Source organism: Microcoleus sp. MOSTC5 (assembly GCF_036701825.1).
Lineage (GTDB): Bacteria > Cyanobacteriota > Cyanobacteriia > Cyanobacteriales > Microcoleaceae > Microcoleus > Microcoleus asticus.
The window spans coordinates 1-57,671 of the sequence record NZ_JAUBRK010000050.1 but is presented as its reverse complement, the minus strand read 5'-3'; the positions used below and the strand labels follow the sequence as shown (position 1 = coordinate 57,671).

Sequence of the window (57,671 nt, the reverse complement as noted above, 5' to 3'; positions counted from 1 at the left end):
GAATCGGGGTTTTGACTGTATATCTGTAGCACTTCCCGCACCACTCGCCGCTGCCGCCGATTTACCCTAAACCAAAAGGCAAGACGCTCTATGATCAGCGCTACTGCTGCGATTGATGAGGCAAACAGCGGCCAAGCAACAATGCCTGCGGCCTTAAAAATGTAAATGAGACTATCCATTGGTTTGTACTCTCGCTAGCTCTGTTGAATGATCGCAAGCTGCCTAATGGTGCAATTAGCCCGATCGAAGGCTGGTAGAGTTTCTACGTCAAGTCGGTATAAGTGATTCAGACTGCGAATTGTTTGACTCAAGCGCGATCGCGATCGCACAAACGCACTACCTGTATGTGACTATCTTCGTCTTTACCCAAAATGCTTCTACTGCGATCTCGACCGATTTTTCTCCCAGTGCTTGCTTGCTAAAGATTTGCGTTAGGACTTGACAATAATCTTCAATAATTTAAAAGATTTTCAACTAGGTTTCCACAAAATTCAGTGTTTGTCAAGCCATCATCCACGATTTTAAATAACATTTGCTTATAAAAATAGTATTAATTATTTGTGATTATTATGTAACCAGCTTCTCTGAAAAGCTTGAGAATATTGAAATTTATTGGTAGATTACGGGCTAAAGTATTGTATTTAAGGCATTGTGGAACCTTGCCCTGCCAGAATCAGAACATTGACAGCACCCACGAGAGCGACGTAGGCGCACGCAAAGGAAATGCTGATTGGTAGCGTCTACTCGCTATATCAAAATAAAATAATGAAAATTAATTGCAAGAGTCTTGAACAGGGTGACAGTCTTCTTATAGGATGGGTAGGTTCATCATTGATAGCAAGCTCAAGCGGCAGTTGGTAGCTTGTTTCGGGTGATGTGGGAGAGCCAGCGAGGATGTTGCCAACCCATCCATAAAGGAGATTGATAAGGCATGAGTTTTTCAAATGTTTCGGCGACGCAAAGACAACAACAAGAAGAAGGTCTCAAAAAAGTTCTGGCGCTCAGTCTGTTAGCCTCAACCTTACTGCACGGTGTCGCGCTACCGTTGAGCCTCAAGTTGGTCAAACCTGCTGAATTTGCAGATGAACCCATTGAAGTTGTTATGCTTGATGAGCCCAAAGTAGAGGAAACCCAGCCAGAGAAGGCTCTTGAAGAAAAGGTATCTCCCCCGCCTGAGACGTTCAAACCAGAACCGCCACCAGAGCCAACTCCCCCAGAGGAGTCACCGGTAGCGGCAACGCCTCCGCCGATTCCAGAGGAGCCACCGGTAGCTGCAACGCCACCACCGATTCCAGAGGAGCCACCGGTAGCTGCAACGCCCCCGCCGATTCCAGAGGAGCCACCGATAGCGGCAACGCCACCACCGATTCCCAAGGAGCAACCGGTAGCGGTAACGCCACCACCAGAGATTAAGAAAGAGCTGCCCTTAACGGAAACTTCGCCACCAGATCCTATCGAGCCTTCCCCCGCACCTCAACAGGATTTCAATTCCCCAGAAACTCCTAAAACCCCGATCGCCGAGGAACCCGAAACCCCCTCGCCCGAGCCTCCAAAAAGCGAACCACCCGTTATCTCCTCCCGCCCCAAGGGTGCTGGGAGTCTCCCAGACTTTACAAAAGATGCTGGAAATCCCAACTCCTCCGACAGCCCTGAAAAAAATAACCCGCTCTCCTCATCTGCTTCGGCGGGTAGTGGGGAGCCTTCCTCAGAGCCATTAAATCCTTCTTCCGGGCCCATACAGCGATCGCCCGGGGCTGGGTCGCCAGTCACAGCTACTAGGCCCGGAGGCGGTGGCAATTCTGGAAATGCGATCGGGGATGTAGGAAACCTCGCCTCCTCTGATAGCCCCGGAGGAAGTGCGTCGAATTCACCATCCGGTGCCAGCGAAAATGGCGACATACCTTCCTCAGAGCCATTTGCGGCTGGTTCGGGGCGATCGCCCCGAACGCCTGGGGCTGGTTCGCCAGTCACAGCTACTAGGCCAGGAGGCGGCGGCAATTCTGGAAATGCGAGCGGAGGTTTAGGAAACCTCGCCTCATCTGGTAGCCCTGGAGGTGGAGGCCCTGGAGGAAATGCGTCGAACTCATCACCCGGTGGAGGTGGAAATGGTGGCGGGGGTTCGTCAGGGCCATTTGGCAGCGGTTCGGGGTCGGTGCCAAAACCGACAAATCCAGGAAGAGGGGGGAGTCCTTCGCGCCCGAAAGGCCCGGCTCCCGGCACTTGCATTAGCTGCGGTAAACCTGAATATCCGAGCGCAGCCAGAAAACAAGGGCGGGAAGGCCGAGTGGAAGTCATGTTTGACGTTGACCCCAACGGTAAGGCATTCAACATCGCGATCTTGACTTCGAGCAATCACGAAGACTTCGATAGCGCAGCGATTAAAACAGTAGAAAAATGGAAATTTGCCTCATCAGAGACTGGCATCCAAGGAAAAACAGCATCCATTACCTTCCGGCTCAATGACTAGGGATTTTTTTGAGCCTCTAGCAATGTGGCTGGGAATTGTATAGCACCGTCCCAGGAATAGCAAAGTTAAAAGTTGAATTTTTTGTGAATTATGAATTTGGTAATGTCGTCAGCAATCATATTAAGTAAACTTCAGCGAGTTGGACTCGCTCTATTACTTGGTTCCAACTTGGGAATGGCTCTGTTGTTTGCCAACCCTCACAGCGCAATGGCAGGAGTAATTACTTTACCCGATGGCGGACGTTGCGAGGGAGAATTGAGTGATGGAAAACTCAGCGGCCCCAGCATCTGTCAATATGCCAACGGCGATCGCTACGAAGGTCAATTTCTCAACGGCCAACCTCACGGTCAAGGCATTTATACCTTTAAAGAAGGAGGTAAATACCAAGGAGAATTTGCCTTGGGTGAATTCAACGGTCAAGGTGTCCGCGAATTTGCTAACGGCAACCGCTACGAAGGGAGTTTTAAAAACGGTGAGTTCGATGGTACAGGAACTTTTACCTCAACTAACGGCATTCGTTATGAAGGCTCTTTTACCAATAGTTCCCCCAGCGGTCGAGGGGCTTTTACGTTCAGTAATGGCACTCGTTGCGAAGGAGATATTAAAGAAGGAAAAGTTAACGGCAAAGGCGTCTGTCAATATGCTAATAAGAACCGCTACGAAGGAGAGTTGCTGAATAATCTACCTCACGGGCAGGGAATTTATACCTTTGCTGAAGGAGGCCGTTATGAGGGGCAATTTAGTGAAGGGCAATTTCACGGTAAAGGGGTTCGCGAATATCCGAACGGCAACCGCTATGAAGGAGAGTTTGTGAAGGGCAACACTCAAGGTCAGGGGTTGTTTACTTTTAAAGAAGGGGGACGTTATCAAGGGTTGTTTGAGAATGGAGAATTTAGTGGTGAAGGTGTCCGTGAGTTCGCCAATGGAAATAGCTATAAAGGCACTTTTGTCAAGGGTAAAATGAGCGGGAAAGGAGTTTACGTTTTTGCGAATGGCGATCGCTGCGAAGGCGAATTTAGCGAGGGTCAGTTCAGTGGCAAAGGTAGCTGCATTTACGCCAATGGCGATCGTTATCAAGGTGAATTCCTCAAGGGACAAAAACACGGTCAAGGTTCGTACATCTATGCAGACGGAACGAAGGTAGAGGGAAATTGGCAACAAGGGCAGCTTCAAAAATAACCTTATAACCTATCTCTCCCTACTTGTTTCCTCCCCTCCTCACCAATGACATAATGTGTTTTACAGTCGGCACACCTGCGTTTGATAGCGCTTTTCAATTTGGTGAGGGTAGGGGAGGGCTTTTAATTTCACATCCGATTTACATAGGGTGTTTTTTCGGATTTTCTGGATTTCTCGAAGAAGAGTTATTTTTTTTTACGGCAGATCTATGTGTATAGCAATCCTCGCATCATTTGTGAATTTCTTACGGACTCCCAGCGGGTTCGGGGAGGGTTGGGGTGGGCTAAAAAATTTACGACTAATTTAGGATTGCTATACACGTAGAGAGGTTACGTTTTGGGGTATCGGATTTGGTATAATTTTTTCTCTTGTTCTCCATAAAAGAGATTTAAATACTCGGCGTTTTGTTCGTGCAGCTTGTTGAAAAGGCTGCAATGTCTAAGTTTAACCCTAGCAAATTAATTTCCCGTGTTTATACAACTAAAAAAACAAGGCCAGCGGATTGTCTCGTTATTAATGAGTTTTATCTTAGTTTTGCTCCTCAATAATTGGGTTCAAGCCGCCCCTCAAACCGGTACTCAAATTCTTTGGGATACCTATGGAATTCCACACATTTACGGAGAGAATACTAAAAGCCTTTTCTACGCTTTCGGGTGGGCGCAGATGCAAAGTCACGGTAATCTGATTTTGCGTCTTTACGGGCAAGCTCGCGGGCAAGCTGCCGAATTTTGGGGCGAAGATTATCTGGAATCCGATCGCTGGGTGCAAACTATGGGAATTCCTAATCGCGCCAATTTGTGGTATGAATCACAAAATCCCATTTTTCGCAACTATATCGATGCTTTTGTTGGCGGAATGAATGCCTATGCAAAAGAACACCCAGAGGCGCTCACCGAAGAATTAAAGGTAACATTGCCCCTCAAACCGGTAGATGTATTGGCACACGCGCAACGCGTCATCAATTTTACTTTTGTAGTCGATCCAGAACGCGTTGAAGATCTCGCTGAAAATGACACCCCCAAAGGCTCTAATGGTTGGGCGATCGCTCCTTCCCATTCTCAAAGCGGCAATGCCATGCTATTGGCAAATCCTCACCTTCCTTGGTCGGATTTATATTTATGGTACGAAGCACAACTGGTTGCCCCAGAAATTAACGCTTACGGAGCGACTCTCGTCGGATTTCCAGTATTAACGATCGCCTTTAATGACAACTTGGGATGGACTCATACTGTCAACACTCACGATGGCTGGGATGCCTACGAATTGCCCCTCGCTAACGATGGCTATCGCTTCGATGGCAAAATCCGAAATTTTGACAGGGAAGAGAAGGTTTTAAAAGTGAAAGAAAAGAATGGGAATTTGCGATCGGAATCTCTTGTAGTGCGGCGTTCTGTTCACGGGCCGATTCTCACAGAAAAACAGGGCAAGGCGATCGCCCTGCGCGTTGTCGGACTCGATAAACCAGCAGCCCTTCAGCAGTGGTGGGATATGGCACGATCCAAGAATTTTTCTGAATTTGAAGCCGCTTTAAAGCGCTTGGAAATTCCCATGTTTACCGTCATGTATGCCGATCGTGAGGGGCATATCATGCACTTGTTTAACGGTCAAGTCCCCATACGCAAAAATGGAGATTTTAAATACTGGTCAGGCACGATCCCAGGCAATACATCAGAGACTTTGTGGAGCAAAAATCATCCCTATGCGGACTTGCCGCGCGTTGTCGATCCGCCCAGCGGTTGGTTGCAAAATACCAACGATCCGCCTTGGACAACGACGTTTCCCAGTGCGATCGCACCGGATAATTATCCCGCCTACATGGCACCGCGCGGCCCGATGAGCTTGCGATCGCAGCGATCGGCAAAAATGCTCTTAGAAGATGAAAAAATCTCTTTCGATGAATTGATGCAATACAAACATTCCACTCAGGTAGAACTCGCCGATCGCCTCCTCGACGATTTAATTCCCGTCGCACGGCAAGGCAGTGCTCAAGCGCGCCGCGCTGCGGAAGTTCTCGCCACTTGGGATCGCAAAGTCGATGCTGACAGTCGCGGTGCGGTGCTGTTTGCCTTTTGGAAACAAGCGATGGATGCCGATCGGTTATTCGCCAAACCTTGGAGCGAAGATGCGCCGCTAACGACGCCAGACGGGTTGGCAAATCCTGCCGAGGCGGTGCGGGTGCTGGAAGCGACAGCAACCAAAGTTGAGGTAACTTATGGCGCGTTAGATGTGGCATGGGGGGAAGTATTCCGATTGCCTGGGGAGGCGAATCTGCCGGCAAATGGAGCTGACGCTGCTTTGGGTGTATTTCGCTCAGTATGGTTCGCTCCAGGGAAAGACGATCGCTTTCAAGCGGTTGCGGGCGATTCTTTTGTCGCTGCGATTGAGTTCTCGAATCCGGTCAAAGCGATGGCGCTAAACAGTTACGGCAACGCCACTCAACCTGGTTCGGCCCACGCAGGCGATCAGTCGCAGCTCTTTGCTCGCAAGGAATTGCGCCCCGTATGGCGATCGCGATCGGAAATTGAAGCTCACCTGAGTTCGCGCCAGAAACTCTAGGAGAAGGAAGAAGGAAGAAGGAAGAAGGAAGAAGGAAAAAGGAAGAGGGAAGAAGGAAGAGGGAAGAGGGAAGAGGGAAGAGGGAAGAAGTTAAAAGACCTCTCTCCGTTTTCCCTTTAGGCATCGCGCAGCAGTCGGCAAGCATACCCACCGACTGCAACGAGCAATAAGCCCAGCGCGCAGATAGCGTATAACAAAGCCATGCCAGCACCGGCACCTGTCCCGATAATTCCGCCAAAAATAGCTGCTAAAAAACCTCCCGGTTGCATAGCGGGTTCAAAGACGCGATCGGCAAGTGGCCCTGCGATCAATAAACCGATCGCTGACGCCAATTGCACGATAACTGCTCTGGTAGCAAAAACGCGCCCCTGTAATTCTGGCGGGACTTTCGCCAACCACATCGCCTCGTTGGAACTGCCGAGGATGGGGAAATTGAAAGACGAACAAAATTGAGCGGGAATCCAGATGGAAAGCGCCTGACCGAAAGCAAAGACTATTTTACTCAAGCCCGCGCCTGCCATGCCGAGCAGAAAGCCTCGGATTCGGCGTTTGGGACCGCCCCAAATACTGACGATCGATGCTCCTAAAACGCCCCCGGCGCCGGCGGCTGAAAGGATAGTACCTAGGATTCTGGCATTGTTGCCGGTGCGTGCCAGAATCATCGGTGAGTAGAGGGCTCCGCCGAGGTCGTGAGCGAACCAGAATAACGAAACGGACACCAGCAAGGCAAGCAGGCTGGGACGCTCGACGATGTAGCGGAATCCGAAGCTGAGTTCTTGCAATAGGTGAAAGCGAGTCGGCTGGCGATTGGAGGCGATCGCGGGCTGGGGTATTTTGACAGATACTAGGGTGGCGATCGCGATTGTAAAAGTTGCCAGGTCGATCGTAAAAATCCCGCTCAACCCAATCGCAGAATAGAGAATCCCCGCCAGCGTCGGGGCAATAATACTCGCGCCGTAAGTTGCCAAAAAACTTAAACTGCTAGCGCGGCTGTAATGCTTTTCTGGCATCATTGTGGCGATGGCTGCTGAGTAAGCTAACTGCTGAATTTGGTCAAAAATTCCGTTAATCGCAGCCGCTACATATAAATGCCATAGTTGCAGGTTTTGGCTGATATAAAGTAATAGGATCGCGAGCGTTAACAGAGCTGCAACCGCATCACCGATCGCCATCAAAAATTTTCGATTCCAGCGATCGACGAGAATGCCAGCAACCGGAGCGAGCAAGATGCGCGGCAATTGAGTAAAAAACATCAATAAAGCCAAAGCTGTCGCTTGATGGGTGGACTCCCAAATCCAAATAGTCAGCGCAAACCCGGACATAGCGCTGCCAATCATCGAAGCAGTTTGTCCGAGCCAGAGTTGAATAAATTTTTGCATGAAATACGCGATTAATAGGATTTAAAATTCATAGGGTCGGGGTTTTTAGGCAGGAGAATGACACCCGCATAAAATCGCACGCCGCTCTCATTAAAACCAAGGCCATTGCTGGCTAAGGGGAGATAATTCTTCATATTGCTGTCTCGCCTCCTTGCGGTAAAATTGCGCCAAATGCCGCTGCCGCCACATCATTACACCCGTAACAAACAGTACGATCGCTGCTAATCCTGCGATCGTGTGGGCCAGCCGCAAGTAAATTCCGCCATAACTGCCAATATGTAGCGGATAAAGCGAGTTGAGAATTCGATTTGCTACAGAAGCTGAATTTACATTGTCAGCCTGCAATATTTCGCCACTGTATTGGTCGAGATAAATGGTGCTAACCCCGTTTGGGTGCGGGTCATTGGGAAATTTTTTCCGTACTTGAAAAGTTGCTTCAGGTGTCAAAGGCAGAGAAATAAAAGTGGTTTTAGCTTCCGTCCAAACGGTATTAACTTGGTGTAATATTTTATCGAGGTTTTGCCTCGAACTGCTAGAGTGGCGATGAGAAGTCAATGCTGGTTGTGGCTTTTCATTCGTTAGCCAATACAGAGTCGATTCAACCGGCGCGTAAAAAATTATCGCTGTCCCTGTAGCGGAGATGAGTATGAGAAAAGCGACCGATACAATGCCAGAAACGTTATGTAAATCAAATACAGTCCGCTGCCAGTGAGCTTTCCAATTAATAGAAAATCCGCGAGCCAAATTGCGCCAACCCCTCCACAATACCAAGCCCGTAAAAGTTAGTCCTAGCATTACTATACCGCAAATACCGACAACAAGATGACCTAATTCTCCTCCAGCTAATTCCGCGTGTAACGTAAAAATAAAACCTGTAAAACTTTCTTTCCAAAGGCGCGCACCATTAATTTCTCCGCTGTAAGGATTGACATAAACACTAACTATTTCCTCACTCTTTGAAAGCATCGAAACTTGACAAACTTCCCTCGCCGCTCGCGGCAGCAAGATACTAAGAGCTTGATTTTGCGGATAAGCTTTTTCGACAATTTGCAGGACATTTTCCAGCGGTATCCGTTCGGCTTGAGGAATTACTTGCAGAAGTTGGGGATTGAAGAACCGCTCGATTTCGGGACCGAAAACCAGCAAGCTGCCGGTTAAAGCAATTCCTGCTAGAAATATTCCTACCACCAACCCCAAATACAAGTGCAGTTTGAATGCGAGTTTTCGGAAATTCATCTCGAAATTTTTCTCAAAGCCGTTAACTGTTCTCATTATCTAACCCAAGTTGCTAGTTATAATTAGACGCCCCCAACCCCGCAGATTTCTGGGGATTTTAGAGTATTCTTCCCAAATTTGCGGAGGGCTTTTAGAGTTACCCCGAAGCTTGGGGGTAGATTTGTAACTAGCAACAAGGGTTTCTCAGAGGGAGAGCCACCCTTGTTATCATTACCAGAAAAACACCTGATAGCGACAGTTAGGCGGCCAGCGCTTTCCTCGCAAGTCCCAACTTTTTCATCAGCATGAAATCCCCAGCCGATAAATAATTACCAGTTAAGGCGGTAATTAACACTGAGAGTCAAACCTCTGCCTGGATAATTAGAGCTGTCCGAGCCAAATCCAGCTATGTATTGGGAGAGGACCGGAAAATATTGATTATTCAATAAATTCTCGACTTTGACTTGTAGCAGCCCTTTTCCCAGTTGAATTGTACTGATGTAATCCAGTGTGAGATAGCTGCTAATTGGGCCACCATCCGACCCGTCTTTGAAGGCCCGATCGCGATTTCCAGAATATAATAACTGTAACCGATTGTTCCATCCCTGCAAAGTTTCGTTTTCGAGATAAGCTGTTAGCTTGAGCGGTGGAATTCGGGCGCTATCGAGGGCGAGGGAACGGCCATTGTCGTCGTCATATTCGCCTTGAATATAAGTAGCAGTACCGCCGAGCGACCATGCTCGTCCAGGTTGCCAATCCACAGTCCCTTCTAAGCCGTAAATGCGTTCTGGGGCGCGGATTAGTTCCAGGCGGCCTGTGTTGGTAACTGGTTGAAAACTCACTCCTAAATCGGAGGTATTGTAAAAAGCGGCAAGCGACATTTGCACGGATTGCCACCCTCCTCGAATGCCAATTTCGTAGTTGTTGACTTTTTGCGGTTCAGTTACTTCTAACGAAGATTCAATTCCGACAAAATTGTCGGGGGGTTCGCGGAGGATGCGGCCGAAATCTGGAACTGAGAAACCTTGAGAAAAGTTGCCAAATATGTTGAAGTTGTCAGTAATTTTATACACAGCCCCTGTATTAAACAGGGTGGCGTTAAATTTGCGCTCTCCTCCTTCAATCCGGCGATCGTTAAAAGTGGTATAATCATTGACATCTAACCCGATGCGTTCGTGACGTATCCCGCCACTTAGAATGACGATATCGTCAATATTCCATTCCAATTGACCGAAAAGGCCAAGGCTGTTGTAAGTGTAAGGAGGAACGAAAGGACGCTCGGAAATTTTCCGGTAAACCCGACTACCAGTTGCGTCAAATCTCTCCGTGTCGTACAAGTCGAAACGCTGTCTGCTATCTTCAGTAACATAGTCAGAACCCCAAGTTAATCGAAGATTTTCGGCACGGGACAAAGGAGTAGTGATCGCCAGTCTACCTCCTATCTGTTCGCTCTCGGCTCGCGAACTAGCAACGCCGACAAACGGACCATAGAACTCGGACGTGCGGAAATCTGAAGGAACGCCTACATTGGAATTCGTTCGATAGTAGATTTGACTTTGAAGGCTGCTGCCAAAAAGGTTTTGGTTGGTGTAAGTTAGGTTGAGCTGTGTACTTTTATTTCCCGGTGTTTCCCCGTCGATATCTAAATTTCCGGTTCGGATGGCGCGGGCTTTTTGCCGTCCTTCCCGATCGTCAACGCTAAAGTCTGAGATCACATTGGGATCTTGGGTTTCCCGATAGTGATTGACAGTTAGTTGCAGCCGCTGTTGGCTGCTCAAATCTACCCCGACTTTGCCCAGGACGTTGAAGAGGGTGCTGCTATCTCCGCCGAGTTCAAAAAAGGGAATGCGATCGCCTTGGGCATCATAAAAAGCCCCAGTTCTAGAGAGCGAGACAGTGCCGGTGAAATCGAAATTGCCCGATCGGCCAGAAATAGTTTGCTGAGCGTTAAAGCCTAGAGCATCTTCTGTGTTTGTTAAAGCGCTACTGACGCCCACTTCAGTAATAGCAGTTAGCCTTTCCTCAGTTGGCCGGCGACTAATAATATTAACCACGCCACCTGTAGCCTGAGCGCCGTAGATTGCCGTAGACCCCCGCACTACTTCAATGCGTTCGACCGCGCTGGGATCGATGTTTCTAAAAAATCTGCCAAAAGATTGAAGATTAGTGGTTTGTGGCACGCCGTCAATCAGAACGGAAACGTCGCGACCCCGCAAAGTTTGTCCGTAAGTTGCCGTACTTTGAGTCGGGGGCGCAAAACCGGGAACCTCATTTGCCAGAGCTTCCCCGATATTTCTCGATGGCCCTGCCTGCTGCTGAATTTCTTCTGAGTCTATCACCGTTATAGAGCGCGGCACGTTTGTCACTATTTCTGCGGTTCGTGTTGCAGTGACGACGATTTCAATCGGGTCTCTCCCCACCTGTGGCGTTATAGCGGGTGGCCGGGGTGCCGTCCCTGGTGGCTGCGCTGTCGGCGGCAAGGGTTCTCCGGGTGTCCCTGGTGGCTGCGCTGTCGGCGGCAAGGGTTCTCCGGGTGTCCCTGGTGGCTGCGCTGTCGGCGGTAAGGGCTCTCCGGGCGTTCCTGGTGGCTGCGCTGTCGGCGGTAAGGGTTCTCCGGGCGTTCCTGGTGGCTGCGCTGTCGGTGGCAAGGGTTCTGCGGGTATCTCTACCGGCTGCCCTGTCGGTGGCAAGGGTTCTCCGGGTGTCCCCGGCCGCTGTGTTGCAGGAGCCGGTGCAGGCGGGCGAGCAGTCATCTCCGAGGTGGGTTTTAAGCTGAGAATCAGACCCGCAGCACCAGGAATCACCCGTGCTACTGGTTGACCCCTCTCGCCAATGACTTTGATTCGGATGCTGTTGTTATCTAAACGAGTAACGGTGACAGAAGCAATTCCCGCAGCCGGCTTGTCTTGACGAAACTCATTTCCCCCCGGCAGTCGCAGTTGAGCGGTGATGACATCAGCTTGTAAAGTTTCGCCAAAGCTGGTACTGAAGACTTGCAGGGGTCTTCCATCTTCAGTGTCTAGGATGATTTCAATGCCTTCTGACGTGGGGTTGAGGCGAACTGCCGTCACCTGCGCGATGTTGGAAGCGCACGCCGACTGAGCGACTACCGCCGACACGACTCCTGCCAGCCCAAGGCTACTTAATAATTTCTGCGATCTATTCATTACTCTTGAATCAACAATTGATAGAACTTCGGATATGTTGTTGGCGTTGTTTGCACAACACAATGTCAGAGCATGGCTGCTCTTCTCTGGCTCCTAAAACTGACCTGCGGAAAATACGACCTCGTTGTCGGGCGCAGTTCGAGCCGATTCTCCCGTCGCTAGCGGCCTTTGTCTGGGAATGCAGGAGGCGCATAAGGGCGAACTCCTCAGTCCGGTGGCGCTCTGGACGATCGACCACGGTTGGCACCTTGCTCAGTTAAAGGAAGTAGTCGCTGGACGCTTAATGAGAAAGTGACTTAATTAGATAACAGAGCACTTACATCTGTCAAGAGTTAACTAATGAAAACTAATTTCATTTTTATATAGGGGGTCTGACCCCTCTCTCTGGTTGGCACCACTTGCCTATTATGATTGCTTGTCAGGGCTAGACAAACGATCGCCTAAAATGCTATGGCAATAGTTAGAAAAGATTGTCATATACAAAACCATAGGAGTCAACAAACTTGCCAACGACTCTTGACAATAAATATCATCTAGCCTAGTATACTTAAAGTCGATAGCCGTGAAGCCCCTGAAGCTGATATCGAAGCTGGCTCGGACTGAAATCGCCCCGGAGCAATTGCCGAACAGCGCGATCGACAACAAAACGTGAAAACAAACGCTAATACACGAATTGAAGACTCAAACGCGCTGATGGGAGACTCGTAACGCCGACAACTGTTCACAGAAAGTCTATGTGGAAAGAATTTGGCGGAACTGGTTGGCGTACTGCAAACAAGATTTATTAGGTAAAAAGAATCGATGAGTGACGCAAGCATTAAGGGAAACCAACTCACCGAAAGTTGTACAAATTTAGTAGAACTCCTACAAAACAGAGCGTTACACCAACCAGATCAGAAATATACTTTTCTGTTAGACGGAAAAACTGAAACCGCCAGTTTGACTTATCGAGAGTTAGATGCGATCGCCCGATCGCACGCAGTGCGACTTCAGACATTGGGGTTCACTGGCGAACGAGCCTTACTGCTTTTCCCGCCAGGATTGGACTATCTCGCCGCCTTTTTTGGATGCTTGTACGCCAAAGTTATTGCCGTTCCCCTCTATCCGCCGAAGCTGAAGCGGAATTTAGCGAAAATTAGCGCGATCGCCCTAGATGCAGGAGCAACAGTTGCGATCGCTCCCGCGCGACACCTGGAAAATTTAGAGCAGCTATGCGAGCAAGCGCCGGAACTCAAAGCGATGCGTTGGCTGAGTGCAGAGGAGCTTTCCGATGACGGCGAAAAGTGGCAGCAGCCATCCATCCATCCCGACGAAGTGGCTTATCTTCAGTACACTTCCGGCTCAACCTCCACCCCCAAAGGCGTAATGGTGAGCCACGCCAACGTTTTGTACAACATCGAATACATTCACCGAGGCTTTGACCACGATTCCGAGAGCGTTGCGGTAACGTGGCTCCCACCCTTTCACGACATGGGGTTAATTGACGGATTGCTCAAACCTTTGTATCTGGGAATTCCCTCTTACTTCATGCCGCCAGCGGCGTTTATTCAGAACCCGATGTGCTGGTTGGAAGCGATTTCGCGCTACAAAGCTACCCACAGCGGCGGGCCAAATTTTGCTTACGACTTGTGCGCTAGCAAAATAAGCAAAATCTTGGGCGATCGCCAAAAAATGCTCGACTTGAGTAGTTGGCGCGTGGCCTATAACGGCGCAGAACCCATTCACAAAGAAACCCTAGAAAGATTTACCAAAGCTTTTGAGCCCTGCGGTTTTCAGGCGGATGCCTTTTGTCCTGCTTACGGAATGGCTGAAACCACGCTAAAAATTGCCACGGTTCGCAGCGGGACAACACCAACTTTCTTACCTGTTGACGCTGGGGCGCTGGAAAATAATCAGATTGTAGAAGTTTTGGAAGGCGATCGTGGCGCGAGAACTTTAGTCGGCTGCGGTTTCCCTGAATTTGGCACTAAAGTTGCGATCGTCAATCCCGAATCTCTGACGCAATGCCAGCCGCAGGAAGTCGGAGAAATTTGGGTAGCTGGCGAAACAGTTGCGCGAGGCTATTGGAATCGCCCAGAAGAGACAGAAAAAACCTTTCAAGCATATCTTTCAGATACCAGCGAAGGGCCTTTTTTGCGAACTGGAGATTTAGGCTTTTTACGCGATCGAGAACTGTTTATTACAGGGCGACTCAAAGATTTGATTATCATCCGAGGTCGCAATCTTTACCCCCAAGATATAGAAAGAACAGCAGAGCGCAGCCATCCCAGTTTGCGGCAGGGGGCGATCGCGGCATTCTCGGTGGAAGTCGCAGGCGAAGAACAGCTCGTTATCGTGCAAGAATTACAATCTCGCAAAGCGCCGGATAATACCGAGGAAATTATCAGCGCCATCCGCTCCAGCATTGCTCAAGAATATGAAGTGCAAGTTTATGGAGTAGTGCTGATTAAGCCGGGAAGCATTCCGAAAACGACCAGCGGTAAAATTCAACGTCGCGCCGCCTATGCCGAGTTTCTAGATGGCAATTTGGAAGCTGTCGCCATTAGCGTTTTAGAGTTAGCTGATTTTGTTGAAATAGAGAATCGCCTCACCCGAGAAATTCTGCTGGCAGCAGAGTTAGAAGAACGGCAGTCACTACTTGAGGCTTACCTTTGGCAGCAGGTAAACCGCCGGGGAATGAATTCCCCTGCTAATAGCCAAAGTCGGCTAAAGGCGACGGAAGAGGAATCTTCAATCCACTTTAGTGCCAGCAGGAAAACACAAAATATTATCGATCGACCGCTCAGTAGCTTTGGACTAGATTCTTTAAGAATTTTTGAGTTAAAAAATCAAATAGAGAGTGACTTGGGCGTTACTGTATCGGTTGCAGATTTGTTTGAGGATAGGAGCATTGCTCGACTGGCAGTGCAAATTCTAGAGCAACTGACAGGAAATACCAAAGCAGCCGTCATTGGGCCAGTTTCTCGCTCGCGCCATCTTCCCCTGTCTTTTGCCCAAGAGCGCTTGTGGTTCTTCGACCAATTGGAACCGGGAAACCCCTTCTACAACCTCTGCGGTGCGGTTCGGGTGACGGGGCAACTTAATGCAGAAGCACTCAGGCAAAGTATTGAGAAAATTATCGAGCGGCACGAGGTTTTGAGAACTGCGTTTGCCGCTGTGGAAGGGCAACCGATACAGGTTGTCGCTGCTGCTGCGGGCGATTGGACGCTGCCGCTGATAGATTTGAGCGATCGCTCCCCAGACGATCGCCAGGCCGAGGTGCAAAAACTGTCGGCCCAAGAAGCGCGAGATCCCTTTGACTTGGGGCAAAGCTCTTTGCTGCGCGCCAAACTGCTGCGCCTCGACGAAACAGAGCACGTCTTACTTCTAACCGTGCATCATATTGTTTTTGATGGTTGGTCCCTGGGCGTATTTCTCCAGGAGTTGGCAGAATTTTATCAAGCTTTTTCTAGCGATCGTTTACCCTTGCTTTCCCCACTGCCAATTCAATACGCCGACTTTGCCGCATGGCAGCGCCAGCAGTTGCAAGGAGAAATATTAGAGACGCAACTGGGTTACTGGAAGCAGCAGTTAAGCGGCAGCTTGCCGATTCTAAATTTACCAACCGACTTTCCTCGCCCCGCCGTTCAAACGTTCCAGGGTGCGAGACAAACTTGGGAGTTGCCCAAAGATTTGAGCTTGGCGCTGGTCCAATTGGGCCAGCAAGAAAAAGCCACCCTATTTATGACGTTGCTGGCAGCCTTCAAGACGCTGCTTTACCGCTATACGGGGCAGACAGATATTTTAGTTGGCTCTCCGATCGCCAACCGCAATCGCAGCGAGATTGAAGCATTAATTGGATTTTTTGTCAATACTTTAGTGCTGCGGTCTGACTTAAATGGAAATCCGACTTTTCGAGAGTTGCTAAGGAGCGTGCGAGAAGTGGCATCAGGCGCTTACGCGCATCAAGATGTACCGATTGAGAAGCTGGTCGAGGAGTTGCAGCCAGAGCGAGATTTGAGCTACTCGCCGCTGTTTCAAGTGGGGTTTGCCTTGCAAAACGGCTTGACGCAGACTCTAGAATTGCCAGGGCTGACCTTAAATTCCCATGAAATTGATACCGGAACCGCTAATTTCGACTTGATGCTATTTTTGGAAGAAACTGAGCGGGGGTTGACGGCAACGTGGGAGTACAGCACCAGCCTGTTTCAACCCAGCACGATCGCGCGGATGCACGGGCATTTTCAGATTTTGCTCGAAGGAATTATCGCTAATGCCGATCGGCGCATTTCAGAGTTGCCATTGTTGAGCGAGCGCGATCGGCATCAACTGTTGGTGGAGTGGAATAAGACGCAAGTCGATTATCCGAAAAATTCCACCATTCACCAGTTATTTGAAGCGCAGGTAGAGCAAACGCCGGATGCCGTTGCGGTGGTGTTTGAAAACCAACAACTGACTTATAAAGAGTTAAACCAAAAAGCGAATCAACTCGCGCACTACCTACAACAACTCGGCGTAAAACCAGAAGTTTTGGTGGGAATTTGTACGGAGCGATCGCTAGACGCGATTGTCGGTTTGCTCGGCATTCTCAAAGCGGGCGGCGCTTATGTACCGCTCGATCCGACTTATCCCAAAGAGCGCTTGAGCTTCATGTTAGAAGAAACTCAAGTTCCCGTGCTGCTGACTCAAACACATTTAGCCGAGTCTCTTCCCGCACATCAGGCGCATCTTATTTGCTTAGATTCAGATTGGGAAATTATCGCGCAGCACGGTGAAGAAAACCCAGCGCCGTTAGTGACTTCTAGCAATCTGGCTTATGTAATGTACACCTCCGGATCGACTGGAAAGCCGAAAGGTGCAAGCGTCACGCAGCGCGGCGTCCTGCGGTTAGTCAAAGGAAGTAATTATGCCAATCTGAGCGCGGAAGAAGTCTTCCTGCAACTCGCTCCCATTTCCTTTGATGCTGCAACTTTTGAGATTTGGGGCAGCCTTTTGAACGGGGCGCGATTAGTTGTCATGCCTGCCCATACCCCCTCTTTGCAAGAATTGGGACGGGCAATTCGGCAAAATCAAATAACAACGCTGTGGCTGACTGCTGGATTATTTCACCTGATGGTAGACGAACAGCTAGAGGATTTAAAGCAGGTGCAACAACTGCTAGCAGGGGGCGATATTTTATCAGTTTCCCACGTCTTGAAACTGTTGAAAGAAGCCAAAGGGTGCAGGCTTATTAATGGCTATGGCCCCACGGAAAATACAACATTCACCTGCTGCTATTCGATAACCGATGCCAGTCAAATTGTCAAGTCGGTTGCCATCGGGCGCCCTATCAGTAACACGCAAGTTTATATTCTGGATTCGCAATTGCAGCCAGTGCCGATTGGCGTACCTGGAGAATTGTATATTGCTGGCGACGGGTTAGCGCGGGGGTATTTTAACCGACCAGAATTAACTGCACGAGCCTTTATTCCTAATCCATTTAGCGGCGAGCCAGATGCGCGGCTTTACAAAACGGGCGATCGCGCTTGCTATTTAGCGGACGGCAATATTGAATTTCTCGGCCGCTCGGACAATCAAATAAAGGTGCGGGGCTTCCGCATCGAAATCGGCGAGATTGAGGTGGCATTAAGCCAGCACCCGAACGTGCGACAAGCTGTGGTTGCGGTTCGAGAAGATGAACTAGTAGGAAATAAATGTTTAGTGGCTTATGCAGCGTTCGGCCAAGAGGGCGCGATCGCAGCAAGTGAACTGCGTTCTTTCCTGAAGGAGAAGCTGCCGGAATATATGCTGCCTTCGGCTTTTGTGCTGCTAGAGGCGCTGCCGCTGACGCCGAATGGAAAAGTAGACCGCAAAGCGCTGAGAGCGCCCGATACAGAAAACTTCCCATTAAACGCCGCTTTTGCACCTCGCACTCCGGAAGAACAGTTACTCGCTGAAATTTGGAGTAATGTACTCGGCGTCAAACAAATAGGAATTCGCGATAATTTCTTCGAGTTGGGAGGGCATTCCCTGCTGGCAACGCAACTAATCGCTAAAGTGCGAGAAACGTTTCAGGTAGAGTTGCCACTACGCAGTTTGTTTCAATCCCCGACGGTGGAAAGTTTGGCAGAGGCGATCGCCATCGCTAAAGCGCAGCAGGCGATCGAATCTCGCCCCATTGCGCAACTGCCTGCAATCGTCCCCGATCCTCAAAATCGCTGCGAACCCTTTCCGCTCAATGAAATGCAGCAGGCTTACTGGATCGGGAGAAATAGCTTTTTTGAAATGGGAAATGTCGCCATTCACGGCTATGTAGAAATTGAAGGCGACGATATAGATTTAGAGCGGTTTAGCCTCGCGTGGCAGCGAGTGGTGGAACGCCACGATATGCTGCGCGCGATCGTCCATCCAGACGGGCAACAGCAAATTTTAGAAACAGTGCCAGCTTATGCAATTCCAGTATTAGATTTGCGCGGACAAAGCCCTGAGGCGGTGAATTCCCAACTCGAAGCAATTCGCGAATCCCTGTCTCACCAAGTGTTGCCGCTCGATCGCTGGCCGCTTTTCGAGATTCGCGCCTCGCTTCGGGGCGATCGCCGCATCCGCTTGCACGTCAGCATTGACGCCTTGTGCATTGACGGTTGGAGCTATCAAATTCTCTTCGGAGATTTGGTGACGTTTTACCGCAATCCCAACGCAGCGCTCGCGCCTTTGCAACTGTCATTCCGCGACTACGTTTTAACTGCGATCGCGCTCCAAGATTCCTCATTTTTCCAGCAATCTTTAGAGTATTGGAAAAATCGCCTCGCCACTCTGCCGCCAGCGCCCGAACTCCCCTTAGCCAAGCATCCGAGTTCCCTGACACAGCCTCGCTTCAAGCGCTGGAGCGCTCAGTTAGAGCCGGAAACCTGGAAAAAACTTAAAGCCCGAGCCGCCCGCGCGGCGCTTTCTCCGACAGGCGTTTTGCTGGCTGCTTATGCCGAAGTTCTCAGCCTGTGGAGCAAAAGCCCTCGGTTTACCCTCAACGTGCCGCGCTTCAATCGCTTTGTACTGCATCCGCAAGTCAACGACATTATCGGCGAATTTGCCTCGTTTACTTTGCTGGAGGTAGACAACTCGCGCCGAGAAAGTTTTGAAGTTCGGGCGAAACGCCTGACTCAGCAGCTTTGGCACGATTTAGAGCACCAGTACGTCAGCGGCGTGCGCCTTCTGCGAGAATTGGCGCAACTGCAGGGAAGAACATCGGCGGCACCGATGCCAGTGGTATTCACGACTAATCCGCAGAATAACCCCGGACAAAGCGATTCTTCCATACTGGGCGCGATCGCAGAAATCGGAGATGTTGTTTACGTCGTCGGTCAAACTCCCCAAGTTTGGATAGACAATCAGTACAGCGAAGCTGGCGGCACTCTATTCTTGAACTGGGATGTGGTGGAAGAACTCTTCCCCCAAGGGCTAATCGACGATATGTTTGATGCCTACTGCCACCTGTTGCAGCGCCTCGCAAGCTCCGAGTCAGCTTGGCAGGGAACGGCGCAGTTGCAGCAGCAAGCCGTCGCTAGCGGCATCGAAGCACCGATTCCCGATGTATTGCTGCACGAGTTGTTTGCTCAGCAAGTAGCCTCGCGATCGCAGCAAGCAGCCATGATCGCGCGCGATCGCACCCTCACCTACGAGGAACTATATCTGCGATCGAATCAAGTCGCTCACCGATTGCGGAAGCTGGGAGCTCGCCCTAACCAGTTGGTTGCCGTCGTCATGGAAAAAGGGTGGGAGCAAATCGTCGCTGTGCTGGGCATTCTCGCATCCGGGGCAGCTTATTTGCCCGTAGATGCGGCGCTACCAAAAGAGCGGCTGTGGTATTTGCTGGAAAATGGCGAAGTTGAGATTGTTTTGACGCAATCTCAGTTAAATCAGCGATTGGAATGGCCGGAAAATGTGCGGCGAATTTGTCTCGATACTGACGAATTGGCTGCCGAAAGCAGCGAAGCTTTAGAGGCGGTGCAGGAACCGGAAGATTTAGCGTATGTGATTTATACTTCCGGCTCAACTGGCTTGCCGAAAGGCGTGGCGATCGCGCACCGAGGTGCAGTCAATGCGATCGCTCAGACCAACCAAGTGTTTAATGTGACCGAGTGCGATCGCGCGTTCGCAGTCACCGCACTGCACCACGATATGTCGGTTTACGATATCTTCGGCATCCTAGCAGTCGGGGGCGCGATCGTCATTCCCGATGCCGCACAACGGCTAGACCCCTCTCACTGGATCGAATTGATGGTAAAAGAGCGCGTCACCATTTGGAACTCGGTTCCCCCGATGATGGAAATGCTGCTCGATTACGTTGGCGGACGTTCTGAAGTGTTGCCAGAGTGCTTGCGCTGGGCGTTTCTCGGCGGAGACTGGATACCGATAACGCTGCCTGAAAGGTTAAGGGCGATCGTCAAAGAGTGTCGCGTTGTTAGTGTCGGCGGACCAACTGAAACCACTCTCTGGAACATCTGGTATCCGGTAGAAACTGTTGACCCTTCTTGGAAAAGCATTCCCTACGGATCGCCGATCGCCAATACACGCTATTACATTTTGAATGAAAGGCTCGAAGACTGTCCCGTCTGGGTTGCCGGCGAGATGTGCTGTGCCGGAGTTGGACTGACAAAAGGATACTGGCGGAATGAAGAAAAAACTCGCGCCAGCTTCCTCACGCACCCCGTCACGGGCGATCGCTTGTACCGAACGGGAGATTTAGGGCGCTACTTGCCGGATGGCAATATCGAATTTTTAGGACGAGAAGATTTCCGCCTTAAAATTCGAGGATTCCGCATCGAAGCCGGAGAAATTGAAGCTGCTTTGAACGAGCACCCAGCAGTCAAAGCATCCATTGTCACCGCATTCGGAGAAAAGCACAGTCAAAAACGCTTAGTAGCATATATCGTTCCACAACAAAACGCTGCCCCTGCGGTTGAAGAATTGCGCCAATTCCTGAGCGAAAAACTGCCCGATTATATGGTGCCTTCTGCCTTTATAATTCTGCAGGCGCTGCCGCTTTCTGCGAACGGCAAAGTTAACCGCAAGGCACTGCCTGAACCTGATGCCGCAATTCCAGAAGCAAAGATTTTTGTGGCACCGCGCACCTCCGTTGAGGAAATGCTGGCGCGAATTTGGTCGGAGATTCTCGGCATCGATCGAGTGAGCGTTAGCGACAACTTTTTTGAATCGGGGGGAAATTCCCTGCTAGTAACGCAATTGGCAACCAAAATTCGCCAAAATTTCCAAGTTGAGCTGTGCCTGCGCGATTTGTTGGAGGTACAAATTTTGTCGGGAATTGCGGAAAAAATTTCTGAGATTAAGAGTCAAAAAGCAACCCTTCAGGAATCGGCGATCGCGCCAGTTTCACGAGCCACTTACCGCAGGAAGCTTTCTTCTTTAAGCCAATAGCAATAATTCTCGCTAACAGTGTTTTTTCTTCTGGCCTCTGCCTTTTAGTTAACAACGGATAAATACCATGACGGTGCATTTTTCGGAACAATCTTCAACGGAAGAACGCGATTTTGGAAATAGTTTTGATGAAGAAGTCTGTGCTTTGCCCACTTCTTTTTCCCAACAGAGACTGTGGTTTTTCTCCCAATTTGAACCCGGCAATCCTTTCTACAATATCCCGGCAGCGGTGCTGCTAAAAGGCAGTTTAAATGTGGAAACTTTGAAGCGGAGTTTTCAGGAAATTGTGCGCCGTCACGAAGCTTTGCGGACGACTTTCGGTACTGTAGACGGCAAACCCGTACAAGTCATTCACCCGACATTGAATTTCGCGTTACCCGTTACAGATTTGCGAGAACTGCCACCGGCAAAGCGAGAAGCAGAAGTTCAAAAATTGACAGCAGAAGCAGCTCTCCAGCATTTTAATCTAGCAAAAGTGCCGCTGCTGCGAGCAAATTTATTGCACCTCGATTCCGAGGAATATATATTGCTGCTAACGCTGCACCACATTGTATTTGATGGGTGGTCAATCGGGGTTTTGCTGCGAGAATTAGCAGCGCTTTATGAAGCCTTCTCTACGGGAAAACCTTCACCGCTGGCTGAACTTCCCATACAGTATGCGGACTTTGCGGTTTGGCAGCGGGAATGGCTCGGAGGCGATCGCGCCCGTATCGATCTAGCCTACTGGAAACAGCAACTTGAGGGCGCACCACCTTTGTTAGAATTGCCAACAGACAGACCGCGACCTCCCGTGCAAACTTATCGGGGCGCGAAACACTCATTTTTGCTGTCAAAAGCCCTAACAGAGGCGCTCAACAGCCTGAGCCGCAAAGAAAATGTCACCCTATTTATGACGCTGCTAGCAGCTTTCAAAACGCTGCTTTATCGCTATACCGGACAAGCAGATATTGTCGTCGGCGCTCCCATTGCTAATCGCAACCGCGCTGAAATTCAGGGGTTAATTGGTTTTTTTGTCAATACCCTGGTGCTGCGAACTGACTTGTCAGATACGCCGACTTTTCGGGAATTGTTAGCTCGCATTCGCGAGGTGACGCTAGAAGCTTACGCTCATCAAGAGTTGCCCCTCGAACAACTGATGGAAGAGTTGCAGCCGCAGCGAGATTTGAGCTACAACCCGCTCTTTCAAGTTAGTTTAGTTTTGCAAAATGCACCCCTCCCCATTCAGCATTTGCCAGGAATGACTTTAACAGTTTTAGAGGTTGACAATCAGACGTCCAAGTTCGATTTGACACTCAATTTAGAGGAAAAACCAGACGGAATTAGCGCTCTATTTGAATACAGCACGGACTTGTTTGATGCGGCTACCATTGGCAGGATGGCGGGGCATTTTCAGACGCTTCTGGAAGAAATGTCCGCGAATCCTGACAGGTGCATTGAAGAGTTGCCGCTGCTGACTGAAAATGAGCGATACCAGCTTTTGAGGGAGTGGAATGACGCGCCAGTCGATTATCCGCGCGATCGCTGCATTCATCAATTATTTGAAGCGCAGGTAGATCGAACTCCCGATGCGGTTGCAGTCGTATTTGAAGACCAAAAACTCACTTACCGCGAGCTGAATGAACGAGCGAACCAACTCGCACATTACCTGCAACACCTTGGCGTCAAGCCAGAAGTTTTGGTGGGAATTTGTGTCGAGCGATCGCTCGATACAATTGTCGGTATTCTAGGCATTTTAAAAGCCGGGGGCGCTTACGTTCCGCTCGATCCAGCCTACCCGCACGATCGCTTAGCTTTCACGTTAGAAGACGCTCAAATTTCGGTGCTGCTAACCCAGCAAAAATTGTTAAAAATTCTGCCAGAATGCAGCGCAAAAGTCATCGAATTGGATCAGTGGGAAGAGGAACAGAATTTTTCGGAAAAGTCACCTTCTGATTTTAAATTTAATCAGCAAAACCCCTCTAAGTTAGCGTATGTAATTTATACGTCAGGTTCCACGGGCAGGCCCAAAGGGGTTGCGATCGAACACCGCAGCGCCGTTGCCTTTTTGCACTGGGGAAAAGAGGTCTTTTCGCCCGAAGAACTGGGAGGAGTTCTCGCCTCGACATCTATTTGCTTTGATTTGTCAGTTTTCGAGCTATTCGCGCCTCTAAGCTGGGGCGGCACAGCCATCCTGGCAGAAAATGCCTTGCACCTGCCCACTTTAAAAACAGCAGAAAAAGTAACGCTGATTAATACCGTTCCCAGCGCGATCGCAGAACTGCTGCGAATCAAAGGCATTCCCGAAACAGTCCGCACCGTCAATTTAGCTGGCGAACCGCTGCCGAATACTTTAGCGCAGCAGCTTTACCAGCTTCCTCACATTCAGAAAGTCTTCAATCTTTACGGACCCTCAGAAGATACCACCTATTCAACCTTTGCTTTAATTGAAAAAGGTGCCGAGAGAATGCCACCCATTGGCAGCCCGATCGCGAATACGCAGATTTATTTATTAGATCGAACTCTCAATCCCGTGCCGCTGGGAGTGCCGGGAGAACTGTATATCGGCGGCGAAGGATTGGCCAGAGGCTATCTGAATCGTCCCGAATTAACAGCCCAGAAATTTATTCCAAATCCTTTTAGCAACTCACCCGACGCGCGCCTTTACAAAACTGGCGACTTGGCGCGTTATTTGCCAGATGGAAATATCGAATACCTGGGGCGAATTGATAGCCAAGTGAAAATCCGGGGCTATCGCATCGAATTGGGAGAAATTGAGGAAACCCTGAGACAGCACTCCGCCGTGCGGGATGCTGTGGCGATCGCCCGCGATGACGGTTCGGGCAACAAGCGCTTAGTCGCTTATGTAGTGCAAAATGCCGACTTCAAAGGAACAAACGAGACAGTTGCTGGCAGCGAATGGGATGCCGAGCGAATTTCTAATTGGCAATCGGTCTTTAACGACAGCTATCGCCAGACCCCTTCAGATCGAGATGGCATTTTCAATATTGTGGGATGGAATAGCAGCTACACGGATTTGCCCCTTTCAGAAACAGAAATGCGCGAATGGCTCGACCTAAGCATTGAGCGCATTCTGGCGCTGCAACCTCAACGAGTATTAGAAATTGGCTGTGGCACGGGTTTGCTGCTATTCCGAATTGCGCCGCACTGCGCGCAATACTGGGGCGCAGATTTCTCCCAAATCGCGCTCGATTCTATCGAGCAACAGTTGCGTTCGGGGGAGCAAAACTTGCCGCAAGTTAAGCTTTTGCACAAAGAAGCACAGGACTTTGAAGGAATCGAGCCGGAATCTTTCGACTTAGTAATTATCAACTCCGTGGTGCAGTATTTTCCCAGCGCCGACTATCTCCTGCGCGTCTTGTCGCAAGCTGCAAAAGTTGTACGCAAAGGGGGTTCTATTTTCATCGGAGACGTGCGCAATCTAGCGCTGTTAAAAGCGTTTCACCTCTCGGTACAATTGCACCAAGCCAGCGACGATCTGCCAGTCGCTCATCTGTTGCAGCGCGTGCAAAAGCGCATCGCTCAAGAGCAAGAATTAATTCTTAATCCAGGGTTCTTTTCTGGCTTCAAGCGACAGTTCCCGAATATCAGCAGCGTCCAAGTACAGCCAAAAAATGGCAAGTTCTGCAACGAACTTACCATGTTTCGCTACGACGTAATTTTGCGCGTCGGGCAGGAAACAGGACAAATATACCCGCCAACAATTAACGGTTGGATAGATTGGCAACAGCAGGAATTAACGCTCAAATCCGCAGGCCAGTTACTAGAGGAAACCCAGCCAGAGGCTCTCGGATTTCGGCACGTGCCGAATGCGCGATTGAACTCAGAAATGAAAGCTTTAGAACTGCTGAAGCTCGACAGTGCACCACAGACCGCCGGTCAGTTAAAAGAAGTGCTGCAAAGCCTCGATCCGGAATCAGGGATAAATCCAGAAGCGCTTTCAGAATTGGCCCGCGAATTGCAATATTCCGTTGAAATTAGCTGGTTAAATGGCAGCCCAGATGGCAGTTACGACGCAATTTTTTATAAGGCGATCGCTCCCAGTTTTTCCCAAACTTCTGGCTTTTCGCGAAAGGCTTTGAACGCCTTTGCCAACAATCCCTTGCAAGGAAAAGCGAACCGAGAGTTAGTGCCGCAACTGCGCGACTACCTGCACAAAAAATTGCCAGAATACATGGTGCCTGCTGTGTTCGTAACGCTGGAATCCCTACCTCTAACTCCCAACGGCAAAGTCGATCGCAAGGCGCTTCCCGCACCGGATCGCGATCGCCCAGAACTCGAAGAGGCATTCGCCGCGCCAAGCACGGCTATTGAGAAAATTTTGGCAGAAATTTGGGCGCAAGTATTGGGGCTAGAACAAGTGGGAAGTGACGACAATTTCTTTGAATTGGGCGGCGATTCTATCCTCAGCATTCAAGTCATTTCTAAAGCCAATCAAGCGGGGTTGCGGCTCACTCCAAAACAACTGTTTCAACACCAAACCATTGCACAGTTAGCAGCCGTCACCGATATAGTTGGAACCCAACAATCGGAACAGGGATTAATCATTGGCGAAGTTCCTCTGACACCGATTCAGCACTGGTTTTTTGAACAAAATCTCTCCGATCCGCACCACTGGAATCAGGCGGTGCTTTTAGAGTTGCGGCAACCTCTCGAACCTGCATTAATTGAGTCAGTTTTGCAAGAATTGCTGAAGCACCACGACGCGCTGCGCCTGCGTTTTGCAGGAGGAGAATCTGGCTGGCAGCAGGAGCTCGCCAATCCCGACGAGGTTGCTCCGTTTACCTACATTGATTTGTCGTCGCTACCTTCAGAGGAGCGAGAAGCCGCTTTCCAAACCGCCGCCACTCAGTTGCAAGCCAGTTTGAATTTGTCAGAGGGGCCATTACTTCGCGCTGCCCTATTTGACTTGGGCAAACATCAGCCAAATCGCTTGTTATTGGCCATTCATCACTTAGCGGTTGATGGGGTTTCGTGGCGAATTTTAATTGAGGATTTCCAGACAGCTTACGGGCAGATTAGCCGCGGCGAAACAGTCGCGCTACCGCCCAAAACAACCTCATTTAAGCAGTGGGCAGAACGCTTGCATGAGTGGGCGCGATCGCCCGAATTGCAGCGAGAGTTCGATTACTGGTTCGCCCTTTCTCACCAACCAACTTCTCGCTTGCCGGTGGATTTCCCAAACGCAGCCAATTTAGTTGCATCTGAAAAGACAGTATCCGTTGCTTTGAGTGTTGAAGAAACAAAACTGCTCTTACAAGAAGTACCTGTCGCTTACCGCACTCAAATTAATGATGTATTGCTAACTGCTTTAGGTCAAACATTTGAACGCTGGACTGGCAATAACTCACTTTTACTGGACTTAGAAGGTCACGGGCGCGAAGATCTATTTGAAGGAGTAGATTTGTCGCGCACAATCGGCTGGTTCACAGCAGTTTTCCCCGTCCTGTTAAATTTAGAAAAACCTTCCGATCTAGGGGCGGTTCTCAAATCAGTGAAAGAGCAATTACGCGCCGTGCCAAATCGCGGTGTTGGCTGCGGTGTCCTAGGATATTTAAACCCAGAAATTGCTAAAGATTTGCACAAATTGCCGCAATCTGAGGTAAGCTTTAACTATCTCGGACAGTTCGACCAAGTGCTGTCGAAATCTTCTTTATTGATGCTGTCCTCCGAGCCGAGTGGCCCCATCCGCAGCCCGCGCGGAAATCGGCGTTACCTGCTGGAAATTAACGGATTTATTGCCAGAAGCAAGCTGCAATTAGATTGGACGTACAGCGAAAATATTCACCGACGAGAAAGCATTGAAAATTTGGCAACGGGCTTTATAGAATCGCTGCGATCGCTAATTCAATACTGTCAGTCCCCCGACGCCGGCGGCTGCACTCCTTCTGACTTTGCGGAGTTTAAGTGGAGCCAGTGGAGCCAGGACGATTTAGACAACATTACTGCAATTTTGGGAGAGCTGTAAGATGAGCAAAGGCAATATCGAAGATTTTTATCCCCTCTCCCCAGCGCAGCAGGGCATTCTCTTTCATTCCCTTTACCAGCCAGAATCGGGCATATATTTCGGGCAACTGCTGTGCGTCTTGCGCGGCGATCTCAATGTTTCTGCGTTTAGAAATAGTTGGCAAAAAGTTGTAGACAGGCATCCCATTTTGCGGACTTGTTTCCTGTGGGAGAACGTAAAAGAACCCGTGCAAGTTGTCCGCAAGCAGGCTCCCTTATCCTGGCAGCAAATGGACTGGCGATCGCTCTCGACCTCCGAACAACAACAGCAGCTAGAAACGTTCCTAAAAGCCGATGGAGAGCAGGGCTTTGACTTGACATCAGCTCCCTTAATTCGCATTGCACTGGCGCAGTTAGAAACAGATACTTTTCAGTTTATTTTGAGCCACCACCACTTAGTTTTAGATGGGTGGTCGCAGGCGATCGTCATCAAGGAAGTTTTTGCCTTTTACGAAGCAGAATGCCAGGGCGCAAAATTGCAACTCAAGCGCCCTCGCTCTTATCGAGATTACATCGCCTGGTTGCAGCAGCAAGATTTAGCTGAGGCGGAGTCCTTTTGGCGGCAAACGCTCCAAGGATTTACGACACCCACGTCGCTTGTTGTCGGTGGAAAATTGAGTTGCAAAAGCGGTGAAGGGAGCCGAGGCGAAGCTGAAATCAAACTTCCCGATCTAGCGCCTCTACAAGGGTTGGTGCGACAGTACAAGCTGACTGTAAATACTCTCGTACAGGGAGCTTGGGCGCTACTTGTGAGCCGATATAGCGGTGAAGAAGACATAATTTTTGGCGTAACGGTTTCGGGGCGATCGCCTGAATTAATCGGCGCGGAATCGATGGTTGGGATGCTGATTAATACTCTGCCTGTCAGAGTATCAGTGCCCGCTGAAGACTCAATTATTTCGTGGTTACAGCAATTGCAAAGCCACAGCATTGAAGTGCGCCAGTACGAATACTCGCCTCTGGTAGAAATTCAGCAGCGGTGGAGCAAAATTCCTCTCAATACGCCACTATTTGAAAGTATCGTCGTATTTGAAAATTACCCCGTCGATCCTTCATTGCAGCGCGGAAAAAGTGGCCTAGAGATTGGCGACGTGCGATCGGTTGACAGCACGAATTACCCCATCACATTGATGGCGGTAGCGCAATCGGAGTTAGCGCTCAAAATTATGTACGATCGCAGCCGCTTTGAACAAGGCGCGATCGAGCGGATGCTGGGACACTTGCAGGTCTTACTAGAAGGGATGGCGGCAAACCCTCACCAACCTTTGAAAAATTTACCGCTGCTAACGCCAGCCGAAAAGCAGCAAATTCTTGTTGAGTGGAACGGCACCAAAGCTGACTATCCCCAAGATAACTGTATTCATCAATTATTTGAACAGCAGGCCCAGCGAACTCCCGATGCGGTTGCCGTAGTATTTGAAGACCAAAAAGTCACCTACCGCGAGCTGAATGAACGAGCGAACCAACTCGCGCATTACTTACAGCAACTAGGCGTCAAACCCGAAGTGCTAGTGGGGATTTGCGTGGAGCGCTCGTTGTTAACAATTGTCGGAATTTTAGGCATTCTAAAAGCCGGGGGCGCGTATGTGCCGCTCGATCCAGCCAATCCAATCGATCGCACGGCTTTCATCCTTCAAGATGCCTCGGTATCGGTGCTGTTGACTCAAGAAACACTATTAGAAACTCTCCCCGAATATAGCGGCAAAGTTGTCTGTTTAGAAGCCGATTCGGAGGCGATCACTCAAAATAGCACTGACAATCCTAACAGCCACGCTACGGCTGAAAATCTTGCTTACGTTATTTACACCTCCGGTTCAACGGGTCAACCCAAAGGCGTTTTAGTAACCCATGCCAATGTCGTTCGCCTGTTCGCGGCCACCCAATCTTGGTACAACTTTAGCGAAGGCGACGTGTGGACTCTGTTTCATTCCTACGCTTTCGATTTCTCAGTGTGGGAACTGTGGGGCGCTTTAATTTACGGCGGACGCCTCGTAATTGTGCCTTATTTCGTAGCGCGATCGCCGATCGCATTTTATGAATTACTGTGTCGAGAGCGAGTCACCGTTCTCAACCAAACTCCCTCAGCTTTCCGCCAGCTTATGCAAGCCGAAGAGTCGGTACAAACTGGCAACAATTTAAGCCTGCGCTGGGTCATTTTCGGCGGCGAAGCCTTAGAATTGCCCAGCTTAAAACCCTGGTTCGAGCGGCACGGCGATCGGAGTCCGCAATTAGTGAATATGTACGGCATCACGGAAACCACAGTTCACGTCACTTATCGCCCGCTCAGTTTAGCTGATTTAAACGGGCTTGGTAGCGTTATTGGGTGTGCCATTCCCGATTTACAGCTTTATATCTTAGATAAAAATCGTCAATTAGTTCCGGTGGGGATTCCCGGGGAAATGTACGTCGGAGGCGCGGGAGTGGCGCGGGGATATCTCAACCGCCCTGACTTAACAGCCGAGCGATTTATTTCTAATCCCTTTAGCGAAAATCCAGAAGCGCGACTGTATAAAACCGGAGATTTAGCGCGTTACTTGCCCAATGGCGATATTGAATATCTGGGGCGAATAGATACTCAGGTCAAGCTGCGAGGCTTCCGCATCGAATTGGGAGAAATTGAAGCGCAGCTAAACCGGCATCCAGCCGTGCGGGAGAGCGCAGTTTTGCTGCGGGAAGACGCGCCGGGAGACAAGCGGTTAATAGCCTATATAGTGGCTCCGTCAGAAACGACTCTCACCACTGGAGAATTGCACGTTTTCTTGAAGGAAAAGTTGCCGGACTATATGGTGCCTGCCGCGTTCGTGCTTTTGGAAGCTTTGCCCCTGACCGTTAACGGTAAGGTAGATCGGCGATCGCTGCCAGAACCCGACACAGCCAGACCCGATTTAGCGGAAGCTTTTGTCGCTCCCGGCACTGCCGAAGAAAAAGCGTTGGCAGAAATTTGGGAGAAAATTCTCGGCGTGGAAAAAGTCGGCATCCGTGACAATTTTTTTGCCTTGGGAGGCGATTCTATCCGCAGCATTCAGGTGCAGTCTTTAGCTCAAAAACAAGGCTTGCGCTTCTCCTTGCAACAACTGTTCCAGTATCCAACGATTGAGGCGATCGTTCGGGAGCTGAAAGCAACAGAATTTAAAGAATTAGAACCTTCAAAAAGTCAAGCTTTCAGTTTAATTTTGCCAGCAGACAAACAGCAAATACCTGATAATGTAGAGGATGCCTATCCATTAACTGCCCTTCAGATGGGCATGATTTTTCATAGCGAGTACAGCCAGGAAAGCGCTATCTATCACGATATCTTTAGCTTTCACCTAAAAGCTCCTCTCGAAGTTCAGGTTTTGCAGGCAGCGATAGAGTGTTTGGTAAAGCGTCACGCCGTGCTGCGGACTTCATTTCAGTTAACTGGTTTCAGCGAGTCCCTGCAATTGGTTCATCAAAAAGTTGAAATTCCCTTGCAGGTGGAAGATTTGCGCCACCTCTCCAATTCCCAGCGAGAAGCGGCTTTAAATGCTTGGCTTGAAGGAGAAAGAAATCGGCATTTTGATTGGAAAACTCCTCCTTTGATGCAGTTCCAGATTCACCGCTATACTCAGGAGACTTTTCAGCTAAGTTTTGCATTTCACCACGCGATTCTCGATGGATGGAGTGTGGGGTTGGTGTTGACAGAGTTGTTTCAGCAATATTTTTTACTGCTGGGGAAAACAGGCGGTTCTGCCGCTCCGCTACCTCAAATCGCGTTCCGAGATTTTGTGGCTATGGAGCGAGCGAGCGTTGCATCTGAGGAACACCAGCGCTTTTGGAAGGAAAAGTTAAGCGACTGCACGATCGCGGTGCTGCCGCGCTGGCAAAAATTCCCGCGCGAGGCGAGAATCCGGCAAATTTGCACCCACAATGTGGCGATTCCCCCAGAAATTTCTGAAGGGCTCAAACAGCTAGCTAATTCCGCCGGAGTTCCTATTAAAAGCGTTTTGTTAGCAGCTCATTTGCGCGTTTTAAGCCTGCTCAGCGGACAGTCAGACGTGCTGACAGGTTTCGTGGCGAACGGACGCCCTGAAGAGACAGATGGAGAGCGAATTTGCGGACTTTTTCTGAATACTCTACCATTTCGCTTGCAACTATCCGGCGGTACTTGGATTGATTTGGTGCAGCAGGTTTTTGAGGCGGAGCGAGAATTGCTGCCTTATCGGCGTTATCCGCTGGCAGAAATACAGAGAACTTTGGGCGGTCAGCCTTTGTTCGAGACAGCGTTTAACTACGTTAATATTCACGTTTATCAGGGCTTGCAAACCCTAAAAAATCTTGAAGTTTTAGGGGGAAAGTTTTTACTAGAAACGAATTTTCCTTTATTTGTTGAATTCAGCCTAGATGCTTTGTCCGCGAAAGTACAGTTGTCTCTGGAATACGACAGCGCCGAGTTATGCGGCGAACAGGTTGAGGCAATGGGAGGTTATTACGCCCAAACCCTAGAAGCGATCGCGCGCGAGTCATCCGAGCGTTACGAGTTGCGATCGGTTCTTTCCGAGCGAGAGCAACGTCAGTTGTTGATAAAGTGGAATGACACCCAAGCGGATTACCCCAAAAATTCCTCAATTCACGAATTATTTGCAGCGCAAACAGAGCGAACCCCAGATGCAGTGGCTGCAATTTGCGAAAATGAACAATTGACTTACCGCGAATTGAATGCCAAAGCCAACCAAATCGCGCATTACCTGCAATCTCTAGGTGTAAAACCAGAAGTTTTGGTGGGAATTTGCTTAGAGCGATCGCTGTCCGTGCTGGTGGCTATTTTGGGCATTTTAAAAGTCGGTGCCGCTTACGTTCCTCTCGATCCTGCTTATCCCCAAGAACGCCGATCTTTCATGCTGGCCGACGCAAAAGTTCCGGTGCTTTTGACTCAAAAAAACCTCCTAGAAACCCTCCCCGAACACAGCGCAAAAGTCGTCTGTATCGACGCCGAATGGCAGGAAATTTCCCGCCAGAGCGATCGCAACCCCGCTGTTAAAGTGGAAGCCGAGCGCCTCGCTTACGTCCTCTACACTTCCGGCTCGACAGGCACTCCCAAAGGCGTACTCGGCACCCACCGAGGTACAGTCAATCGCTGTTTTTGGAACCCCTACCCTTTTATCGAAGCAGATATTTGCTGTCAAAAAACGTCCTTAAATTTTGTCGATTCGGTTTGGGAAATCTTTGGCCCTTTGCTGCATGGGTTGCCAACAGTGATTATTCCCGATCGATCCGTCAAAGATCTTAACCAATTCCTTCAAACCTTATCAAAGCAAAATGTAACCCGACTGGTGCTGGTTCCTTCTTTGTTGCGCGCTCTCTTAAATTCCTTCCCTGATTTAGACAGGCGTTTGCCTCAATTAAAGTATTGGATTTGCAGCGGAGAAACTCTGCCACTGGAACTTGGCCAGCAATTTCGAGAGCAGATGCCCCAGCGGGTATTAATCAATCTTTATGGCTCTTCTGAAGTAGCTGCGGACGTGACGTGGTACGATGCAACTCACTGTGTCGAGAAAGTGCCAATCGGTCGCCCGATCGCCAACACGCAAATTTATCTGCTCGATCGCAATTTGCAACCAGTTCCGATCGGAAGTCCCGGCGAGATTTACGTCGGCGGCGATGGATTGGCACAGGGCTACTTAAACCGCCCGGAATTAACCTCCGAAAAATTCATTTCTAACCCGTTTGGGCAAGAAAAATTAGATTTTCTCGGTAATTCTCATCAAAAAATTTTGTTCAAAACAGGCGATATCGGTTGTTACCTGCCGGATGGTAATATAGAATTTCTGGGCCGTGGCGATTGCCAAGTAAAAATTCGCGGTTTCCGCATCGAACTCGGAGAAATAGAGGCAGCACTTTCTCAACATTCTTCTGTGTCCACCGCTGCTGTTTTGCTTCAGGAAAATGCACCGGGGAGTCAGCGCCTAGTCGCTTACTTAGTTCCTAACCCAGGGTTCAGAAATCAGTACCCAGAAGTTATTTCCGAACTGCGTTCATTCTTGAAGCACAAACTGCCCGATTACATGGTGCCTTCAGCTTTTGTGCTATTAGATGCGCTGCCACTAACGCCTAACGGAAAAATTGACCGCCTCGCCTTATCTCAAAAGTGCGATTACGTTTCTGATGAAACAGCCTTCACTGAGGCACAAACGCCCACAGAGGAAGAAATTGCTGAGATTTGGACTGCTCTTTTAGGGCTAGAAAAAGTAGGAACTAACCAAAACTTTTTTGACCTCGGCGGTCACTCTCTGATGGCAACACAGTTAATATCGCGAGTGCGATCGTGCTTTGGGGTAGAGTTAGCGCTGTGCGATTTTTTTGGCGCTCCCACCATTCAGAATTTAGCTGAACTGGTCGAGGAAGAAATTCTGGCAAACGCCGATTCTAACCAGATAGATGAATTGCTCGATCTCTTAGAAAAGAGTGATGGAGAGTCAGCACAAACTGTGATGCTGACTGAGTAAATATCGGCTTGGTAAAAAAGCACAAAAAGACCTTTTCTCCTTAAGGCTTTCTTGGGGGACAGGAGATAAAAAACGCCCATTTAACAGGATTGATTCGGATGAGTAAACTAACAGTAAAAGCCAAAGATTCTCAAGATGTAATGCAGCCCTTAAAAGCCTCTGTTACCCCACTTGAAGAAAAGTTAATGGAGCTATTCAGTGCCTCAGAAAAGTCGTTTTTGGCTGAGGAAGCAATGGAGGAGCGCATTTCTGCCCTTGTGCAAGACTTTTTGTACGCAAAAACCGCTAGTACAGATTTTGACTTAGAGTTAATTATTCAGGAGTTTAGGGAAAACAAAATTCCCGCCCTTCCTACAGATGTTGGGAATTATATCGATGATTTGGCCCAAACCCTCGTTGCCCATTCCATTCACACCTCTTCCCCCCGATATATCGGTCACATGACGAGCGCACTTCCCTATTTTGTGCGCCCGATTGGGAAGCTTTTAACGGCGATGAATCAAAATTTAGTCAAGATGGAAACTGCCAAAGTTTTAAGCCCCTGCGAGCGCCAGACTTTGGCAATGATGCACCGATTAATTTACGATTTTTCTGAGGATTTTTATAACCAGCACATTCAAAAAAGTGATAGCACGCTCGGTATCATGGTAACGGGCGGCACCCTAGCTAATATCACAGCCCTGTGGTGCGCTCGCAACGCTTCTTTAGGGCCAAAAAATAACTTTAGTGGCATTGAAAAAGAAGGTTTGCACGCAGCTTTAGAGTTTTACGGCTACAAGGGAGCTGTTATTATCGGCTCTCGTTTGATGCACTACTCTTTTGAGAAGGCTGCCGGTTTATTAGGCATTGGCGATCGCAGTCTCCTAAAAGTCCCCACCGATTCCAATCACCGCATGGATTTGGCAGCGCTGCGCCAAACTGTAGCCGAATGTCGCGATCGCAATCTGCACATTCTGGCAATTATCGGCGTTGCAGGCAGCACCGATTCGGGAAGTATCGATCCGCTTCCAGAAATAGCGGCGATCGCGCAAGAAGCAAACGCTCACTTTCACGTCGATGCCGCTTGGGGCGGCCCCGTGCTTTTTTCCGAACGTCACCGGCACAAATTCGCAGGCATTGAACTAGCAGATTCCGTCACCATAGATGGACACAAACAAATGTATTTGCCAATGGGAATCGGTATGGTTTTATTCCGCAATCCCCAAAGCGCCAAAGTTATTGAAAAACACGCGCCCTACACGGTGCGAAAAGATTCCATCGATCTAGGCAAGCGCTCTCTCGAAGGCTCTCGACCAGGTGCGAGTTTGTTCTTGCAAGCAGCGTTGAATATCATCGGCCATCAAGGCTATGAGTTTTTGATAGATTCAGGCATCCATAAAACGCAGCACTTGGCTAATTTAATTCTGGAAAATCCAGCATTTGAATTGCTGCTAGAACCAGAAATTAATATTCTTTTATACCGCTACATTCCAGAAACATTCAGGGAACAAGCAGCCAAAAAACAACTAGCCGAAGCAGACAACCACTTCATTAATCAATTTAACGAGCACCTTCAGGAAGTCCAGCGGCGAGCCGGTCAAACCTTCGTATCGCGAACAACCGTGCAAAACACCTGTTATGGCAAAACCATTCCCATTGTTGCTTTTCGAGTCGTCCTTGCCAACCCCCTCACCACTGAAGCAGATATCAACGTTGTTTTAAACGACCAGCTAAACATAGCAGCAAAGCTTTCCTTAACTATCACAAACAGCGACCACTGCGAGGAGGTGAATCATGATGTCTACTAATCGTTCAGAACGACTGAAAAACCTCTCGCCCCAGAAGCGAGCGCTCCTCCTCAAAGCATTAGGCAAAGAGGCAGTACAGGCTGAGCAATCTAAGCGTATTCCCAGGCGATCGCAGCAAAATCCTGCTCCCCTTTCTTTTGCCCAGCAACGGCTGTGGTTTCTCGATCGATTGTCTCCCGAAAACCCTGCCTATAACCTTCCTGCTGCTGTGCGTTTGCAAGGGCAATTGAATTTGTCGGCACTGCAGCAAACACTCAATGAAATTGTCCGGCGTCACGAAGTTTTACGAACTGCTATTGCAGAAGTGGACGGGCAACCTGTTCAAGTGATTTCTCCTTCATTGGATTTCGCTTTGTCGGTGGTAAACTTGCGACATTTACCAGAAACTGAGCAGCAAGCTGAAATAAAGCAGCGTACTCTTGAAGAAGCTCAACGCCCCTTTGACTTAACGCGATCGCCCTTACTGCGGGGCACTTTGCTGCAACTTGGTTCGGCAGAATATGTGTTGCTTCTGACGATACACCACATTATTTCTGATGGTTGGTCTATGGGCGTGTTGGTGCGAGAAGTGGCCGCACTTTATGAAGCTTTTTCCACTGACAAACCCTCTCCGCTGCCTGAACTTCCCTTACAGTATGCCGACTTCGCCAGTTGGCAGCGGCAGCATTTCCAGGGAGAGAAATTAGAAAAACAGCTCGCTTATTGGAAACAGCAATTGGGAGGCACTTTAGCTGTGCTGTCAACAGATAAGCAGCGCTCTCCCGTGCAAACTTTCCGAGGGTCGCAGCAATCTTTTGTTATTTCTGCTTCTTTAACTGAAAGGCTGAAAACGCTCGCTCAGCAACAAGATGTCACCCTATTTATGACCTTGTTGGCAGCATTTCAATCCTTGCTATACTGCCAAATAAAGCAGGATAACCTTGCTATTGGCTCTCCTATTGCCAACCGCAACCTCCTTGAATTAGAGGAACTAATTGGATTTTTTGTCAATACTTTAGTGCTGCGAATTGACACGGCAGGTAATCCAACTTTCCGCGAACTACTCGGTCGATCGCGCGAGGTAGCGTTAGCAGCTTACGCTCATCCCGATGTCCCTTTTGAAAAGCTCGTCGTGGAATTGCAGACAGAGCGAAATCTCAGCTATAACCCGCTGTTTCAAGTGTGGTTTGTACTCCAGAATGCACCCATGCCACCCCTGGAGTTAGCAGGTTTGACCTTGAGCATTCTGGAATTCGATGTCGGTATGTCGAGACACGACTTAAGCCTCACTCTCTGGGAGGCTTCAGAAGGAATCCAAGGCTTATTTGATTACAAAACCGACTTATTTGAGGCTGCGACTATTGCCCGAATCGTGAGAGGTTGGGAAACTCTTCTCAACCAAGTGGTTGCCCAGCCAGATATCAGGATCGACGACTTGGCAGAAATTATTGCCGAAGCAGAAAGGCAGCACAAAATCGAGCAGGAAAAACAAATTAATCTTTCTGGACTTCAAAAATTAAAAATGGCTAAACGCCAAGTTATGAAAAGTGTGAAGTGATGGATCAATATTTCATTTTTTCTTGAAAAAAAAGGATAAAAATTTTACCCAATTTGCCAAAATCATGACAAATACAGAAACAAAAAATCTCAATTCCCAAAAGTTAGGAGCAGTTAGGCGAAAAGCCGTCAGCCTGTCCTCAGAGGAATTAGTCAAAACCGCCTACCTCCAGCCCGAAAACTTTCTACCTCTAGTTGTTCAGCCCACAGTAGAAAAATTAAATCTCGCGGGTTGGGCTGCGAACAATCGCTCATCAATTGAAACGCAGTTATGCAAGCACGGAGGAATACTTTTTCGAGGCTTTGAAGTCGGCGGGGTGAATGGTTTCGAGCAGTTTATTCAAAATCTTGCTGGCGACTTGTTGGAATATTCTTTTCGCTCAACTCCCCGTAGCCAAGTGAGCGGAAATATCTACACTTCCACCGAGTATCCTGCCGAGCAATTCATTCCACTGCACAATGAAATGGCTTATTCTCGAAATTGGCCGCTGAAAATCGCTTTTTTCTGCGTCAAGAAAGCCGAACAGGGAGGAGAAACCCCTATTGCTAACAGTCGCAAAGTGTTTGAAAGCTTGGATTCAAAGATTAGAGAAAAGTTTGCCCAAAAAAAGGTTATGTATGTGCGAAATTACGGCGGTGGCGTAGATTTACCCTGGCAAAATGTCTTCAATACTGATAGCAAAATTGAGGTAGAAGAGTATTGCCAAAAAGCGGGAATTGAGTTAGAATGGAAAAGTGACGATCGCTTGAGAACTCGCCAAATATGTCAAGCTGTCGCTCAGCACCCAAAAACCCAGGAAATGGTGTGGTTTAATCAAGCTCACCTATTCCACATTTCCAATCTCGAACCCGTCGTTCGCAAAGAGCTTTTAACTTCTTTTAAGCAGGAAGATTTACCCCGCAATGCTTATTACGGCGATGGCTCGCCCATTGAAGATTTTATATTAGACGAAATTCGTCGCTGCTATCAGCAAGAAACAATTGTTTTCCTTTGGGAAGAAGGAGATGTCTTGCTGCTAGATAATATGCTAGCCGCGCACGGACGCACCCCATTTTCTGGTTCGCGTCGAGTTGTTGTCGGGATGGCAGAACCGTTTAGCTGTCAAGACATTTAGACCCATGAAAGGAACAGTAGATATGCAAAAGGAAACAATCGAAGGGTTTAGACTTTCTCCACAGCAACGGCACCTGTGGGAATTACAGCAAAATAAGCGCCAACAGACCTATCGCGTTCGAGGTGAAATTTTAATTACAGGAAACCTCGATCGAGAGATTCTTAAAAAGGCGCTGCAAAATGTCGTAAATCGGCACGAAATCCTGCGTACTAGCTTTCACTGCTTGCCTGGGATGACACTACCCCTGCAAGCGATCGCCAGCAGTTGCGAAGTTCCTATCTCCGAATACAATCTGAGCGGTTTGTCTCCAGAAGAACAAGAAGCTAAAATCGCAGCGCTTTTTCAGCAACTAAGTCTGCTTCCTTTTGATTTTGAGCGCGGCTCACTTTGGCACATCTCTTTAGCCACTCTGGCCCAAGACAAGCACCTATTGCTGGCGAACTTCTCTGCCTTAATTGCAGATAGCGTCACCCTGAAAAATTTTACCCGCGAACTCAGTCTTTCCTACTCAGCCTGTGCGTGCCGTGAAGAACAAGCCGATGAGCCAATGCAATATGCCGATATTGCTGAGTGGCAAAATGAGTTACTCGAATCAGAAGAAACGGCAATTGGCCAAGAATACTGGCGAAAGCTGAACATTAAATCTTGGGATTTATTAACGCTTCCTTGGGAAAATAATAATTCCGAAGCGGAATTTCAGCCGCTAGTAGAAAGGGTGGAAATTCGGGGTGATTTGTTGAACAGCTTGGAAGCGATCGCCCCAAAGCACAAAAGCGATATTTCTGCCTTCCTGCTGACTTGCTGGCAAATTCTCATTTGGCGGCTTACCAGAGAGCCAAACCCGATAATCGGCGTAGCGATTGACGGCAGAAAATATGAAGAATTAGAACACTCTCTGGGGCTGCTGTGCAAATACTTACCCCTACAGTGCCCAGTGCAAGACGAGTTAACTTTCTCACAAGTGAGGCAGCAAGTTGAGCTTAATCTCAACGAGATGTACAACTGGCAAGAATATTTTAGCTGGGAAGAAAGCTTAGAAAACGAAAAAAGCAGCAGCTTTTGGCCAGTCTGCTTTGAGTTCCAAGAAGAGCCTAAGAACTATGATAATTCAGACGTTTCATTTTCCCTTGTTCGGCAAGATGCGTGCCTACAGCCATTCAAACTCAAGCTCTCCTGCCTCCGCCTGTGCAATTCCCTAAGCGCTGAATTTCACTACGATTCCGCTTTATTTGCTGCGGCAGATATAAAGCGCTTGTCAGAACACTTTCAGGCGATATTAGAAAGCACAGTCAAAAATCCAGAAGTCGCTATCAGTCAGGTAGACATACTGAGCGATCGCGATCGGCTGCAACTTCTCATTGACTTTAACCAAACTCAAAAAGATTATCCGAAAAATAAATGCGTTCATCAGCTTTTTGAAGAACAAGCAGAACGCAACCCAGACAACATTGCCGTCGTCTTTGAAAGTGAACAAATCACCTACCGAGAACTCAACGATCGCGCCAATCAACTCGCCCATCACCTGCAAAACTTGGGAGTTCAACCACAGGTCGTTGTTGGCATTTGCCTCGATCGCTCCTTAGAAACAATCGTAGGAATGCTGGGCATTCTCAAAGCAGGTGCCGCGTATTTACCCATAGACCCGGCAACCCCAGCAGATCGCAAGGCACTCATGCTAGAAGATGCCCGAGTTCAGGTGCTGATAACGCAACAGCGACTCGCTGAAAGCTTGCCGAAAACTCAGGTAAATATTGTTTGCATCGATACAGACATTCCCGCTGTTTCTGCCTCTTACACGCCTCGCGCTTCTTCTGACAATTTAGCTTACGTCATCTATACTTCCGGTTCCACTGGCACGCCCAAGGGAGTAGCGATCGAACACGGGCAACTGCTCAATTACCTACACAGTATTCAGGAAAAGTTAAACCTGCCATCAGGTGCTAGTTTCGCCACCGTTTCTACCTTCGCGGCAGACTTGGGCAATACAGCGATTTTCCCGGCACTTTGTTCGGGTGGATGCCTCCATATAGTATCCCAAGAACGCGCCACCGATCCAGAAGCGCTGGGTGAATATTTCCGCCGCCATTCTATCGATTGCCTCAAGATTGTTCCCTCGCACCTTGCTGCTCTTTTAACTTCTTCTGAAGCCGAGTCTATTTTGCCACGAAAACGGCTAATTTTAGGCGGTGAAGCTGCAAGCTGGGAATTGATTGAAGAAATTCGTAAAATCAATCCAGATTGCCTTATTTTCAATCACTACGGGCCAACAGAAGCGACGGTGGGCGTACTAACCTATCAAGTGTATGGCGAGGAATTGAAAGGAATTTCCGAGACAGTTCCACTCGGCAGACCAATAGCAAATACTCAGATTTATCTACTGGATTCCCATTTGCAGCCAGTGCCAGTAGGCGTGCCTGGGGAACTGCACATCGGCGGCAGCAGTCTGGCGCGGGGCTATCTCAACCGCCCCGAATTGACGGCAGAAAAATTTATTCCGAATCCATTCGGTGCGCCTGAAGCACATCTTTATAAAACGGGTGATTTGGCTCGTTATTTGCCAGACGGAAACATCGAATTCATCGGGCGAATTGACAGTCAAGTAAAAATCCGGGGCTTCCGCATTGAATTGGGAGAAATTGAGGCAGCGTTAGGGCAGCATCCAGATATCGCGCAGGCTGTAGTGGTGGCGCGGGAAGATGTGCCTGGTGAAAAGCGCCTCGTGGCTTATTTTGTTTCTAATCAGAAACAAGCACCAAACAGCAGCGAAATTCGCCGTTTTTTAGCGACAAAATTGCCTGAGTACATGGTGCCTTGGGCTTTTGTAACGCTCAAAAGTTTGCCTTTAACTCTTAATGGAAAGGTAGACCGGCGATCGCTCCCAGAACCGGACAGTGCCAGAGCGAAATTAGAAGGAACTTTCGCAGAACCTCGCACGCCTGCCGAGGAAACTATCGCCCAGATTTGGGGGCAACTGCTAGAGGTCGAAAAAGTAGGAATTTACGATAACTTTTTCGAGTTAGGCGGAGATTCGATATCCAGTATTCGCATCGTCGCCAAAATCAATCAAGCCGGCTTGCGCGTGACGCCCAAACAACTGTTTGAGTGTCCCACTGTGGCGGAGCTTGCAGCCGTTGCAGGCACAATTGAGACGACTGAAAAACTGCTACCTATTCTCCCAATACAGCAGGAATTTTTAGAAGAAAAAATTTCCGGTAAATGCCAGAGCTTTTTATTTAAAACAGACTCGGCAATCGCTCCTGAACTCTGGCAGCAAGCGGTGCAAAAATTGCTCGATCGCCACGACATTCTTCGCCTGCAATTTCTCCATACAGAATCGGGCTGGCAGCAAATGTACGGTAGTTTAGAGGAAATTCAAACAGAACCTTTCTCATACATCGATTTATCGGCGTTGCCAGTGAGCGAACGAGAAATTACTTTAGAAAGAACGGCAGCCGAGCTAAAAGAAAGTTTGAATCCATGCGAGGGAATTCTCTGGCGAGTGGCTTTGTTTAACCAGGGAAACGATCGACCCAACAGCCTGCTATTAACGATTCATCAACTGGTGGCAGATAGCATTTCGTGGCAAATTTTGCTAGAGGAGCTTTCTGCGGCGATCGCGCAGTTGAGTCAGGGGCAATCCGTAGAATTACCGCCCGCAACAGCAACTTTTAAACGGTGGTCAGAATTTCTGCAAGAGTACGCCAAATCGCCACAAATTCAGCAAGAGCGAGATTACTGGCTTGCTGCGCGTCAAGAAGTCTCGAAACTGCCCGTTGATTCTCCAAGCAACGATCGGGCAAACGCTGTATTAGTTTTGCTCGATGTTGAAGAAACTCGCACTTTACTGCAAAAAGTTCCAGCAGCTTATGGAACCCAAACGAGCGAAGTATTGCTGACTGCATTGGTGCAAACTTTTAATCAATGGACGAAAGCGGATTCCTTGCAGGTGGATTTGGAGGCTTCGGGGCGAGAAATTTTTGCCAAAGATATCGATTTGTCGCGCACGATCGGCTGCTTTGCGGCGATTTTTCCGGTGCAGCTCATTCTCAAGGGAATCTCTGGGCCTGGGGAAGCTTTAAAGGCGATTAAAGAGCAGGTGCGGGGCGTACCCAATCGAGGTGCTGGCTTTGGGGTACTGCGCTATTTGGGCGATGGCGCAGAAGTAGCGGCGCACCTGCAAGCCTTGGATCGATCGCAGATTAGATTTAACTACCGCGAGCAATTCGATCCGATTGTGCCTGAATCTTTTGCGTTTGAGCTAGTAGAAAGCGCGAGCAGCAGTCTGCTAGGAAATCGGCGCTATCCGATCGAAATTGACGGAGGCGTGCGAGAAAATAGGCTGCAACTAGAGTGGAGGTATAGCGAAGCAGCCTACCGGCGAACCACCATCGAAAAACTAGCTAATGATTTTGTGGATAATTTGCGATCGCTTGCTGCCCACTGTCAGTCTGTCGAAGCAGGAACCTACACGCCTTCTGACTTCCCAAAAGCAAATTTGAGTCAAAAAGACCTCGATCGCTTCTTAGCGAAAATCAACCAACGCAGGTAAACATTCATGAAAGTAGAAAACATTGAGGATATTTACGAACTTTCGCCGATTCAGAAAGGCATTCTCTTTCATAGCTTATTCGCTCCGGAATTGGGACTGTATTTTTTCCAAATGCCCTTTGTGTTGCGGGGAAATCTCAACGTTGAGGCTTTCTCTAGCGCTTGGGAGCAAGTAGCGAACCGGCACGCGAGTTTGCGGACAGGCTTTTTCTGGCAAGATATCAACAAACCGTTACAAGTTGTATATCAGCAAGTAACAGTTCCCTTAGAGCAATACGACTGGCGGGGGCTAAATCCTGCGGAACAGGAGGAGCAATTAAATACTTTTCTGGATAGCGATCGCGCCTTAGGGTTCGACCTTTCCCAAGAGTGTTTGATGCGCCTGACTTTGTTTCGCCTCGCTGACAACTGTTACCAATTTATTTGGAGCAGACATTTTATCGTGATGGATGGGTGGTCAATCCCCACGATTCTCGCGGAAGTGCTTCAAATTTACGAGGCGATTTGTGAGGGGAAAAAAGTAGATTTAGGGCCCAGCATTCCCTACCGAGACTACATCGAATGGTTGCAAAAACAAGACGTAGCGAAAGCCCAGATGTACTGGCGGCAGGCGCTCGGAGAATTGCGAGCGCCTACTTCCCTCAACAATCTAGATGCTAGCAGCGCCTTCAATTCAGAGGAAAAATACGACGAACAGAGAATCTATTTATCGCCAGAAACTACAGCAGCGCTGCAATCTTTTTCGCGGCAGCACCAGCTTACCTTAAGTACGATCTTTCAGGGAGCGTGGGCGATGCTGCTCAGTTACTACAGCGGCGATCGCAAAGTCGTCTACGGATGTACGGTGGCGGGACGCCCAGTAGAATTACTACAAGACGAGCCGCTAATTGGGCTATTTGTTAACAGCTTGCCCGTATGGATCGAGGTAGCTTCTGACCAATCTCTGCTAGTTTGGCTGAGGCAGCTTCAAGAACAATTACTGGAAATGCGCCAGTACGAGTGGAGTCCGCTAGTTGATATTCAAGGGTGGAGTCAAGTGCCGCGAAGCAGGCCTTTGTTCGAGAGTATCTTGGTGTATGAAAACGCGCCTGTGGATTCACTCTTGGAAAAATGGGAAGGCCGTCTAGAAATCTCGAACTCGACGATTTTCTCCAATGCGCCGAATTTTTACAAGACTAACTATCCCCTGACTGTTGCCGTGTATCCGGATCTCAAGTTCTGTATCGGCATCAATTACGATTTCCGCCGCTTCGAGCTAGCCACAATTACTCACATTCTGGAGGATTTCGAGAGATTGATTCAGGGGTTCTTGGCGCAACCAAACGCGCTCCTGAAGGACTTGCTGTTGCCGATCGATCGCGAGTATCCCATGACGTTAAGTCTGGAAAGAGAAGTAACGTTTAATTTTGAATTGTCCGCCGCCTAACTAACAAATTAACTAGAGTGAGAAAGTTGCCATGCATCGCATCGCCCTACAAAAGCCAAGTCAGCAAACAAATATTTTTGAAAGTCGCGAGTCTAATGTCAGAAGCTACTGCCGAAATTTTCCTGATATATTCCATCGGGCAAAAGATTCTATCATATATTCCGAAACAGGAGCGGAATATATCGATTTTTTAGCAGGGGCAGGGGCGCTGAATTACGGACACAACAATGACTATATCAAGCATAAAGTAATAGCGTATCTGGAATCGGACGCGATCGCGCACGGATTAGATATGCACACCTCAGCCAAAAAAGAATTTTTAGAAAAATTCTTTTCGTTTGTCTTAGAACCGAAAAAGCTGGATTATAAAGTTCAGTTTTGCGGCCCAACGGGAACGAATGCCGTTGAAGCAGCTTTGAAATTAGCCAGAAAAATCAAGAAAAGACCGGGCATTTTCTCATTCATGGGAGCCTATCACGGCATGACGTTAGGCAGTTTAGCTGCGACTGGCAATCTCGCAGCGAGAGCGGGGGCAGGCGTAACCTCAAATAACGTCACTTTTATGCCCTATCCCTATGGGTTCATGGAAAGTTTTAATACTATCGGTTATATCGAAGCAGTCCTAAATGATGTCAATTCTGGAATCGAAAAACCAGCGGCAATTATTTTTGAAACGGTGCAAGCTGAAGGCGGAGTAATTGTCGCGCCCGTCGAGTGGATGCAACAACTCAGAGACTTGTGCGATCGCCACGACATTTTATTAATTTGCGACGACATTCAAGTGGGTTGCGGGCGGACAGGGCCATTCTTCTCATTTGAAAGAGCTAATATCGTTCCCGATATGGTAATCCTCTCCAAATCGATCAGCGGTTACGGCTTTCCGATGTCGCTTTTGTTGATTAAACCTGAGTTGGATATTTGGGAACCGGGCGAACATACGGGTACATTTCGGGGAAATCAACTCGCTTTCGTAGGAGCTGCCGCTGCTCTAGAGTATCGAGAGAATATCCGCCTTGAACCAGAAGTACAAGTGAAAGAGTTTTTGTTAAAAAAATTCCTCGCCGAAGAAATCGCCCCCATCAGCGAAAAAATAGAGATCCGAGGAATTGGTTTAATTTGGGGCATTGATTTGGTAAAGTTTGGCGGTGCCAGTTTTGCTAAAAAGGTCACTTCGCGGTGTTTCGAGTTGGGATTAATCGTCGAAAGAGTTGGGAGAAATGATACCGCGATCAAAATCTTGCCCCCGCTAACTATAGAATGGCCGATTTTGAAAAAAGGCTGCCTGATTCTCAAACAAGCCTTGTCCGATTGCTTGAATTCCTAATTGCCATAACTTTTTCCAATTTTTTTAATGTGAGGAGACGATCGATGATAGCCGTAGCCAATCAAATCAGGCCGCTTACCCCCATTTCTGATAACTTGTTGTCTCAACAAATTTATTGGTTAAACAAGCTCTCCGGGGAACTGCCGGAGACAACTTTGATAGCCGATTATGTAAGACCTGTGCTAGATAGCGGTCAAGAGCGAGAGGTAGCATTTGAACTGTCGAGCCAACTGTCTGAAGCGATTTTTAAGTTGGCGAAAAAATCCGATTTGTCAATTTATCTAATTCTCCTCGCTACCGCTAAAATACTGCTCCACAAATATACGAGCAATAGGGATGTTATTGTCGGCTCGCCGGTTTATAACCCAGAAAAAAGCGATCGCTTAATTAATCGAGCGGTTCCGCTGCGCTCTACTGTAACTCCTCAACTGACTTTTAAAGAGTTTCTGCTGCAACTCAAAGATACTGCGATCGCTGCCTACAGCCACCAAAATTATCCGTTTGCAGAATTAGTGCGGTTGTTAAAACTTCCTGAAACTCAGAGTCGCTGTCCAATTTTTGACGTAGCGGTTTTATGGGAAAACATTCACTCTGCAAGCGATCTGGCGGAACTCGGCAATGATTTAACAATTGCTTTGAAAGTCGATGGCAATCGGATTGTCGGCAAAATTGAGTACAGCGGCTTGCTTTTCAAAGATGAAACCATCAGAAGACTGACGGCACACTATGTCAATCTTTTGGAAAACGTCACCAACAACATTCACCTAAAAATTGCGGATCTTAGTTTTTTAAGCCAATCGGAAATCCGCCAGCTCTTAGAAAATTTTAACGACAATGCTAGAGAGTATCCTGTCGATCGAACGATTCACGAGTTATTTGAAAGCCAAGTCGAAAAAACGCCCGATCGAATAGCTGTTGTTTTTGAAGAAACTCAGTTAACTTATCGCGAACTGAACGCCAAAGCGAATCAAGTCGCCAGGTTTTTGCAAAGTTTAGGAGTCAAAAATCGACAACTGGTAGGAATTCTGCAAAAACGTAGTCCGAATTTTCTCATCGCTATTCTCGCTATTTTAAAGGCGGGGGGAGTCTACGTTCCCATTGACAGCACTTATCCTGCGGAGAGAATTCGCTATATGCTTTCTCACAGCGAAGTGCCGCTTCTCTTAACAGACTCTTCATTTTTAGAGATTTTGGCAAGCCAAATCGAGTATTGCCCTCAGTTAAAATATTTGGCTTGTTTAGATGTCAAGCCGGAGGGCGCAACGATCGCCGCCGAGGTTCAGATATGCGATCGCCGCGATTTCGATAAACTGCCCGCAGCCAATTTAGAAACTAGCAATCGCGGAACCGATCCAGCTTACGCAATTTATACCTCCGGTTCCACCGGATTGCCCAAGGCAGCTATTATCCGACACGGCGGCGCGCTCAATCACATTTACGCCCAATTTGAGGCGCTGGGATTGACTGAAGAATTTGCTTTTTTGCAAAGCGCTCCCGCTTCATCGGATATTTCGGTTTGGCAATTTTTAGCGCCTCTTTTAATTGGCGGAAAAACCGTAATTGCCGACGCGGAAACAATTTACAATCCAGAAAAATTGTTTGAAGTCATTCAAAAACAAAAATTAACCCTCGTCGAACTCGTTCCCACCGTTGTCCGAGGATTGACAGACTATCTTTCAAAATTATCGCCGCAGCAACGAGCGTTCCCCAATTTAAAATGGATAATGGTAACGGGAGAATCCGTCTCGGTAGAGTTGGCAAATCAGTGGTTGCGCCTGTATCCCTCTATCGGCGTTGTCAATGCTTACGGCCCTACAGAAGCGGCTGACGATATTACGCAGGCAATTATTGAAAAACCTTTGCCGGAAAATCAGCGATCGCTATCCATTGGCCAACCCCTCGCCAATTTAAATCTTTACATCCTCGACTCTCAGATGAAGTTAGTGCCCGTCGGAGTGCCGGGAGAGATTTGCGTGTCGGGATTTGGCGTCGGCGAGGGCTATTGGAAAGATGAAAAGAATACTCAATTAAGCTTTGTTGAAAATCCCTTTCCAAATACGGCAAAACCGCTGCCAGGAATTGACAAAGATTTAATGTACAAAACCGGAGATTTAGGGCGGTGGCTTCCCGATGGAACGATCGAATTTCTAGGGCGCATCGATCGCCAGGTAAAAATTCGCGGTTTCCGCATCGAACTAGGAGAAATAGAGGCTGTATTGGAGCGACATCCAGCGGTGCGGGAGACGGCAGTTATCGTCAGGGAAGATAGCCCGGGCAACAAGCGTCTAGTCGCTTATATCGCTGGACACCAGGCAGAAAACAGTTTTTCAGAGTTTCAATCGTCGAGCCTTGCAGATGAGTTATGCGGCGATTTAAAACAAAAATTGCCGGAGTATATGGTGCCTTCAGCCTTCGTGCTGCTGGAGGCGCTGCCGCTTTTGCCGAATGGAAAGGTGGATCGCCGATCGCTGCCTGCACCGGAAAAAAGCGCGATCTCCGCGGTGCGATCGCCTGTGGAAGAAATGGTTGCTGGCATCTGGAGCGAAGTGTTAGGCGTCGAGGGAATTGGCAGCGAGGATAACTTCTTTGAATTGGGAGGACATTCCCTATTAGCTACTCAGGCGATCGCGCGCCTGCGAGAAGCGTTTAAAATTGAATTGCCCCTGCGCGTCTTATTTGAATCGCCAACAGTGGCAAGTTTGAGCGATTGCATTTCCCAAATCGGCAGCAGCGAGCAAAAACTGGAAGCACCCCCCATCGAGCGTGTCTCGCGGGATGGAGAATTGCCCCTTTCTTTCGCACAACAGCGGCTCTGGTTTCTCGATCGGTTGCAACCGGGCGATCCGGCTTACAATATCCCCGCAGCAGTGCGCTTGAAAGGTGCGATCGACCTGACAGCATTAGAGCGCAGTTTCCAAGCAGTTATCAATCGCCACGAAGCCTTGCGGACAACTTTTGGCGCGGTGGAAGGGCGGCCCATTCAGTTGATAATTCCCGAACCTACTTTCGCCCTCTCAGTTATAGATTTGCAGCACTTTCCTCAATCTCAGCGAGAAGCAGAAGCTATGCGACTCGCCGCCGAGGAAGCGCAACAACCTTTTGACTTAGCAAACTGGCCATTAATGCGAGTCACTTTGCTACAGTTAGGCGACACAGAATTTATCTTATTGCTAACCATCCATCACATCGTTGCAGATGGCTGGTCTCTCGGGGTACTCGTGCGGGAAATGGCAACCCTCTACGAAGCTTTTTGCACTGGCAAACCCTCCCCACTTCCCGAACTTTCAATCCAATACGCCGATTATGCCGTGTGGCAGCGAAACTGGCTCTCTGGGGAAGTTTTAGAAGAAAAAATTGCCTATTGGAAGCAACACTTAGGCAATCACTTACCAGTGCTGCAACTGCCTGCAAAACAACCGCGCGCCGCTGTTTCTACCTATCGCGCTGCCCTTCAACCTTTCCAGCTTTCCCCAAACCTTTCAGCAGCGCTCAACAAGCTGAGCCGCCAACAAAATGTCACCCTATTTATGACGTTGCTAGCTGCTCTTGAAACGCTGCTATATCGATCGACAAATCAGGATGACATGGTGGTTGGCACCGACCTCGCCAACCGCACCCAATTGGAAACAGAGGCTCTGATTGGTTTCTTTGTCAATATCTTGCTTTTGCGCGGCGATCTCAGCGGCAATCCTACTTTCATTGAATTGCTCGATCGCGTGCGCGAAGTCACCTTAAAAGCCTACGCTCACCAGGATTTACCATTCGACAAATTGGTGGAGGAATTGCGGCCCGATCGCAGCCTGAATCAAACACCGCTCTTTCAAGTCTTATTCGTCATGCAAAATATGCCCATGCCTGCTTTAGAGCTAGGCGGGTTAACTTTGACTCCCTTAGAACTTGACAGCGGAATTGCGAAATTTGATTTAGTTCTCTTCGTGGGAGAAACCGAGCAAGGAATTGCAGGCGCTTGGAAGTACAACGCTGACATTTTCGAGGCCGCCGCCATCGAGCAAATGTCCAGCCGTTTTGAAACCTTACTCAACAGCATTGTGGCGCAGCCTGAGACTCGGTTAAATAACTTAGAAATTCTCACGGAAGTGGAAAAAGAACAACAAGCAATGCAAAAAGTCAAGCGCGAAAAGCTGAATTTTAGCAAGTTTAAGAGTGTTAAACCGAAAGTAGTCACTCTGCCAGACGGCGAGTTGATCAAAACCGAATTTCTCCAGCCTGGGGAACTATTCCCGCTAGTCATTAAACCCGCTGCCAGCGATGTCGATCTCATTGATTGGGCGAAAAACAACCGAACTTTGATCGAGACCAAATTGCAGCAACACGGTGCAATTTTGTTTCGAGGCTTCATCGAGCCCTTAGTTTCTACTTTCGAGCAGTTTGCCTTGGGGATTTGTCCGCAACTGTTCGGCGAGTACGGAGATTTGCCGCGCGAAGGAATCGGCGGAAAAGTTTACGGTTCGACCCCTTATCCGGCCGAGCAAACCATCTTCTTTCACAACGAAAGTTCGCACCTGCACCGCTGGCCAATGAAAATCTGGTTTTTCTGCGTTCAACCCGCGCAGACAGGCGGCGAAACCCCGATCGTTGATTGTCGGAAAGTTTACCAGTTGCTCGACCCCAAACTCCGAGAAAAATTCGCCCAAAAGCAACTGATGTACGTCCGCAATTACACAGATGGACTCGATGTAAGCTGGCAAGAATTTTTCAAAACGGCTCATAAAACTGAGGTGGAACAATATTGCCGTCAAGCGGGGATAGAATTTGAGTGGAAAGACGGAAATAACCTCAGAACTCGCAAGCGGAGGCCGGCGATCGCCAAGCACCCCACAAGTGGAGAAATGGTATTTTTTAACCAACTTCCTTTGCACCACATTTCCTGCTTAGATCCGGCCGTCCGCAACTCCTTATTATCTGTCTTTGGAGAAGGAAACCTGCCTCGCAATGTTTATTACGGCGACGGCACTCCTATTGAAGACTCGGTAATGGCAGAAATTCAGGCCGTCTATCAGCAGGCAACAGTTAGTTTTGCTTGGGAATCAGGCGACATATTAATGTTAGATAATATGTTGGCTGCTCACAGTCGCAACCCATTTGTCGGACCGCGAAAAATTGTGGTAGCAATGGGCGAAATGATCGGTGAAGAAGAGATTAAAAAGCTGGCTTCTATCCCGCCAAATTCGGCTTTAGCCGACTCTGCTACGAATTGAGAATGACCAGTAGTCGCCACTTCAAAGCCTTTCCCACAGCCTGTTTTAACGGACTCGATCTATTAGCCAGGGACTTAAGTCCCTGGCGCTCCTAAAACATTAATCAATATAACCAATGCAAACAATTAATGGCTTTCGGCTTTCTCCTCAACAAAAATATCTGTGGCTGTTGCAACAAGATAGTCCCGCTTATCGCGCTCAATGTGCGATTTCGATCCAGGGCAATCTCCAACCAAATGCCTTAAAAGAAGCGCTGCAAAAAGTCAGCGATCGCCACGAAATTCTGCGGACGAGCTTTCAGCGACGTTCAGGGATTAAATTTCCGATTCAAGTGATAAACGATCGCAGCTTAGTTTCCTGGCAGAGTGTTAATCTTGAATGCTTGACACCGCCAGAACAAGCGGCTAAACTCCTTGAAAATTTTCAAAACGAAAAGCGCTCAGCTTTCAACTTTGAACAAAATCCAATTTGGCGCTTATCCTTAATTTCTCTATCAGCAAACAGGCACATTTTGCTTGTCAGCCTGCCTTCCCTGTGCGCCGATTCCCGCACCCTCAAAAATCTAATTCGAGAAATTAGCCAGTCTTATGCAGCTTGCTTGCAAGGTGAGGAATTCGCCGACGAAGTGGTGCAATATGTCCAATATTCGGAATGGCAGAATGAATTGATTGAGGATGAAGAGGCGGCAGAGGGCAAAAAATATTGGACTGAGCGGGATTACTCGGCGCTAGCCAGTTTAAAATTGCCTTTTGAAAATAAAACAATCGGCGTTTCTGATGCCTTTGAACCCAAGTGTTTTGAGGTTAAAATAGAAGCGAGCTTACTAGAAGAAATAGAAGCGATCGCCCGCTACGAAACCTCAATATCTGCTTTCTTTCTAGCTTGCTGGAAAACGTTGCTCTGGCGGCGGTTGGGAAAGGCAGAAATCATTATGGGCACCGCCTTCGACAATCGCAAATATGAAGAATTAGAGCCAGCACTCGGTCTATTTGCCAAGTTTTTACCGCTTCGCAGCCAACTGCAAGAAAATTTTACCTTTCAGGAATTATGGCAGGAAATTCAGCAATCCCAAAGCGAGGCTTATAAATGGCAGGAATATTTCAACCGGGAAGATATAAACGGATCGGCTGGATTGCCATTTTGCTTTGAGTTCGAGGAACAAGTAGAAAAGTATGCGGTGGCTGGCGTAGATTTTTCGATTTACCAGCAATATGTCTGCGGCGATCGCTTCAAAGTTAAACTCTCCTGCGTGCGCCGAGAGGATGCTCTCATCGCTGAGTTTCACTACGATCCGGCCTTGATAGGGGAACAAGCGATCCAATGTTTAGCAGAGCAATTCTACACCTTAATAAAAAGTGCAGCTAATCACCCAGAAACCGCTCTCGGCGAGTTGGAAATTCTCAGCGATCGCGCCCGCCACCAAGTCTTATTTGACTTCAACCAAACACAGAAAGATTACCCAAAAGACAAGTGCATTCACCAACTATTTGAGCAACAAGTCGATCGCGTACCAGATCGCCTTGCGGTTATCTGTGAAAATCAGCAACTCACCTACCGAGAACTCAACGCCCGCGCCAACCAAATCGCTCATTACCTACAACAATTAGGAGTTAAATCCGAAGGATTAGTGGGAATTTGTGCTGAGCGATCTGTGGATGCGATCGCTGGAATGCTCGGCATTCTCAAAGCAGGCGGCGCGTACTTGCCACTCGATCCGGCCATGCCAAAAGAGCGCCTCGCCTTGATGTTGCAGGATGCCGGAGTGGCAGTGCTATTAACGCAACAACAGCTAATCGAAAAATTGCCAAAAACTCAGGCAAAAATCGTTTGCTTAGACGCAGAAATTCCCTCTGTCTCCCCCTCTCCCTCTCCCCCTCTCTCTGGTGAAAATTTAGCTTATGTCATTTACACTTCCGGTTCCACTGGCACGCCAAAGGGAGTGGCAATTGAACACCGATCGCTCGTCAATTACCTCTACAGCATTCAGGAACGGCTAAACCTGCCATCAGAGGCCAGTTTCGCAACCGTTTCTACCTTGGCAGCAGATTTAGGATATACAGTAATTTTTCCAGCTTTATGTACGGGAGGAAGCCTTCACATAATTTCCCAGGAACGCGCCACAGATCCAGAGGCGATCGCTGCTTACTTTCAACAGCATTCCATTGACTGTCTCAAAATCGTTCCCTCCCATCTAAAAGCTTTATTAACTGCTTCTGATCCGGCGCAGGTTTTGCCGAAAAAGCGATTAATCCTTGGCGGCGAAGTCTTAAGTTGGAATTTGCTCGAAACTATTCAGAAATACGCCCCCGACTGTTCAGTTTTCAACCACTACGGGCCAACAGAAGCAACCGTAGGCGTGCTGGCTTATCACATCAAAAACCGAGAAAATTGCATTTTTGAGACAGTTCCTCTCGGTCGCCCTATCAATAACGCGCAGATTTATTTACTCGATTCGCACTTGCAGCCAGTTGCCATTGGCGTGTCCGGCGAGTTATACATCGGCGGTGCTTCTTTAGCTCGCGGCTATCTAAACCAACCCCAATTAACCGGAGAAAGATTCATCATCAACCCTTTGATAAATGCCGAAGGCATTCTTTCTTCTGATTCCTTAGCTATACCTTCAAATCGCCTTTATAAAACAGGAGATTTGGCTCGGTATTTGCCGGACGGAAATATTGAGTTTTTAGGGCGGATCGACAGCCAAGTTAAACTGCGAGGGTTCCGCATAGAATTGGGGGAAATAGAAGCAGCGCTATCTCAACATTCCGCTGTGCGCGAAGCAGTAGTTTTGCTACTGGAAAATGAACCTGGGAATCAACGTTTAGTGGCCTATGTTGTACCCGCGAGGGAATCAGCGATCGCTATTAACGAGCTGCGGTCATTTTTAAAAGAAAAACTGCCCGACTACATGGTTCCTTCTGCTTTGGTCGTACTGAAAGCATTGCCCCTCACGGCTAATGGAAAAATAGACCTGCGGGCGCTCCCAGCGCCGGAGGCGGCGAGAGCCGATTTAGCAGATACTTTTGTCGCTCCTAGCACTCCCATTGAGAAAATGCTTGCTGAGATTTGGGCTGAGCTGCTAGGGCTGGAAAAAGTGGGAATTTATGACAATTTCTTTGATTTGGGGGGACATTCATTACTGATTACTCAGTTGCTAGCAAAAGTAAGAGATTCTTTCCAAAAGGAATTGCCCTTGCGCCGTTTCTTTGAAGCGCCTACCATCGCTGCTTTAGCAAAGAATATTGAGATGAAGCATGGGGCGGATTCTGCGGGCGATCGCACTGCAAGTTTCGATATTAACGCTGAAGTTGTTTTAGATCCGACAATTCGCTCTGCAAATCCAGTGAGCGAGCCAAAAACTGAACCAGCTTGCATTCTCTTAACAGGGGCGACGGGCTTTTTGGGAGCCTTTTTACTCCGCGACCTCTTGCAACAAACTCAAGCAGAAATTTATTGCCTAGTCCGTTCTACCGATGCAGAATCAGCTAAAAAGCGGATTCAAAGCAGCCTCGAATCCTATTTAATTTGGGATGAAAGCAGCAGCGATCGCATTATCCCAATTGCTGGAGATTTGTCTCAACCACTTTTGGGGCTTTCCGAGGAGCAGTTCCGAGTTTTAGCCAGTAAAATTGATGTCATTTACCACAATGGCGCGTTTGTCAAGTTTACTTATCCCTACTCTGTTCTCAAACCCGCTAACGTTTTGGGGACGCAGGAAGTTCTGAGATTGGCGAGTCAAAGTAAGCTAAAACCAGTCCATTTAATTTCTACGATTTCCGTTTTCTCGGCAACGGGAGAATCTGGGATTAAGGTGGTGCGAGAGGAGGATGAACTGACTCCAGGAGAGTGTCTAAAAGGCGCTTACACTCAAACTAAGTGGGTGGCTGAAAAGTTAGTAGAAATCGCGCGCGAGCGCGGCATTCCTGTTAGCATTTACAGGCCAGGCCGCATTTCTGGGGACAGCAAAACAGGGGCCTGCAATCCCAGCGATTTACTGTACAGGTTAATCGCTGGTTGCGTGCAACTTGGATGTGCGCCCGATGACGATAAGCTGATGAATGTAGCGCCTGTTGACTATGTGAGCCGAGGGATAATTCACCTTTCGAGGCAAAAAGAATTGCTTGGAAAGACTTTTCATTTAGTCAACCCTCTGTCTTTTCAGATGAGTGAATTGCTTGGCTGGATTTGCTCAATGGGTTATCCAATCAAACAAGTTTCTTCTGAGACTTGGCAAGCAGAAATAATCAATCGCGCTGGATATTCTCCAGAAAATGCGTTGTATCCGCTTGTCGGTCTTTTCTCCGAAAAAGTTTCGGAAGCAGAAATGGCTAAATCTGCCACGCTGCAATTCGATTGCCAGAAGGCGTTGAAGGGACTTTCTGGAACGGACATTATCTGCCCGCAAGCGGATGCGAATCTGTTTCGCACTTACTTTTCCTATCTCGCCGATTGTGGCTTGATAGGTAGCCGCAATTAAAAACTGTAAGGGCGCAAAGCATTGCGCCCCTACCTGACTCAAACTCTGGAGAATTCAAAATGAACGAACAATTGCAGCAAAGACACATGAAGGCGCTGATAGAGCGCTACACCGATCGCACAAAGACCTCTAAGAATTTCGCGCAACAATACCGTCCGGTTCTCGCTGACAATCGGGCTTCAAATGGGTTTCGCTTTCCCGTCAAGGAGATGTTTTATCCCATTGTCGCCGAGCGATCGCTCGGCTCTAAAATGTGGGATGTTGATGGCAACGAATACATCGATATCACAATGGGATTGGGCATCAATCTTTTCGGTCATAATCCGCCCTTTATTAAAGAAGCCCTATTAGAGCAACTCGATCGCGGCGTACAAATTGGCCCACAAGCAGAACTTGCCGGAGAAGTTGCGGAATTAATCTGCGAACTGACGGGGATGGAGCGCGTCGCTTTTTCTAATACCGGCACAGAAGCGGTAATGGCAGCCCTACGATTAGCTAGAGCGGCAACTAAACGCAATAAAATTGCTTTGTTTTCTGGTTCTTATCACGGTCATTTTGACCAAACTCTCGCAGTAGTAAAAAATATAAATGGCGATTTACGCACCATTCCAAAAGCGCCAGGAATTCCCGCTAATTTTGTTGAAGATGTTTTACTTTTGGATTACGGAAACCCTCATTCCCTGGAAATTATCAAAGCTCATCAGCACGAATTAGCGGCGGTTCTCGTGGAGCCGGTGCAAAGCCGCCGTCTCGATTTGCAACCTAAAGAATTTCTCCACCAACTCAGACAATTAACAAAAGAATCAGAAATTGCGCTGATTTTTGATGAAATGGTCACCGGTTTCCGAATTCATCAAGGCGGGGCGCAGGCGTGGTTTGGCATTGAGGCAGATATTGCAACTTACGGTAAAATTGTCGGGGGCGGTATGCCCATTGGAATTATCGCTGGAAAAGCTGCTTATATGGATAAAATTGACGGCGGTTTGTGGAACTACGGCGATGATTCCTACCCCCAGGTAAAAACAACAATTTTTGCCGGCACTTTTTGCAAGCATCCACTTGCTCTGGCCGCTGCGCGTTCCGTGCTGCGCTATCTTAAAAGTCAAGGCCCAACCCTTCAGCAGCAGTTGAATCAGCGAACTTCGCAGCTAGTTGAAACCCTGAATGCTTATTTCAAAGAAAATGAAGTCTCTGTCTGGCTTGTAAATTTCGGATCGCAATTTCGCGCTGCTGCATCCGTTGAGATAGATCCGCTACTTTTTCACTTACTCGAAAAGCGTATTTTCATATCCGAAGGTCGTAGCTGCTTTCTCTCCACCGCTCACACTAATGAAGACATCGATCGCATCATTCAGGCGGTTAAAGAGAGCATTCAAGAAATGCGCGAAGGAGGCTTTTTCCCGGTTTCTTCTCATCCCCAAGCAGAAGTTGTTTCAATCGCCAGCAAGTAAAACCCGCTAGTAAATTATTAAATATAGCAATCCTCAATGATTTTCTATATCTAGAGCAATCCTAAATGATTTTCTGTGTGTAAGTATATTGACGTATTTTGGGGAAATCAAATTTACTGGAGTTTAGACTAACAAGGGAAAGAAAAGGGAGCCTGTGATTGGCACAGGCTCCCTAAAGGCAGAAAATTGAGAATTAGCAAAAAACCTCAAATCTGCCTGCCATGAATTGTGAAGCCTTGAGAGAATTTCGTCAACAAGCCTATAAAATGCTAGGTCAAGCCAAAGATGCCACCTTTGAGCTGATGGATGCAGTGATGACCACGCCAAAAGCCAATTGTTTAACAGAGATGGCACTCAACCCATTGTTCCGAAGAAAATGGTCAAGCGTGTCCGAAGCCTTACAGGACTCTCAGCCAGACCGAGAGCAATTAATGAAACTGTATCTTCAGCAGATGTCAGGAGTAAAGAGACCAATCTTAGCAGTAGACTCGCGCAAGCGTGGGTGAGACCAGATGCACCAACCTTGAGGGAGCGTACCTATGAACATCAAGCCAGTACCATTCATGGCAATAAACCAATAGCAATCGGCTTGGGCTACAGCACAATTGCCTGGATACCCTCGGCGCAAGGGAGTTGGGCCTTACCCTTAAGACACGAACGAATCACCAGGAAAGGATACACCCATCAGTAAAGCGGCATGGCAGTTAGAGCAAGTGATAGCAGGGTTGCCACAACGACCATTAGTATTATTTGACCGGGAATATGGCTGTGCCAGTTTAGTTTTGCAGACCGCCGATCTCACAGCCGACAAGTTAATCCGGTTGCGTTCTAATCGCTGTTTATACTCTGCCCCACCAGCTTATTCTGGCCGAGGACGCCCCCGTCGTCACGCTACCGTGTACACAGAAGTGGATTCTGAGCTAGTTTCCATCCCAAAAAGATGGATTCAAACTGTCGGAGTCCATGAA

23 protein-coding genes (1 of these 23 running past the window's edge) are annotated in these 57,671 nt (G+C 48.4%); 19 read left to right on the top strand and 4 right to left on the bottom strand.

Annotated features, from left to right (window positions below; genetic code table 11):
* Positions 1-179 carry the 5' end (the start) of a MotA/TolQ/ExbB proton channel family protein gene (locus tag QUA54_RS24345; protein WP_333193230.1) on the bottom strand. 481 nt of this gene lie to the left of the window's left edge, so 179 of the gene's 660 nt are visible here — the first part of the coding sequence; the start codon lies at positions 177-179; its stop codon lies off the left edge, out of view.
* 119 nt (positions 180-298) lie between these two features.
* On the opposite strand from QUA54_RS24345, the gene QUA54_RS24340 reads away from it, so the two are divergent.
* The 4 genes from QUA54_RS24340 to QUA54_RS24325 all read left to right on the top strand — a co-directional run bounded on the left by QUA54_RS24340 (position 299) and on the right by QUA54_RS24325 (position 6,202).
* Positions 299-442 (top strand): hypothetical protein, encoded by a 144-nt coding sequence (locus QUA54_RS24340; RefSeq protein ID WP_333416657.1) that lies wholly within the window; start codon positions 299-301, stop codon positions 440-442.
* A gap of 489 nt (positions 443-931) precedes the next feature.
* Positions 932-2,467 (top strand): TonB family protein, encoded by a 1,536-nt coding sequence (locus QUA54_RS24335; protein ID WP_333416656.1) that lies wholly within the window; start codon positions 932-934, stop codon positions 2,465-2,467.
* A 102-nt stretch (positions 2,468-2,569) separates the two neighbouring features.
* Positions 2,570-3,646 (top strand): hypothetical protein, encoded by a 1,077-nt coding sequence (locus QUA54_RS24330; protein WP_333416655.1) that lies wholly within the window; start codon positions 2,570-2,572, stop codon positions 3,644-3,646.
* A gap of 468 nt (positions 3,647-4,114) precedes the next feature.
* Positions 4,115-6,202, top strand: a complete 2,088-nt coding sequence (locus QUA54_RS24325) for an acylase (RefSeq protein ID WP_333416654.1) — start codon at positions 4,115-4,117, stop codon at positions 6,200-6,202.
* A gap of 116 nt (positions 6,203-6,318) precedes the next feature.
* On the opposite strand, the gene QUA54_RS24320 is transcribed toward QUA54_RS24325, so the two are convergent.
* From QUA54_RS24320 to QUA54_RS24310, 3 genes are all read right to left on the bottom strand, one after another.
* Positions 6,319-7,581: an MFS transporter gene (locus tag QUA54_RS24320; protein ID WP_333416653.1), complete on the bottom strand. Its 1,263-nt coding sequence runs from the start codon at positions 7,579-7,581 to the stop codon at positions 6,319-6,321.
* A 90-nt stretch (positions 7,582-7,671) separates the two neighbouring features.
* Positions 7,672-8,853, bottom strand: coding sequence for a PepSY-associated TM helix domain-containing protein (locus QUA54_RS24315; protein WP_333416652.1), 1,182 nt, complete (start codon positions 8,851-8,853; stop codon positions 7,672-7,674).
* Between the two features lie 272 nt (positions 8,854-9,125).
* The gene (locus QUA54_RS24310; RefSeq protein ID WP_333416651.1) at positions 9,126-11,963 is read right to left on the bottom strand and encodes a TonB-dependent receptor domain-containing protein; all 2,838 of its coding nucleotides are present in this window, start codon (positions 11,961-11,963) and stop codon (positions 9,126-9,128) included.
* 124 nt (positions 11,964-12,087) lie between these two features.
* Between QUA54_RS24310 and QUA54_RS24305 the strand changes: the two genes are divergently transcribed.
* From QUA54_RS24305 to QUA54_RS24235, 15 genes are all read left to right on the top strand, one after another.
* The gene (locus tag QUA54_RS24305) at positions 12,088-12,258 is read left to right on the top strand and encodes a hypothetical protein (RefSeq protein ID WP_333416650.1); all 171 of its coding nucleotides are present in this window, start codon (positions 12,088-12,090) and stop codon (positions 12,256-12,258) included.
* Positions 12,259-12,764: 506 nt separating this feature from the next.
* Positions 12,765-21,353 (top strand): amino acid adenylation domain-containing protein, encoded by an 8,589-nt coding sequence (locus QUA54_RS24300; RefSeq protein WP_333416649.1) that lies wholly within the window; start codon positions 12,765-12,767, stop codon positions 21,351-21,353.
* Between the two features lie 67 nt (positions 21,354-21,420).
* Positions 21,421-27,318 carry an amino acid adenylation domain-containing protein gene (locus tag QUA54_RS24295; RefSeq protein ID WP_333416648.1) on the top strand — a complete coding sequence of 1,966 codons (5,898 nt, stop codon included), beginning with the start codon at positions 21,421-21,423 and terminating at the stop codon, positions 27,316-27,318.
* 1 nt (position 27,319) lies between these two features.
* The gene (locus QUA54_RS24290; protein ID WP_333416647.1) at positions 27,320-33,820 is read left to right on the top strand and encodes an amino acid adenylation domain-containing protein; all 6,501 of its coding nucleotides are present in this window, start codon (positions 27,320-27,322) and stop codon (positions 33,818-33,820) included.
* 98 nt (positions 33,821-33,918) lie between these two features.
* Positions 33,919-35,607, top strand: a complete 1,689-nt coding sequence (gene panP, locus QUA54_RS24285) for a pyridoxal-dependent aspartate 1-decarboxylase PanP (protein ID WP_333416646.1) — start codon at positions 33,919-33,921, stop codon at positions 35,605-35,607.
* Positions 35,594-37,144 (top strand): condensation domain-containing protein, encoded by a 1,551-nt coding sequence (locus QUA54_RS24280; RefSeq protein ID WP_333416645.1) that lies wholly within the window; start codon positions 35,594-35,596, stop codon positions 37,142-37,144. The genes panP and QUA54_RS24280 overlap by 14 nt, the downstream gene beginning before the upstream one ends.
* A 64-nt stretch (positions 37,145-37,208) precedes the next feature.
* Complete coding sequence (locus tag QUA54_RS24275; protein ID WP_333416644.1) at positions 37,209-38,258, top strand: TauD/TfdA family dioxygenase; 1,050 nt, start codon at positions 37,209-37,211, stop codon at positions 38,256-38,258.
* Between the two features lie 22 nt (positions 38,259-38,280).
* Positions 38,281-42,807, top strand: coding sequence for an amino acid adenylation domain-containing protein (locus tag QUA54_RS24270; RefSeq protein WP_333416643.1), 4,527 nt, complete (start codon positions 38,281-38,283; stop codon positions 42,805-42,807).
* A 6-nt stretch (positions 42,808-42,813) separates the two neighbouring features.
* A complete protein-coding gene (locus QUA54_RS24265; RefSeq protein WP_333416642.1) occupies positions 42,814-44,232 on the top strand; it encodes a condensation domain-containing protein in 1,419 nt (472 codons plus the stop codon).
* Positions 44,233-44,263: 31 nt separating this feature from the next.
* Entirely contained in the window at positions 44,264-45,556 is a 1,293-nt protein-coding gene (gene ectB, locus QUA54_RS24260) for a diaminobutyrate--2-oxoglutarate transaminase (RefSeq protein ID WP_333416641.1), read from the top strand.
* A gap of 44 nt (positions 45,557-45,600) precedes the next feature.
* On the top strand, positions 45,601-50,775 hold the full coding sequence (locus QUA54_RS24255) for an amino acid adenylation domain-containing protein (protein ID WP_333416640.1): 5,175 nt from the start codon (positions 45,601-45,603) through the stop codon (positions 50,773-50,775).
* Positions 50,776-50,890: 115 nt separating this feature from the next.
* Entirely contained in the window at positions 50,891-55,252 is a 4,362-nt protein-coding gene (locus QUA54_RS24250; RefSeq protein WP_333416639.1) for an amino acid adenylation domain-containing protein, read from the top strand.
* Between the two features lie 59 nt (positions 55,253-55,311).
* The gene (locus tag QUA54_RS24245) at positions 55,312-56,703 is read left to right on the top strand and encodes an aspartate aminotransferase family protein (RefSeq protein WP_333416638.1); all 1,392 of its coding nucleotides are present in this window, start codon (positions 55,312-55,314) and stop codon (positions 56,701-56,703) included.
* 221 nt (positions 56,704-56,924) lie between these two features.
* Complete coding sequence (locus QUA54_RS24240; protein ID WP_333416637.1) at positions 56,925-57,209, top strand: hypothetical protein; 285 nt, start codon at positions 56,925-56,927, stop codon at positions 57,207-57,209.
* Positions 57,210-57,416: 207 nt separating this feature from the next.
* Positions 57,417-57,671 (top strand): hypothetical protein (locus QUA54_RS24235; RefSeq protein WP_333416636.1); only part of this gene is annotated, 255 nt, incomplete at its 3' end.

What these genes read in the sequence shown, in the direction of transcription:
- QUA54_RS24320 (WP_333416653.1), bottom strand. Translation starts at nt 7,581, where the DNA reads ATGCAAAAATTTATTCAACTCTGGCTCGGACAAACTGCTTCGATGATT.
- QUA54_RS24335 (WP_333416656.1), top strand. Translation starts at nt 932, where the DNA reads ATGAGTTTTTCAAATGTTTCGGCGACGCAAAGACAACAACAAGAAGAA.
- QUA54_RS24310 (WP_333416651.1), bottom strand. Translation starts at nt 11,963, where the DNA reads ATGAATAGATCGCAGAAATTATTAAGTAGCCTTGGGCTGGCAGGAGTC.
- QUA54_RS24300 (WP_333416649.1), top strand. Translation starts at nt 12,765, where the DNA reads ATGAGTGACGCAAGCATTAAGGGAAACCAACTCACCGAAAGTTGTACA.
- QUA54_RS24275 (WP_333416644.1), top strand. Translation starts at nt 37,209, where the DNA reads ATGACAAATACAGAAACAAAAAATCTCAATTCCCAAAAGTTAGGAGCA.
- QUA54_RS24265 (WP_333416642.1), top strand. Translation starts at nt 42,814, where the DNA reads ATGAAAGTAGAAAACATTGAGGATATTTACGAACTTTCGCCGATTCAG.
- QUA54_RS24255 (WP_333416640.1), top strand. Translation starts at nt 45,601, where the DNA reads ATGATAGCCGTAGCCAATCAAATCAGGCCGCTTACCCCCATTTCTGAT.
- QUA54_RS24240 (WP_333416637.1), top strand. Translation starts at nt 56,925, where the DNA reads ATGAATTGTGAAGCCTTGAGAGAATTTCGTCAACAAGCCTATAAAATG.
- QUA54_RS24295 (WP_333416648.1), top strand. Translation starts at nt 21,421, where the DNA reads ATGACGGTGCATTTTTCGGAACAATCTTCAACGGAAGAACGCGATTTT.
- QUA54_RS24315 (WP_333416652.1), bottom strand. Translation starts at nt 8,853, where the DNA reads ATGAGAACAGTTAACGGCTTTGAGAAAAATTTCGAGATGAATTTCCGA.
- QUA54_RS24245 (WP_333416638.1), top strand. Translation starts at nt 55,312, where the DNA reads ATGAACGAACAATTGCAGCAAAGACACATGAAGGCGCTGATAGAGCGC.
- QUA54_RS24280 (WP_333416645.1), top strand. Translation starts at nt 35,594, where the DNA reads ATGATGTCTACTAATCGTTCAGAACGACTGAAAAACCTCTCGCCCCAG.
- QUA54_RS24290 (WP_333416647.1), top strand. Translation starts at nt 27,320, where the DNA reads ATGAGCAAAGGCAATATCGAAGATTTTTATCCCCTCTCCCCAGCGCAG.
- ectB (WP_333416641.1), top strand. Translation starts at nt 44,264, where the DNA reads ATGCATCGCATCGCCCTACAAAAGCCAAGTCAGCAAACAAATATTTTT.
- panP (WP_333416646.1), top strand. Translation starts at nt 33,919, where the DNA reads ATGAGTAAACTAACAGTAAAAGCCAAAGATTCTCAAGATGTAATGCAG.
- QUA54_RS24270 (WP_333416643.1), top strand. Translation starts at nt 38,281, where the DNA reads ATGCAAAAGGAAACAATCGAAGGGTTTAGACTTTCTCCACAGCAACGG.
- QUA54_RS24330 (WP_333416655.1), top strand. Translation starts at nt 2,570, where the DNA reads ATGTCGTCAGCAATCATATTAAGTAAACTTCAGCGAGTTGGACTCGCT.
- QUA54_RS24250 (WP_333416639.1), top strand. Translation starts at nt 50,891, where the DNA reads ATGCAAACAATTAATGGCTTTCGGCTTTCTCCTCAACAAAAATATCTG.